This window comes from Luteimonas sp. MC1828 (genome assembly GCF_016461615.1).
Lineage (GTDB): Bacteria > Pseudomonadota > Gammaproteobacteria > Xanthomonadales > Xanthomonadaceae > Luteimonas.
This window is the reverse complement of the sequence record NZ_JAEMNY010000002.1, coordinates 337,017-393,029: the sequence shown is the minus strand read 5'-3', so window position 1 is coordinate 393,029 and position 56,013 is coordinate 337,017. Positions and strand designations below refer to the sequence as shown.

Annotated in this window: 52 protein-coding genes (2 of these 52 running past the window's edge); 16 read left to right on the top strand and 36 right to left on the bottom strand. The window is 71.0% G+C overall.

The window, feature by feature from the left end; all coding sequences use genetic code 11:
* The 4 genes in view from JHB91_RS11655 to JHB91_RS11640 are tightly spaced (at most 45 nt apart) and all read right to left on the bottom strand, a layout consistent with a single transcriptional unit that may run on beyond the window.
* Positions 1-294: the 5' end (the start) of a sensor histidine kinase gene (locus JHB91_RS11655; RefSeq protein WP_199472983.1), read on the bottom strand. Its footprint begins 999 nt before the window's first position; the window shows 294 of its 1,293 coding nt (coding positions 1-294); it begins with the start codon at positions 292-294; its stop codon lies beyond the left edge, outside the window.
* Positions 295-312: 18 nt separating this feature from the next.
* Positions 313-2,163, bottom strand: a complete 1,851-nt coding sequence (locus JHB91_RS11650) for a CIA30 family protein (RefSeq protein ID WP_199472982.1) — start codon at positions 2,161-2,163, stop codon at positions 313-315.
* A 45-nt stretch (positions 2,164-2,208) separates the two neighbouring features.
* Positions 2,209-2,985, bottom strand: coding sequence for an ABC transporter permease (locus JHB91_RS11645; protein WP_199373620.1), 777 nt, complete (start codon positions 2,983-2,985; stop codon positions 2,209-2,211).
* Positions 2,985-3,899: an ABC transporter ATP-binding protein gene (locus JHB91_RS11640; protein ID WP_199472981.1), complete on the bottom strand. Its 915-nt coding sequence runs from the start codon at positions 3,897-3,899 to the stop codon at positions 2,985-2,987. The genes JHB91_RS11645 and JHB91_RS11640 overlap by 1 nt, the downstream gene beginning before the upstream one ends.
* 163 nt (positions 3,900-4,062) lie before the next feature.
* Between JHB91_RS11640 and JHB91_RS11635 the strand changes: the two genes are divergently transcribed.
* Genes JHB91_RS11635 through JHB91_RS11615 form a run of 5 tightly spaced genes read left to right on the top strand, consistent with a single transcriptional unit; the run spans position 4,063 to position 8,861 of the window.
* Positions 4,063-5,301, top strand: coding sequence for an efflux RND transporter periplasmic adaptor subunit (locus tag JHB91_RS11635; RefSeq protein WP_199472980.1), 1,239 nt, complete (start codon positions 4,063-4,065; stop codon positions 5,299-5,301).
* 35 nt (positions 5,302-5,336) lie between these two features.
* Positions 5,337-6,029, top strand: a complete 693-nt coding sequence (locus tag JHB91_RS11630; protein WP_199472979.1) for an ABC transporter ATP-binding protein — start codon at positions 5,337-5,339, stop codon at positions 6,027-6,029.
* Positions 6,030-6,049: 20 nt separating this feature from the next.
* Positions 6,050-7,216, top strand: a complete 1,167-nt coding sequence (locus JHB91_RS11625; protein WP_199373625.1) for an ABC transporter permease — start codon at positions 6,050-6,052, stop codon at positions 7,214-7,216.
* Positions 7,217-7,251: 35 nt separating this feature from the next.
* A complete protein-coding gene (locus tag JHB91_RS11620) occupies positions 7,252-8,565 on the top strand; it encodes an ABC transporter permease (protein ID WP_233348202.1) in 1,314 nt (437 codons plus the stop codon).
* Positions 8,562-8,861: a hypothetical protein gene (locus tag JHB91_RS11615; RefSeq protein ID WP_199373629.1), complete on the top strand. Its 300-nt coding sequence runs from the start codon at positions 8,562-8,564 to the stop codon at positions 8,859-8,861. Before JHB91_RS11620 ends, JHB91_RS11615 begins: the two co-directional genes overlap by 4 nt.
* Here the strand turns inward: JHB91_RS11615 and JHB91_RS11610 are convergent.
* The 7 genes from JHB91_RS11610 to JHB91_RS11580 all read right to left on the bottom strand — a co-directional run bounded on the left by JHB91_RS11610 (position 8,836) and on the right by JHB91_RS11580 (position 16,540).
* A complete protein-coding gene (locus JHB91_RS11610; RefSeq protein ID WP_199472978.1) occupies positions 8,836-10,197 on the bottom strand; it encodes an FAD/NAD(P)-binding protein in 1,362 nt (453 codons plus the stop codon). The genes JHB91_RS11615 and JHB91_RS11610 overlap by 26 nt on opposite strands.
* Complete coding sequence (gene rarD / locus JHB91_RS11605) at positions 10,194-11,057, bottom strand: EamA family transporter RarD (RefSeq protein ID WP_199473245.1); 864 nt, start codon at positions 11,055-11,057, stop codon at positions 10,194-10,196. Before rarD ends, JHB91_RS11610 begins: the two co-directional genes overlap by 4 nt.
* Positions 11,058-11,083: 26 nt before the next feature.
* Complete coding sequence (yedA, locus tag JHB91_RS11600) at positions 11,084-12,031, bottom strand: drug/metabolite exporter YedA (RefSeq protein ID WP_199472977.1); 948 nt, start codon at positions 12,029-12,031, stop codon at positions 11,084-11,086.
* A 190-nt stretch (positions 12,032-12,221) separates the two neighbouring features.
* Positions 12,222-14,408, bottom strand: coding sequence for a carboxy terminal-processing peptidase (locus JHB91_RS11595; RefSeq protein ID WP_199472976.1), 2,187 nt, complete (start codon positions 14,406-14,408; stop codon positions 12,222-12,224).
* A gap of 178 nt (positions 14,409-14,586) precedes the next feature.
* Complete coding sequence (gene lipA, locus JHB91_RS11590) at positions 14,587-15,594, bottom strand: lipoyl synthase (protein WP_199373637.1); 1,008 nt, start codon at positions 15,592-15,594, stop codon at positions 14,587-14,589.
* On the bottom strand, positions 15,591-16,274 hold the full coding sequence (lipB, locus tag JHB91_RS11585) for a lipoyl(octanoyl) transferase LipB (protein WP_199472975.1): 684 nt from the start codon (positions 16,272-16,274) through the stop codon (positions 15,591-15,593). Before lipB ends, lipA begins: the two co-directional genes overlap by 4 nt.
* On the bottom strand, positions 16,262-16,540 hold the full coding sequence (locus tag JHB91_RS11580; RefSeq protein ID WP_199373641.1) for a DUF493 family protein: 279 nt from the start codon (positions 16,538-16,540) through the stop codon (positions 16,262-16,264). Before JHB91_RS11580 ends, lipB begins: the two co-directional genes overlap by 13 nt.
* A gap of 109 nt (positions 16,541-16,649) precedes the next feature.
* Here JHB91_RS11580 and JHB91_RS11575 point away from each other — a divergent pair, with 109 nt between their 5' ends.
* Positions 16,650-17,612: a CsgG/HfaB family protein gene (locus tag JHB91_RS11575; RefSeq protein WP_199472974.1), complete on the top strand. Its 963-nt coding sequence runs from the start codon at positions 16,650-16,652 to the stop codon at positions 17,610-17,612.
* A gap of 18 nt (positions 17,613-17,630) precedes the next feature.
* Here the strand turns inward: JHB91_RS11575 and JHB91_RS11570 are convergent, their stop codons facing one another.
* The 8 genes from JHB91_RS11570 to JHB91_RS11535 all read right to left on the bottom strand — a co-directional run bounded on the left by JHB91_RS11570 (position 17,631) and on the right by JHB91_RS11535 (position 26,988).
* Entirely contained in the window at positions 17,631-18,854 is a 1,224-nt protein-coding gene (locus JHB91_RS11570; protein ID WP_199472973.1) for a D-alanyl-D-alanine carboxypeptidase family protein, read from the bottom strand.
* A gap of 65 nt (positions 18,855-18,919) precedes the next feature.
* Positions 18,920-20,260: a septal ring lytic transglycosylase RlpA family protein gene (locus tag JHB91_RS11565; protein ID WP_199472972.1), complete on the bottom strand. Its 1,341-nt coding sequence runs from the start codon at positions 20,258-20,260 to the stop codon at positions 18,920-18,922.
* On the bottom strand, positions 20,257-21,372 hold the full coding sequence (mltB, locus tag JHB91_RS11560) for a lytic murein transglycosylase B (RefSeq protein ID WP_199472971.1): 1,116 nt from the start codon (positions 21,370-21,372) through the stop codon (positions 20,257-20,259). Before mltB ends, JHB91_RS11565 begins: the two co-directional genes overlap by 4 nt.
* 88 nt (positions 21,373-21,460) lie before the next feature.
* Positions 21,461-22,576, bottom strand: a complete 1,116-nt coding sequence (gene rodA / locus JHB91_RS11555; protein WP_199472970.1) for a rod shape-determining protein RodA — start codon at positions 22,574-22,576, stop codon at positions 21,461-21,463.
* A complete protein-coding gene (mrdA, locus tag JHB91_RS11550; RefSeq protein ID WP_199472969.1) occupies positions 22,573-24,549 on the bottom strand; it encodes a penicillin-binding protein 2 in 1,977 nt (658 codons plus the stop codon). Before mrdA ends, rodA begins: the two co-directional genes overlap by 4 nt.
* On the bottom strand, positions 24,546-25,028 hold the full coding sequence (gene mreD / locus JHB91_RS11545; protein ID WP_199373655.1) for a rod shape-determining protein MreD: 483 nt from the start codon (positions 25,026-25,028) through the stop codon (positions 24,546-24,548). Before mreD ends, mrdA begins: the two co-directional genes overlap by 4 nt.
* Complete coding sequence (gene mreC, locus JHB91_RS11540) at positions 25,025-25,921, bottom strand: rod shape-determining protein MreC (protein ID WP_199472968.1); 897 nt, start codon at positions 25,919-25,921, stop codon at positions 25,025-25,027. The genes mreD and mreC overlap by 4 nt, the downstream gene beginning before the upstream one ends.
* A 23-nt stretch (positions 25,922-25,944) precedes the next feature.
* Positions 25,945-26,988, bottom strand: coding sequence for a rod shape-determining protein (locus tag JHB91_RS11535; protein WP_199373660.1), 1,044 nt, complete (start codon positions 26,986-26,988; stop codon positions 25,945-25,947).
* A gap of 273 nt (positions 26,989-27,261) precedes the next feature.
* Here JHB91_RS11535 and JHB91_RS11530 point away from each other — a divergent pair, with 273 nt between their 5' ends.
* Both JHB91_RS11530 and JHB91_RS11525 read left to right on the top strand, forming a co-directional pair.
* Positions 27,262-28,194, top strand: a complete 933-nt coding sequence (locus tag JHB91_RS11530; protein WP_199373662.1) for a carbohydrate kinase family protein — start codon at positions 27,262-27,264, stop codon at positions 28,192-28,194.
* A gap of 2 nt (positions 28,195-28,196) precedes the next feature.
* Positions 28,197-29,564 (top strand): hypothetical protein, encoded by a 1,368-nt coding sequence (locus JHB91_RS11525; RefSeq protein WP_199472967.1) that lies wholly within the window; start codon positions 28,197-28,199, stop codon positions 29,562-29,564.
* A gap of 36 nt (positions 29,565-29,600) precedes the next feature.
* On the opposite strand, the gene JHB91_RS11520 is transcribed toward JHB91_RS11525, so the two are convergent.
* The 3 genes from JHB91_RS11520 to ubiE form a co-directional block, all read right to left on the bottom strand.
* A complete protein-coding gene (locus JHB91_RS11520; RefSeq protein ID WP_199374346.1) occupies positions 29,601-30,362 on the bottom strand; it encodes a hypothetical protein in 762 nt (253 codons plus the stop codon).
* A 16-nt stretch (positions 30,363-30,378) separates the two neighbouring features.
* Positions 30,379-32,433 (bottom strand): M1 family metallopeptidase, encoded by a 2,055-nt coding sequence (locus tag JHB91_RS11515; RefSeq protein ID WP_199472966.1) that lies wholly within the window; start codon positions 32,431-32,433, stop codon positions 30,379-30,381.
* A gap of 73 nt (positions 32,434-32,506) precedes the next feature.
* Positions 32,507-33,268: a bifunctional demethylmenaquinone methyltransferase/2-methoxy-6-polyprenyl-1,4-benzoquinol methylase UbiE gene (gene ubiE / locus JHB91_RS11510; protein WP_199472965.1), complete on the bottom strand. Its 762-nt coding sequence runs from the start codon at positions 33,266-33,268 to the stop codon at positions 32,507-32,509.
* Positions 33,269-33,353: 85 nt separating this feature from the next.
* Between ubiE and JHB91_RS11505 the strand changes: the two genes are divergently transcribed.
* Entirely contained in the window at positions 33,354-33,809 is a 456-nt protein-coding gene (locus JHB91_RS11505) for a nucleoside deaminase (RefSeq protein ID WP_199472964.1), read from the top strand.
* Positions 33,810-33,831: 22 nt separating this feature from the next.
* On the opposite strand, the gene JHB91_RS11500 is transcribed toward JHB91_RS11505, so the two are convergent.
* The 12 genes from JHB91_RS11500 to JHB91_RS11445 form a co-directional block, all read right to left on the bottom strand.
* A complete protein-coding gene (locus tag JHB91_RS11500) occupies positions 33,832-35,127 on the bottom strand; it encodes a hypothetical protein (protein WP_199472963.1) in 1,296 nt (431 codons plus the stop codon).
* Positions 35,128-35,253: 126 nt separating this feature from the next.
* Positions 35,254-35,697, bottom strand: a complete 444-nt coding sequence (locus JHB91_RS11495) for a hypothetical protein (protein ID WP_199472962.1) — start codon at positions 35,695-35,697, stop codon at positions 35,254-35,256.
* A gap of 14 nt (positions 35,698-35,711) precedes the next feature.
* Positions 35,712-37,103 (bottom strand): ATP-dependent protease ATPase subunit HslU, encoded by a 1,392-nt coding sequence (gene hslU, locus JHB91_RS11490; RefSeq protein ID WP_233398725.1) that lies wholly within the window; start codon positions 37,101-37,103, stop codon positions 35,712-35,714.
* An 8-nt stretch (positions 37,104-37,111) separates the two neighbouring features.
* A complete protein-coding gene (gene hslV, locus JHB91_RS11485) occupies positions 37,112-37,663 on the bottom strand; it encodes an ATP-dependent protease subunit HslV (protein WP_199373676.1) in 552 nt (183 codons plus the stop codon).
* A gap of 84 nt (positions 37,664-37,747) precedes the next feature.
* Positions 37,748-38,677 carry an amidohydrolase family protein gene (locus tag JHB91_RS11480; protein WP_199472961.1) on the bottom strand — a complete coding sequence of 310 codons (930 nt, stop codon included), beginning with the start codon at positions 38,675-38,677 and terminating at the stop codon, positions 37,748-37,750.
* A gap of 75 nt (positions 38,678-38,752) precedes the next feature.
* Positions 38,753-39,643 (bottom strand): tyrosine recombinase XerC, encoded by an 891-nt coding sequence (xerC, locus tag JHB91_RS11475; RefSeq protein ID WP_199472960.1) that lies wholly within the window; start codon positions 39,641-39,643, stop codon positions 38,753-38,755.
* Positions 39,644-39,692: 49 nt separating this feature from the next.
* Positions 39,693-40,367, bottom strand: a complete 675-nt coding sequence (locus JHB91_RS11470; protein WP_199472959.1) for a DUF484 family protein — start codon at positions 40,365-40,367, stop codon at positions 39,693-39,695.
* Positions 40,364-41,176 (bottom strand): diaminopimelate epimerase, encoded by an 813-nt coding sequence (gene dapF / locus JHB91_RS11465; protein WP_233398723.1) that lies wholly within the window; start codon positions 41,174-41,176, stop codon positions 40,364-40,366. Before dapF ends, JHB91_RS11470 begins: the two co-directional genes overlap by 4 nt.
* 52 nt (positions 41,177-41,228) lie before the next feature.
* The gene (locus JHB91_RS11460; protein ID WP_199373684.1) at positions 41,229-41,504 is read right to left on the bottom strand and encodes a lipoprotein; all 276 of its coding nucleotides are present in this window, start codon (positions 41,502-41,504) and stop codon (positions 41,229-41,231) included.
* Positions 41,505-41,563: 59 nt separating this feature from the next.
* Positions 41,564-41,971 (bottom strand): YbaN family protein, encoded by a 408-nt coding sequence (locus JHB91_RS11455; protein WP_199472958.1) that lies wholly within the window; start codon positions 41,969-41,971, stop codon positions 41,564-41,566.
* A gap of 56 nt (positions 41,972-42,027) precedes the next feature.
* Positions 42,028-44,208, bottom strand: coding sequence for a S9 family peptidase (locus JHB91_RS11450; protein WP_199373688.1), 2,181 nt, complete (start codon positions 44,206-44,208; stop codon positions 42,028-42,030).
* 78 nt (positions 44,209-44,286) lie between these two features.
* Positions 44,287-46,398 (bottom strand): prolyl oligopeptidase family serine peptidase, encoded by a 2,112-nt coding sequence (locus tag JHB91_RS11445; protein WP_199373690.1) that lies wholly within the window; start codon positions 46,396-46,398, stop codon positions 44,287-44,289.
* Between the two features lie 421 nt (positions 46,399-46,819).
* On the opposite strand from JHB91_RS11445, the gene JHB91_RS11440 reads away from it, so the two are divergent.
* Positions 46,820-47,434 carry a lipocalin family protein gene (locus tag JHB91_RS11440; protein WP_199373692.1) on the top strand — a complete coding sequence of 205 codons (615 nt, stop codon included), beginning with the start codon at positions 46,820-46,822 and terminating at the stop codon, positions 47,432-47,434.
* 25 nt (positions 47,435-47,459) lie between these two features.
* On the opposite strand, the gene JHB91_RS11435 is transcribed toward JHB91_RS11440, so the two are convergent.
* Positions 47,460-48,428 carry a YafY family protein gene (locus JHB91_RS11435; protein ID WP_199373694.1) on the bottom strand — a complete coding sequence of 323 codons (969 nt, stop codon included), beginning with the start codon at positions 48,426-48,428 and terminating at the stop codon, positions 47,460-47,462.
* A 114-nt stretch (positions 48,429-48,542) separates the two neighbouring features.
* Here JHB91_RS11435 and JHB91_RS11430 point away from each other — a divergent pair, with 114 nt between their 5' ends.
* The 5 genes from JHB91_RS11430 (at position 48,543) to JHB91_RS11410 (ending at position 54,136) form a co-directional block, all read left to right on the top strand.
* Complete coding sequence (locus JHB91_RS11430; protein ID WP_199472957.1) at positions 48,543-51,440, top strand: molybdopterin oxidoreductase family protein; 2,898 nt, start codon at positions 48,543-48,545, stop codon at positions 51,438-51,440.
* Positions 51,437-51,667, top strand: coding sequence for a hypothetical protein (locus JHB91_RS11425; RefSeq protein WP_199472956.1), 231 nt, complete (start codon positions 51,437-51,439; stop codon positions 51,665-51,667). Before JHB91_RS11430 ends, JHB91_RS11425 begins: the two co-directional genes overlap by 4 nt.
* The gene (locus JHB91_RS11420) at positions 51,664-52,395 is read left to right on the top strand and encodes a 4Fe-4S dicluster domain-containing protein (RefSeq protein ID WP_305067900.1); all 732 of its coding nucleotides are present in this window, start codon (positions 51,664-51,666) and stop codon (positions 52,393-52,395) included. The genes JHB91_RS11425 and JHB91_RS11420 overlap by 4 nt, the downstream gene beginning before the upstream one ends.
* Before the next feature lie 9 nt (positions 52,396-52,404).
* A complete protein-coding gene (locus tag JHB91_RS11415; protein WP_199472955.1) occupies positions 52,405-53,361 on the top strand; it encodes a DmsC/YnfH family molybdoenzyme membrane anchor subunit in 957 nt (318 codons plus the stop codon).
* A gap of 91 nt (positions 53,362-53,452) precedes the next feature.
* A complete protein-coding gene (locus JHB91_RS11410) occupies positions 53,453-54,136 on the top strand; it encodes a DUF481 domain-containing protein (protein ID WP_199472954.1) in 684 nt (227 codons plus the stop codon).
* Here the strand turns inward: JHB91_RS11410 and hemC are convergent.
* Positions 54,124-55,047 (bottom strand): hydroxymethylbilane synthase, encoded by a 924-nt coding sequence (hemC, locus tag JHB91_RS11405; RefSeq protein ID WP_199472953.1) that lies wholly within the window; start codon positions 55,045-55,047, stop codon positions 54,124-54,126. The genes JHB91_RS11410 and hemC overlap by 13 nt on opposite strands.
* A gap of 117 nt (positions 55,048-55,164) precedes the next feature.
* On the opposite strand from hemC, the gene JHB91_RS11400 reads away from it, so the two are divergent.
* On the top strand, positions 55,165-56,013 hold the 5' portion of the coding sequence (locus JHB91_RS11400; protein WP_199472952.1) for a D-amino acid dehydrogenase. 438 nt of this gene lie beyond the right edge of the window; only the first 849 of its 1,287 coding nucleotides appear in the window; its start codon is at positions 55,165-55,167; its stop codon lies off the right edge, out of view.

The following is a 56,013-nucleotide window of genomic DNA, read 5'->3' as shown; positions in this document are numbered from 1 at the left end:
GATCATCGCCAGGGCGTAGCGCCAGGCGTGCCGCTCGGGGCGTAGCAGCACGCAGGCGTACAGCAGCACGAACAGCGGATACGTCAGCAGCGTAAGCAGCGCCCAGCGCGTGCTGTAGCCGCCCGGCGTGAACAGCGGCGTGGTGAACACCCACGCCGACCACATCAGGTGCACCCATTCGGTCCACGCCGAGCGGCCCTGGCGCTGCACCGCGGCGAGCGCCGAATCGGGCGCCGGCTGCACCCACGCGCGCCAGCCGGACAACTTCGCGCGGTGCGCGCCTGCATGCTCCATGGCGCGATGATGCGCCACTCAGCGCAACTCGACCTGGTCGATGTACAGCTCGAACGCGCCCTGCGGCTGGCCGGCGGTGATCGCCACCGCGCGCAGCGAGGCCACGTCCGCGCCGGCAAAGGACGCCAGCGGGATCCGCACCTCGCGCCACTCCGGTCCGGCGGTGAATGCCTGCATGCTCGGCAGCGCCTGCATCGACGGCCCCGAGAACAGCATCACCTGGTAGCCGCGGCCGTCGCCGCGCGCCTGGAACACCAGTTCGCTGCGCGCCGAGGCGTCGACCGGCTGCATCGGCTGCGCGCCGGGATGGAACATTGTGCCGGCCCATGGGAAGGCGAAGCCGGGGCGGATCTCGCCCGCCACGCGCAGCGCACCGCGCGAGCCTGTGGCGCCGCCTGCGGCCCAGGCCTGGTCGGCGACTGACGTGCCGCCCGCCATGGCATCGGTGGTGAGCTGCCAGCCGTGGCCGAAGCGCACGCCGGTCGCGCCGTCCTCGAAGTCGGCGAGCAGCGCGCCTGCGGCGATCGCCGGCGCTGCAGCCGGCGCGTCCATGCGCGGGCGGACGACGGCGTGGCCGTTTTTCCAGAGGCCGGCGATGGCGCGCGTGGCGGCGATGTCCGCGGTGGGGTCGCCATCGACCAGCAGCAGGTCGGCACGCAGCCCGGGCGCGATGCGGCCGCGGTCGTCGAGGCCGAAGCGACGCGCCGGCACCGAAGTGGCCGCGGCCAGCGCGGCGCGCGGCGACAGGCCGGCGCGGACCAGCAGTGCCAGTTCACCGTGCACGCTGGCGCCGTGGGTGGTGCCGGGATTGCCCGCGTCGGTGCCGGCAAGCACGTCCACGCCCGCCGCATGCAGCGCGGCGACGCTGCGCAGGGCGTTGTCGAACGCCGCCGGTCGCGCTGCGCCGGGGAAGCCGGCGTCGAGCGTGCCGCGCTGTTCCGCGGCCAGCCACGGCGCCAGCCGCGCGTCCGCCGCAAGCGCGCTGCCGCTGCCGTCCTGCGCGAAGCTTGCGACCACCGACAGCGTCGGCACCACGAATGCGCCGCTGCGCCGGGCGGCGGCGACGAACGCCGGCGATGCGGCGGCGTCATGGAACACGTGCACCAGGCCGTCCGCGCCGGATTCCACCGCATGCAGCGCATCCGCCTGCGACGACGCGTGGACCACCGCGCGGCGCTCGTGCGCATGCGCCGCGGTGATCGCGGCGGCGACCTGCGCCGGCGTGATCGTCGGCAGGCGGCGCTCGGCGGAGTGGGTGCTGAAATCCTCGACGATCAGCTTGATGTAGTCGGAGCCCTCGGCCACGCGCGCGGCGACGAACGCCGCGGCATCGCCGTCGGCGGCGAGCGTCGGCACCGGGAAGCCGTATTGCGTGCCGTGGCCGCCGGCGGTGGTGACGGTGGCGCCGGCGGTCCACAGGTCGGCCTGCCCGGTGGCACCGAGCGATTCGCGCTGCGCGCGCAGCGCCGGGATGCGGTTCCAGTCGCCGAACATGTCGAGTTCGGCGGTGACGCCGAAGCGCAGGGCGTCGCGTTGCGCCTCGCCCCAGCTGTGCGTATGCGCGTCGATGAAGCCGGGCAGCAGGGTCCGGCCAGCGCCGTCCACGACCTCGATGCCGGCCGGGATGGCGACATCGGCGCCGACCGCCGCGATGCGGCCATCGCGGATGACGACATTGGCGGCGGGCAACACCCGCTCGCCGTCGAACACGCGCACGCCGGTGATCGCGAAGGCGGCGCCTTCGCCTCCGGACGGCAGGACGACGTCGGCGGCGACCGCGGGCTCCGCGGACGCGCCCTGGGCCAGCACGGCGCCGGCAATGGCGGCGGCGATGGCGCCCGCGGCGAGGATTTCAGGCCAGCGATTCATGGCAACACTCCTTGGAGATCAGCAGCGGTGGCGAACGGTGAAGCATCAACCGCAGCGCGCGAGGCGCGCACGGGCAAGGACGAAAAACCCGATCGCGACCACCGCCAGCACGCCGAGGTGCAGCGCCACCGGCTGGCCCGCATCCATGCCCACCACCTTCAGCGCAAGCTGGCCATGATGGTAGGAAGGCCACACCGGCGCCAGCCGGGCCAGCGCGTCCGGCAACATCGCCAGCGGCAGCCACAGTCCGGACAGGAACGACATCGGCAGGTACAGGAGGTTGACCACCACCGGTGCGGCGGAACCGCCGGCCACGGTGCCGATGTACAGCCCGATGGCGCAGAACGGCAGCGCGCCGGCCACGTGCACCAGCCACAGCAGTGCCCACTGCCCCGGTGCCAGCGAGACCCCGGCCAGGGTGGCTGCGATCACGGCCAGCAGCAGCGCGACGATCGCCGAGAACAGCAGCGCCATCGCCATCTTCGCCAGCAGCCATGCGCCGGGCGGCATGGGCAGCGCGCGCTTGAGCGCCAGCAGCCCCTGCGCGCGATCCATCGCCACGGTCACGCCGAAGCCGAACAGCGCGGCGCCCATCACGCCGAACACGCCATAGGTGGCCAGCATGTGCTGCGCGGCACTGCCGTCGCCGCGATTCATCGCTACCCCGAACAGCAGGTAGAACATCACCGGGAACAGCAGCGTGGGCAGCGCGAACATCGGCGTGCGCAGCATGCGCAGGAACTCGTACTTCGCTTCCAGCACGTGGCTCTTCAGCAGCGGGTGGCGGCGGGCGGCCGCGGGAACCTCGACCATGGCATGCATCACGCGGCCTCCTTGAGCGACGTGTCGCGGGTGATTTCCAGGAAGGCCTCGGCGAGGCCGGCGCGGCTGACGTCGAGCCCGGACAGCGCCGGATCGGCGGCGAGCAGGCGACGCACAATCTCCTCGGCCACGTCGGCCACCACCTCCAGGCGTCCGCCATCGCGATGCACGGCACGAACCCGCGGCCAGCGCGCCACCTCCTCGGCATCGACCGTGCTGGTGCAGCGGATGCGGCGCTGGTCGACGCGTGCGCGCACTTCATCAAGACTGCCGCTGGCGACCACGCGGCCATCGGCCAGCACCACCACGCGATCGGCCAGCGCCTCGGCCTCTTCGAGGTAATGGGTGGTCAGCAGCACCGAGGTGCCCTCGGCGACGAGATCGCGCAGGCCGCGCCACAGGCCCTGGCGGGCTTCGATGTCGAGGCCGGTGGTGGGCTCGTCGAGGAACAGCATGCGCGGCGCGCCGCAGATCGCGAGTGCGAACTGCACGCGACGCTGCTGGCCGCCGGAGAGCTTGCCGTAGCGGCGCTTGAGCAGGCCGTCGAGCCCGGCGATGGCGACGCAGTCGGCCATGCTGCGCGGCGCGGGGTAATAGCTGCGCGTCAGGTCGAGCAGTTCGCCGACGGCGAGCGTGTCGGCGATCGCGCCGGCCTGCAGCATCACGCCGATGCCTTGGCGCGCCGCGAGGTCCTGCGGCGAGCGCCCGAACAGCCGCGCCTGGCCTGCATCCGGCTGCAGCAGGCCGAGCAGCAGCGAGATCGCCGTGGTCTTGCCGGCGCCGTTGGCGCCGAGCAGGGCGAGCACCTGGCCGCGATGCAGGTCGAGATCGACGCCGTCGAGCGCGACGACCGTGCCATAGCGCTTGCCCGCGCCCTGCAGTTGGGCGAGTGGCGCGTGATCGGACTGGTGCATGCGGTGGACCCCGGCGATTGGACGGCGCCATGTTCGTCGCCATGCGCGCTGGCCGGCAGTCGCGCCGGTCAGGGATCGCGGGTGACAGACGTCACCTGACATCGCATCCTGCGGCGGACACACTCGGTCACACTCCGCAGCGTCCCTCCGTCCAGATGACCATATGAACACCAACGCCGACCTGCTCAGGGAATTGAGGATCGACCGCAACGCACCACCGCCGCCATCGCGGCGCGGGCTGTGGATCGCCTTGGCCGTCGCCGCAGCGGTGCTGCTGGTGGCCGGCGCGGCGTGGGCGTTCCTCGCGCGCGACCGCGGCATCGAAGTGCAGACCGCGCCGGTGGTCGCCGCTGCGGGCGGCGGCAGCACGGCGGCTTCTGTGCTCGATGCCAGCGGCTACGTGGTGGCGCGGCGCATGGCGACGGTGTCGTCGAAGATCACCGGCCGCGTGCGCGAGGTGCTGATCGAGGAAGGCCAGCACGTGGCCGAAGGCGAGGTCATGGCGACCCTCGACCCGATCGATGCCGACGCGCAGCGCGACCTGTCCCGGGCGCAACTGGGTGCGGCACGCAGCCAGGCCGACGGCATCCGCGCGCAGCTCGTGGAAGCCGAAGCCAACGCCCGGCGGCTGTCGTCGCTGGTGCAGCAGCAGCTGGTGTCGCGCGCGCAGCATGAGCAGGCCATCGCGCAGCGCGACTCCCTGCGCGCGCAGCTCGCCACCGCGCAGCGCAACGCGCAGGTCGCCGGCGAACAGCTGCGGATCAGCGGCATCGGCGTCGACAACACCATCGTGCGCGCGCCGTTCGCCGGCGTGGTGATCGCCAAGGCGGCGCAGCCTGGCGAGATCGTGTCGCCGCTGTCGGCCGGTGGTGGCTTCACCCGCACCGGCATCGGCACCATCGTCGACATGGACTCGCTGGAAGTCGAAGTCGACGTCGGCGAGGCCTACATCGGTCGCGTGCAGCCGGCCATGCCGGTCGAAGCCACGCTCAATGCCTATCCGGACTGGAAGATCCCGGCGGAAGTGATCGCCATCATCCCCACCGCCGACCGCGGCAAGGCCACGGTCAAGGTGCGCGTGGCGCTGAAGGAAAAGGATCCGCGGATCGTGCCGGACATGGGCGTGACCGTGAGCTTCCTGGAACGCGCACCCGAAGCCGCGGCGGACCAGCCACGCGGCGTGCGCGTGCCCGCCGCGGCGGTCGCGGCGCGCGACGGCGGCGACGTCGCCTTCGTGGTCGCCGCCGAGGACCGCGCCGAACTGCGCACGATCCGGACCACCGCGGGCCGCAGTGGCGGTGACCGCCAGGTCCTGTCCGGGCTCGCGCCGGGCGAGACCGTCGTGCTCGATCCGCCGGCCGACCTGCGCGACGGCGACCGGCTGCGCATCGCCACCGACTGATCACACCCCCCTTGCAACCACCACGAGGCATGGCCATGACCACCCTGGTATCGATCCGCAACCTCACCAAGTCCTACCAGCGCGGCCCGGAGAAGGTCGAGGTGCTGCACGGCCTGGACCTGGACATCGCCTCGGGCGATTTCGTCGCGTTGATGGGGCCCTCGGGCTCGGGCAAGACCACGCTCCTCAACCTCATCGGCGGGCTCGATGCGCCCACCGGCGGCGAGATCGAGATCGACGGCCAGCGGATCGACAGCATGGGCGCGGGCCAGCTGGCGACCTGGCGCAGCCGCAACGTCGGCTACGTGTTCCAGTTCTACAACCTGATGCCGGCGCTGACCGCGCAGAAGAACGTCGAGCTGCCACTGCTGCTGACGAAACTCGGCGCAGCGCAGCGCAAACGCAACGCGCAGATCGCGCTGGAACTGGTCGGCCTGTCCGACCGCACCTCGCACAAGCCGGCCGAGCTCTCCGGCGGCCAGCAGCAGCGCGTGGCGATCGCACGCGCGATCGTCTCCGACCCGACGATCCTGATCTGCGACGAGCCCACCGGCGACCTCGACCGCCAGTCGGCCGAAGACATCCTCGGCCTGCTGCAGGAGCTCAACCGCACGCACGGCAAGACCATCGTCATGGTCACCCACGACCCGAAGGCGGCCGAATACGCCAGCCACACCCTGCACCTCGACAAGGGCACCCTTGTCGAACAGCAGTCGCACGCGGCCTGACGCGACCGGAGGAGGCCGACATGAAGTACTTCCACCTGGTCTGGGCCGCGCTGTTCCGGCGCAAGACCCGTACCTTCCTGACGCTCGCCTCGATCGTGGCCGCGTTCCTGCTGTTCGGCCTGCTCGACGGCATCCGCTCGAGCTTCGCCCAGCTCGGCCAGAACGCCGACGGCGCGCAGCGCCTGCAGACGGCGTCGAAGCTGTCCTTCATCGAGACCCTGCCGATCTCGCTGCAGGGGCGCATCGCAAACATCGACAACATCGAAGCAGTGACCTATGCCAACTGGTTCGGCGGCACCTACCAGGGACCGAAGAACCAGCTGTTCACGTTCGCGGTGGCGCCCAACTACCTGGACCTTTATCCCGAGATCCTGGTGGATCCGGCCGAGGTCGAGGCCTGGAAGCGCAACCGCACCGGCATGCTGGTCGGCGAGACCATGATGAAGCGCTTCGACTGGAAGGTCGGGCAGCGCGTGCCGCTGCAGTCGAGCATCTTCCCCAACAGTGACGGCAGCCTGGACTGGGCGTTCGACATCGTCGGCGTGCTGCGTGCCAAGGACAAGAAGAGCGCCGGCTTCACCGAATCGCTGATCCTGATGCACTACGACTACTTCGAGGAATCCACGCCGTATGTCGACGGCGACGTCGGCTGGTACATCAGCCGCGTCTCCGACGTGCGCCGCAGCGACGCGGCGGCCAGGGCGATCGACGCGCTGTCCGCCAACTCGCCGCACGAGACCAAGTCGATGAGCGAGCAGGCGGCGATGGCCTCGCAGCTCAAGCAGATGGCCGACATCGGCCTGATCGTGGGCTCGATCATGGGCGCGGTGTTCTTCACCCTGCTGCTGCTCACCGGCAACACCATGGCGCAGGCGGTGCGCGAGCGCACCTCCGAACTCGCGGTGCTGAAGACGATCGGCTTCTCCAGCAGCAGCGTGCTGTGCATGGTGCTGGCCGAATCGATGCTGATCGTGGTGATCGGCGGGGTACTGGGCCTCGCCCTTGCGGCGGTGATCGGACCCGCGGCCTCGGCCGGCAGCGGCGGCATGATCAGCCTGCCGCCGGTGGGCCTGCAGAGCTGGATGCTGGGCCTGGCGCTGATGCTGGCGATCGGCCTGCTGGTGGGCGCGCTGCCGGCGATCCGCGCCATGCGCCTGAACATCGTCGACGCCCTCGCGGGCCGTTGAAGGCCCTTCCCGAGGACATGCAGATGAATCGTTTGATGAAGGTACTCCGCGCCGCCGGCCTGGTCCTGCTGATCGCCCTCGTGCTCGCCGCGTGGATCTTCCTGCCGTGGTGGGCGCTGCTCGGCGTGGCCGCCGCCTTCGCACTGTGGATGCTGCTGGCCCGCAGCGGCCGGCAGGCCGCTTCGGTGACCATGGTCGGGGTCAGCACGCTGTCGCAGCGCCTCGGCTCGTCATCGGTCGTGATCGTGGGCATCGCCGGCGTGGTCGGCGTGCTGGTGGCGCTGCTGGCGATGGCCGAAGGCTACCGGCACACGGTCAGCAGCAGCGGCGACGAGCAGACCGCGATCGTGCTGCGCGGCGGCTCGTCGGCGGAGCTGATGTCGGTGATGACGCGCGACGCCATCACCACCATCGAGCGCGCCCCGGAGATCGCGCGTGACGCCGAAGGGCGGCCGATGGCCTCGCCGGAGCTGGTGGTGGCGGCCAACCTGCCGGTCCGCGGCGGCGCCGCCGACGAGGATGGCAGCGTGCAGCTGCGCGGCGTCGGCGACATGGCGTGGGCGGTGCGGCCGGGCATGAAGATCGTCGAGGGACGGCGCTTCGAACCCGGCAAGCGCGAGCTGGTGGTCGGCAAGGGCGCGCGCCGCCAGTTCACCGGCCTCGACCCCGGCAGCGAGCTGCGCCTGGGCAGCCAGCCGTGGACGGTGGTGGGCGTGTTCGAGTCGGGCGATTCGATGGAGTCGGAGGTCTGGGCCGATGCCGAAGTCGTGGCCGCCACCTACGGTCGCGGCAGCAGCCGGGCCTCGGTGTTCGCGCGCCTGTCCGCGCCGTCCGCCTTCAACGCCTTCAAGGCCACGCTGGCCGCCGACCCGCGCCTGCAGGTCGAGGCGAAGACCACGCTCGACTATTTCCAGGGCCAGTCCGAAGGCGTGTCGAAGGTGCTGCGCATCATCGGCATCGTGGTCGGCTCGATCATGGCGATCGGCGCGGTGTTCGGCGCGCTCAACACCATGTTCGCCAGCGTCGCCTCGCGTGCACGCGAGATCGCCACGCTGCGCGCGATCGGCTTCCGCGGCGTGCCGGTGGTGGTCGCGGTGCTGCTGGAGACGATGCTGCTGGCGGCACTTGGCGGCGCCCTCGGCGGTGCGATCGCCTGGCTGGTGTTCAACGGCTACACGGCATCGACGCTCGCCGGCGGCGTCGCCCAGCTCACGTTCGAGTTCAAGGTGTCGCCCGCCCTGCTCTGGGAGGGCCTGAAGTGGGCGCTGGCGATCGGCTTCGTCGGCGGCCTGTTCCCGGCGCTGCGCGCGGCGACCATGCCGGTGACCGACGCCCTGCGCGCGGCATGACCGGCGGCGACCTCCACGCGCTGTCGAACGCGGAGCTGGAGGCGCGCCTCCTGGACCTGCAGCGGCGCGCGTTCGAGGTCTACGAGGATGCCGCGCTCGCCGCCGAGGCGCGCGAGGACCGCAAGGCCTACGCGCGCGCCGAGGCGGAAGCGGCGCCGCTGATCGCCGAGGCCCGCGCCGTCAACGACGAACGCGTGCGCCGGCTGCGCCGGAGGGCGCGGAACTGGCGCAATGCGGGCGTGGCGATTGCAGTCGCCGGCACCGCGGCGATCAGCTGGATCGCGCTGCGGGCCTGAGCCGGGCGGCGATGCGTGCCGCCTGCAGGCGCAGGTCGGGCACGGCGATGCTTTCCCACTCCGCGCCGATGCGTAGGCTGCCGATCGCGAACAGCGCCGCGGCGGCACTGCCGTCGCGGTCACGCAGAGCACCATCACCATCGACATCCACGCCGAGGCCGAACGGACCCGGTCGCGCGAGCCCCGCGGCGAGCAGCGACGCCTGGAGCGCATCGTCCGCCACCGGGAATCGCGACTGGATGCCGGTGGCATTGACCACGCGGTCCACCTGCCAATGGCGCGCCGGCTTTCCGCCCTGCGCCACCGCGTGCAGTGCGACGCCGTCGCCATCAGTCGTGATCGCCGCCAGCCGTGCGGCCTCGACCCGCAGCTGTCCGTCGGCGCGCATCGCCTCGAGCGCCTCCACGACCTGCGGCGCGATGCGGTGGCGGTGCACGTCCCAGCCGCGCACCACGTGGCGCAGGAAGCGCGCCTGGTCGGCGGGCGACAGCGACTGCCACAGCCGCACGCCGTGCGGGCGCAGCGCCTGCATCACGCCCTGCCACGGCAGGCCGGCGGCTGTCGCCGCGGTGGCCAGCGCGCGCAGCCGGCGCATGCGTGCGCGCAGCGGCAGCGCGGCGAGCGCATCGATGTCGACATCGAGCGCCATGTGCGTGGGCTCGTGCGGCAGCGGCAGCAGCGCGTGCCGCGACAGCGCGATGACCGGGCCGCGATGTCCCTGCCCGCGCAGCGCCAGCACGATGTCGACCATGCTCAGCCCGGTGCCGACGATGGCGACCCGGGCATCCGCCGGGATCGCGGCGATCGCCGCCAGGTCCCAGGCTTCGCAGACCCGCGCCGCGATCTCCGCCGGCACGGACAACGGCAGCGGGCGCGACGCGTTGCCGGTGGCAAGCACGCACGCCGCGGCATGCAGGCGCTCGCCCGACGCCAGCACCACCGTGCGCCCGCCGTCCTCGCAGGCCACCGCCCGCGCGTGCACGTGAACGACAGCACCGCTGGCCGCGGCTTCGGCGAGGCGCGCGGCGAGGTAGTCGCCGAAGCGGCGGCGCGGCATGAAGTCGTGGCCCACGTCCGCGGCGGCCTCGCCATCCACGGCCTGCAGCCATGCCACGAAGTCGCCCTGCATCGCCGCGTGCCAGCCCATGCGATCGGCGGTGACGTTGAGCAGGTGCTCGTCGCGGGTGGTCGAATACGCCACCCCGCGCGCCAGCGTCGCGCGCGGCTCGATGATGGCGATGCGCATGCCCGGGTCGCGCGCCAGGCAGTGCATCGCCACCAGCGCGCCCGCGGCGCCGCCGCCAATGACGGCGAGGTCGTAACCTGCGCCGGTCATGCGCGGGCGCTCCGGCGCGCGCGCCGGATGCCATCGATCATGAACACCGCCAGCGCCGCCCAGATCAGCGCGAAGCCGATCGCACGGTCGCGGTCGAAGTGTTCCTGGAACACCAGCAGCCCGATCAGGAACTGCAGCGTCGGCGCGATGTACTGCAGCACGCCCACCATCGACAGCGGCACGCGCCGCACCGCGTACGCGAACCCCACCAGCGGCAGCGCGGTCAGCGCGCCGCCGAGCACCAGCAGCAGGTCCACGCCCGCCCCCCAGCCGCCGATGAAGCCACCGGTGCCCTGGAATTCGAACCAGGCCAGTGCCGCGAGCGCCGGCAGGAACAGGTAGGCGCTTTCCACGCCCAGGCCGGCGACCGCATCGATCGCGGCGAACTTGCGGATCACGCCGTACAGCGCGAACGAACTTGCCAGCGTCAGCGCGATCCACGGGAAGCTGCCGTAGTTGAAGGTCAGCCAGGCGACGCCCGCGGCGGCGATCGCCACCGAAACCCACTGCACGGAGTTGAGGCGCTCGCGCAGGAACACCACGCCGATCACCACGTTGAGCAGCGGGTTGATGAAGTAGCCGAGGCTGGTCTCGATGACATGGCCGGCATTGACCGCCCAGATGTACAGCCCCCAGTTGAACGCGATCAGCACGCCGCTGGCCGCGAGCATCCCCGCAAGCCGCGGCTGCGCGAGCACCGCGCGCAACCAGCCACCGCCCTGCTTCCAGAACAGCCAGGCGGCCACCAACACCGCGCTCCACACGATCCGGTGCAGGACGATCTGCAACGACGGCACCATCTTGAGCAGGTGCCAGTAGAGCGGCATGACGCCCCACAGCACGAACGCGCCGACGGCCATCCACACGCCCTTGCTGTCGAGCCGGCTCACGGCTGGGTTTCGCCGGCCGCCGCTGCGGCGGCTGGCGCGCGTGCACGCGCGCGCAGCGCCTTGCCCAGGGTGATCACCACCACGCCGCCCAGGATCACCACCATGGCCCCGATGTCATGGCCACTGAAGCGTTCCGCCGCCAGCCACGTGCCGAGCAGCACCGCGATCACCGGATTGACGTAGGCATAGCTGCCGGCCAGCGTGGTGCGCACGTTCTGCAGCAGCCAGGCATAGGCGGTGAAGCCGATGATCGAGCCGAACACCGCGAGATAGGCCAGCGCCGCGCTCGCCTTCGGCGTTGGCATGGCCGTGATGCGCTCGCCGAACACGAGGCCTGCGACCAGCATCAGCACGCCGCCGCAGAGCATCTGACCGGCTGCCGCCATGAAGGGCGTCGGCAACGCGCGGCCGCGGCTCCACACCGAGCCCCAGGCCCATGCCAGCGGCGCGACCAGCAGCGCCAGCATGCCCTGCGGTGAACCGGTGAGCGAGCTGCCGGCGTTGAGCCAGAGCACGCCGACAAAGCCGATGCCCAGCCCGAAGAGTTCCAGCCGCATCGGCCGTTCTCCGCGCAGACTGGCGAACAGCGCGATCCACAGCGGTGCCGAGGCCACGGCCACCGCCGCCAGGCCGGACGACACCGTCTGCTGCGCGATGCACACCATGCCGTTGCCCAGCCCCAGCAGCAGCAGGCCCATCACGCCGAGATCGCGCCATTGCGCGCGCGTCGGCGCGGGCACGCCGCGCAGGCGCAGGAATGCGTAGAACACGCCACCGGCGGCGAGGAAGCGCACGCCCGCCATCAGCAGCGGCGGATAGCCACCTTCCAGCGCGAAGCGGATCGCCAGGTACGTGGAGCCCCACACGAGGTAGACCGCCGCGAGCGCGAGCACGACGGACGGCCCGGTGGCGTTGCGTGGAGCCGGAAACGGGGCAGCACCCATCGCAATGTCCAGGGCGTAGAGGTATCGGGAGGGAACGCGGCCCGGACGGACCTGGCGGCGTGCGGGGATTCTACGCCGCGGGCAGCCGCGGGGCCCGCATCACTGCGGACCAACCACGGAATGGTGGCGCGAATCGTGACCCAGGGCCGGGCGCTGCGGGCTCATGCCGCGCCGGAGCGCGGGGCGCGTTTCAGCGCGCCCAGAGCCCCGGACCGGTCGACTCCGGCAGCACCGTGGCCGAAAGCTTGCGGTCGGCATCGAGCAGGCGCACCGCATCGGCCAGGATCGCCGCCGACTCGCGCAGCAGCGGATCCGGGCGCTTCTCCGCGGCGGCTTCGCGCGCGGTGTCCTTGGCGATGTCGCGCTCGTTCGCGGTCAGGCCATCGTCGCTGTCGATGTCGGCCAGCGGGTCGAGCTGCAGGCCCAGGCGCTGGCGCTCGGCCTGGCGCTCCTTGCGCTTGGCGTCCTGGCGGTCGCGCTCGGCGCGGCGCTCGGCCACGTTGAGCGAGATGTACTTCTTTTCGGATTCGGCGCGGAACTCGGCCACGTCCTGCGAGAACCAGCGGAACTCGTGGTCCTTCGCCACGCGCGCGGCGTGCAGCGCATCCAGCCGCGGCAGCAACGAGGCGAAGTTGCCGTAGCGCGTGTGCGGCACGGCGGCGATGCGCGTCCACGGCAGCGCGTTGTCGTAGGTGCTCTCGCCGAACACGCTGGCATCCACCGTCACCGGGAAGCTGATGTCGGGCACCACGCCCTTGTTCTGCGTGCTGCTGCCGCCCGGAAGGAAGAACTGCGCGATGGTCAGCTTGACCTGGCCGTAGCGCTTGCCTTCGTTGGCCGGCCAGCGGTCGAGGTCGACCAGGTTCTGCACCGTGCCCTTGCCGAAGGTGGTTTCGCCGATCACCAGCCCGCGGCCGTAGTCCTGGATGGCGCCGGCGACGATTTCCGAGGCCGAGGCCGAGCCGCGGTTGACGAGCACCGCGAGCGGGCCGTCCCACGACACACCGGCCTTGCGGTCCGCTTCCACGCTGACGCGGCCACCGGATTCGCGCACCTGCACCACCGGGCCCTGGTCGATGAACAGGCCGGTCAGCTCGACCGCCTCGTTCAGCGAACCGCCGCCGTTGCTGCGCAGGTCGAGCACCACGCCGTCGACCGCCTTGCCGCGGAACTCGCCGAGGATGCGCGCCACGTCGCGCGTGGCCGACGCATAGTCGCCATCGCGGCTGCGGCGGCCTTCGAAGTCCTGGTAGAACGCCGGCAGCTCGATCACGCCGATGCGCTTGGCGGGAGCGCCATCGACGCCCGGGATGTCGAGCATCTTGGACTTGGCCGCCTGCTCCTCGAGGCGCACCTTGGCGCGCGTCAGGGTGATCCGCACCGGCGCGCTGTCGAGCACGGCCTCCACCGGCACCACGTCCAGGCGCACCTGGGTGCCGGCCTTGCCCTTGATCTTCTCGACGACATCATCGATGCGCCAGCCGATCACGTCCTCCATCGGCCCGCTCGTGCCCTGGCCGACAGCGACGATGCGGTCGCCGGGCGTGAACTTGTTGCTGGTCGCTGCCGGCCCGCCGGGGATCAGCTCGCGGATCACCACCACGTCGTCCTGCCGCTGCAGCTGCGCGCCGATGCCTTCCAGCGACAGCGACATGCTCTGCGTGAACAGCTTGGCGGTGCGCGGGTTGAAGTAGTCGGTATGCGGGTCGATCGACGCGGTATAGGCGTTGAGGAAACTCTGGAACGCGTCCTCGCCGTTGAGCTGGGCGATGCTGGAGGCGATGTTGGCGTAGCGCTTGTCGAGCGTGGTGCGGATCTCGGCGGCACTCTTGCCGGCCAGGGTCAGGCGCAGCCAGTCGTTGCGCACCGACTTCTGCCACAGGCCGTCGAGCTCGGCGCCATCGGCCGCCCAGGGCGCGTCCTCGCGGTCGTAGTACCAGCGTTCGTCGCTGCTGAAATCGAAGATGTCCTGCTTCAGCAGGCCGCGCGCGTACGCCACGCGCTCGTCGACGCGCTGCTTGTACAGGGCGAAGATCTCGAAGGCCGGGCCCACGTCGCCCTGGCGGACGGCATCGCCCATGCGCGGCTCGTAGCGCGCGAAGCGCGCGACGTCGCCGGCCGAGAGGAACAGCTTGTTGCCGTCGAGCGATTCCAGGTAACGCTTGAAGATGTCAGCCGACATCGCCGCGTCGAGCGCACGCGGGCGGTAGGCGTAGCGGCTGTCGGAGAGCAGGCCGTAGACCAGCTTCGACGTGGTCGCGTGGTCGGCGGTCGGCGCGGCCGGGATGGCGCCGCCGTCGGCGCGCGCCATCAGCGCCAGCGGGGTGGCGAGTGCGAGGACGATCGCGGAGATGGAAATGGCTTGCCTGGCTTTCATTCGTACTCGCTCGTTGCTCGCGTCGCTGCGGGGTGGCGCCTGGGCCACGATCGCCTGCCCTTGGGGCCGGGGACAGTGCTGGAAGTTGCATCGGGAAGGCGCAAACCCACTCTAACCGCGGGAATGGGCATGGGTGTGAACGATGAACAAGCGCCGTGGCGGCCGCGGCGCGACGGGCTCAGCCCGCGACGCCGGCACCGGCGGCCTGGCGGTCGGCGTGGTACGAGGAGCGCACCAGCGGCCCCGAGGCGACGTGGGTGAAGCCAAGCGCCATGCCGTAGTCCTCGAAGGCCTTGAACTCCTCCGGCGTCCAGTAGCGCAACACCGGGTGGTGATGCGCGCTGGGCTGCAGGTACTGGCCGATCGTGACCATGTCCACGTCGTGCGCACGCAGGTCGCGCAGGGTGCCCTGCACCTGCTCCAGGGTCTCGCCGAGGCCGAGCATGATCCCCGACTTGGTGGTGACGTCCGGATGCTGCGCCTTGAAGCGCTGCAGCAGGGTCAATGACCACTGGTAGTCGGCGCCCGGGCGCACGTTGCGGTACAGCTCCGGCACGGTCTCGACGTTGTGGTTGAACACGTCCGGCGGATTGGCCGCGAGGATCTCCAGCGCGCGGTCCATGCGGCCCTTGCCGCGGAAGTCCGGCGTCAGCACCTCGACCTTGGTGGTCGGGGTGAGCGCGCGGATCGCCGCGATGCAGTCGACGAAATGCTGGGCGCCGCCGTCGCGCAGGTCGTCGCGGTCGACCGAGGTCACCACCACGTACTTCAGGCCCATGTCGGCGACGGTCTCGGCCAGGCGGCGCGGCTCGTCGGCGTCGGGCGGCTTCGGCCGGCCGTGGGCGACGTCGCAGAAGCTGCAGCGGCGCGTGCACACGTCGCCCAGGATCATGAAGGTCGCGGTGCCGTGGCCGAAGCACTCGTGGATGTTCGGGCAGCTGGCGTCCTCGCACACCGTGACCAGGCGGTTCTCGCGCAGCTTGGCCTTGAGCGCGGCAACCGCGCCGTTGGACGGGATGCGCACGCGGATCCAGGACGGCTTGCGCAGCACCGGGGTGTCCACGAATTCCACTGGCGAGCGCCCGATCTTGTCGCCCGCGACCTGCTTGACCCCCGGCACCAGCGACGGCGCGCCGGCATCGGCGATGACGGCGAGCGGGATGGACTTGGCGGAGGTGTTGGTCATGATCTCGTGGCCGTGGCAAAAACCGCTTCTCGAGGCGCTTCTGACGGCGCCAGGCCGAACTGCGTGGCGAGGGTCGCGACCAGCGCGGGGCCAGCGATATCGAGGCTTGCGGGACCGCCGCATTCTACCACCGAGGTCACCGCGAGCCCGGCGTAGCCGCAGGGGTTGATGCGGCGGAACGGCTCGAGGTCCATCGCGATGTTGAACGCGAGGCCGTGGAAAGTGCAGCCGCGGCGCACGCGGATGCCGAGCGCGGCGATCTTGGCGTCGCCCACGTAGACCCCAGGCGCGCCCTCGCGGCGCGCCGCGGCGATGTCCCAGCCGGCCAGGGTGTCGATGAGCGCCTGCTCGATGCGGCAGACGTAATCGCGCACGCCGATCTTCAGGCGCTTGAGGTCGAGCAGCGGATAGACCACCAGCTGGCCGGGACCGTGGTAGGTCACCTGGCCGCCGCGGTCGACGTGCAATACGGGAATGTCGCCAGGCAGCAGCACGTGTTCGGGCTTGCCGGCCTGGCCGAGGGTGAACACCGGATCGTGCTCCACCACCCACAGCTCGTCGGGCGTCGCGTCGTCGCGGCGGTCGGTGAACGCCTGCATCGCGCGCCACACCGGTTCGTAGGGCTGCCGGCCGAGTTCGCGCAGCAGCGCTGGTCGCGGCGCGGCCGCTACAGCGTCCACTTCACCTCGGGATGCTCGCGCAGCGCGGCATGCGCGGTCTCGTACTCCTCGCGCGAGTTGGCGCGGAAGCTGAGCCTGATCGATGCGAACTTGCCGCTGCTCGAGGCCCGCGTGGTCACGGTTTCGTGCAGCACCGTCAGGCCGGCCGCGCGCAGCAGGTTGGGCACCTCGACCTCGAGGCCCGCGGTGACGGGACCTACCGCGGTGATCTCGAAATCACCGGGGAACTGGAAGCCGTGCTCGGGGTTGTCGGATTTGATCTCCATTTCGCGATTATGGGGATCGAGGCGCGAAATCCAAGCGCCGAACCTGGCCTGCGACAGGGCCTGCCCGCGTTTTCCGCGGTAACCGCTACGCCTTCGGGCAGGAGATGCCATGTTGATCGACCACCGTGCCGCCATCCCGGCCGCCACCCTCGCACTGTCGTGCGCCATCGGCCTGTTGCTGGCCGCGCCGGCGCAGGCGCAGACCGCGCAGCAGCAGCGGGCGCAGCAGGCCAACCAGATCCCGACCTGTGCGCAGAGCCTGGGCACCATCTCGGTGGCCGAGCCGCCGGGCCGCAACTGGTGGAGCGGCCAGCAGCTGGCCTCGCCCACCGCGGTGATCAAGGTCTATGTGAGCAAGTCGCGCTGCTTCACGCTGGTCGACCGCGGACAGGGCATGGCCGCGATGCAGGCCGAACGCGGGCTGGCCTCCTCCGGCGACCTGCGCGGCGGCTCCAACCTCGGCAAGGGCCAGATCCGCGCCGCCGACTACGTGCTGGTGCCCGACCTGGTGGCGCAGAACGCCAACTCGGGCGGCAACAGCATCGGCGGCCTGCTCGGCGGGATGATCGGCAACAGCACCGCCGCGGCGGTGGTCGGCGGGCTCAACCTCAAGCGCAAGACCGCCGATGTGGTGCTGACTGTCACCGACATGCGCTCCTCGGAGCAGGTGGCGATGACCGAGGGCCACGCCAGCAAGACCGACCTCGGCTGGGGCGCGGGCGCGGGCCTGTTCTCGGGCGGCTTCGGCGGTGGCGGCGCCACCGGCTACGCCAACACCGAGATCGGCCAGGTGATCGCACTGGCCTACCTGCAGGCCTACACCGACCTGGTCGCGCAGCTCGGCGGCCTGCCCGGCAATGCCTCGGCGGCCAACGCCCAGCAGGCGGTGACCATGCAGAAGCCCGGGCGCCTGCTGAAGCAGGCCGACGGCCGCGGCGGCGCGGTGCGCGAGCTCGACGTCGGGATGATGCTCTACCCCACCGGCAACCGCTCGGAGCTGATGTGGGAGGTGGACGACGAGCTCGGCAACCGTGGCTGGGTCAACTCGACGCTGTTCGGCCTGTCGCGTTGAACCTGGGGGTGGACGGCGTCAGACCGTCTGCCACCACATCAGCAGTTCGTGCCAGAGGCGCTTGAAGAACCCGGCCTCTTCCACGCCTTCCAGCGCCACCAGCGGCGCTTCGGCGACGACCTTGCCATCCAGGCTCACGCGCACGGTGCCGATGGCCTGGCCCTTGGCGATCGGCGCCACCAGGGTCTTGGGCACGTCCATCGTCGGCTTGAGCTGGGTGTACTTGCCGCGGTTCACGCTCACCAGCAGCGGTTGCGCGACGCCGAGGCTGAGTTCGTTGACCTGTCCCTTCCACACCTTCTGCGTGGCCACGGGCTTGGCGGCGTCGTACAGCTTGTGGGTCTCGAAGAAGCGGAAGCCCCAGTTGAGCAGGGCCTGCGAATCCACGGCGCGCTGGTTCTCGCCGGTGGAACCCATCACCACCGAGACCAGGCGCTGGTCGCCGCGCTTGGCCGACGCCAGCAGGCAGTAGCCGGCGCCCGAGTGGTGGCCGGTCTTGATGCCGTCGACGCTCTGGTCACGCCACAGCAGCAGGTTGCGGTTGCGCTGGGTGATCGGCCCGACGGTGAATTCCTTGATCTTGTTGTACGCGTACTCCTGCGGGAAATCGCGCGCCAGCGCGCGGCCGAGCAGCGCCAGGTCGCGCGCGGTCGAGTAGTGCTCCGGCGCCGAAAGGCCGTGCGCATTGACGAAGTTGGAGTTCTTCATGCCGATGCGCTTGGCGTAGGCGTTCATCAGCATGGCGAACGCCTCCTCGCTGCCGGCGACGTGCTCGGCCAGGGCGATCGCGGCGTCATTGCCGGACTGCACCACCATGCCCTTTTCCATGTCCACGAGCTTCGCGGTCTTGTTGACCTCGAAGCCGCTGTAGCTGCCGTCGGTACCGGCGCCGCCGGTGCGCCAGGCGTTGACGCTCATCAGCACGTCGTCGTCGGCGCCGACCTTGCCGGCCTTCATCTCGGCGGCGATCACGTAGCTGGTCATCACCTTGGTGATGCTGGCCGGTTCGACGCGCTCGTCGGCGTTGTGGCCCGCAAGCACCTGGCCTGTCGCGTAATCCATCAGCAGCCATGCGGTACCGGTGACCGGCGGCGCGTCCGGAACCGGCAGCTCGTCGCTGAGCGCGGCCGGCTGCTGCGGCGTGGGCGACGGCGCGGGCGCCGGGTTCTGGGCGTACGCAAAGCCGAGCGCGGCGGTGGAAACAAGGGTGATCAGCGCGACGCGGACGGCGTGGGCATTCATCAGGCGTGGAACTCCGGGATTACGGCCATCCGTGACCGGGACGACAGGGGGCAAAGGACAGAAGTCTACTCGCGCACGACGTGCGGCGCGCCGAAGCCGAGACCGGCAACGCGGGCACTGAGTTCGGCGACGCTGGCATTGGCAACCGGGCCGACGCGCAGCCGCCACACCGGCTTTCCGGCGGCGGTGCCGTCGTGCAGGCGCACGGCGGCGATGCCGGCGCGTTCAAGCATCGCGAGCGCGCGTTGCGCGTTGTCGCGCGAGCCGAAGGCGGCGACCTGCAGCAGCACGCCGCCGGCATCGGCGCGCGCCGCAGCGGCAGGCGTCGGCGAAGGTGCGGCATCTGCCTTGGCCGCTGCGGCCGCCGCCGCCGAACCATAGGGATCCGGCGTACCTGCACGACCTGTCGCCACGCGCGCGCGGCGCGCCTTCATCCAGGCATCGAATTCGTCGGCGCTCATCGCCTTGCCGTCCTGGCGCATGTCGAAGCGCCAGTCGTCACCACCGGCGGCCGGTGGCGCCGACGTGGTCCCGCCTGCCGCAGGCGCCGTGGCCGCGGTGGCGGATGGACGGGCGGTGGCAGCGGCGGACGTGGCCGGCAACGCCTGCACCAGGCCATCGATGGCGCTGGGCTGCGCCGGTTGCGGCTTGCCGGTGGCGACACGCACGCCCGGTGGCAGGCCGGTGGCAGGGTCGACCTGGACTGCGACCCGCGTATCACGCGTATCGCGTGCGTTCTCCGCAGGGCTGAGCGCGCGCACTTCGACGCGACCGGTGCCGCGCGGATGCACACCGATCTTCACCGCCGCCGCGTAGCTCAGGTCGATCACCCGGCCCTCGTGGAACGGGCCGCGGTCGTTGACCCGCACCACCACGGACTTGCCGGTGTCGAGGTTGGTGACGCGGGCGAAGCTCGGCAGCGGCAGCGACTTGTGCGCCGCGGTGAACGCGTACATGTCGTAGACCTCCTGGTTGGAGGTCTTGCGGCCGTGGAACTTCTGCCCGTAGTACGACGCCAGGCCCTGCTCGACGAAGCCGCCGGCATCGTCCAGCACCCGGTACGACTTGCCGAGCACGGTGTACGGCGAGCGGTTGCCACTGCGCGAGCGCGCCTCGGCGACCACCTCGGGCTCGGGAATGGCGTCGACGTCGGGCAGGTAGTCGGGCAGCGTGTCGCGCACGCCGGGCTTGTACAGGCCGCCGGCGACGTAGTCGCCGCGCGTGGACGGATCTTCCTTGGCCGGCGCGTACGGCGACACCTTGCGGCCGCCTTCCGGCTGCGTCGCAGTGCCCGGTGCGGAACCGGGCGCCGGCGCGTCGGCCTTCTTCGGCGCCGCGGCACAACCGGCCAACAGCAGCACGGCGGCGGCGAAGCCCCAGCCGGCAGCGGCACGCCGGCGGATCATTGCGCCGGCCGGCCGGCGATCGCCTGCGCGAGCTGGTGCACGGCCAGCGAGTACATCGGCGAGCGGTTGTAGCGGCTGATCACGTAGAAGTTGCGGTAACCGAGCCAGTACTCGGGGCCGGCCTCGCCGTCGAAGGACAGCAGCGTGGCGCCTTCGGCCAGCGTCTGCCCGGCCTGCGGCCGGTAGCCGCGCGCCGCCAGCGCCGGCAGCGGATGCACCGGCTCCAGGTTGTCGGGCTTGAAGTCGGCCGCCGAGGCATCGCGCGTGGCGCGCGCCACCACGGGCGCGCCGCGCTGCCAGCCGTGGACCACGAAATAGTTGGCGATGGACGCGAACACATCGGGCCTGTGCGTGAGCAGGTCGCGCTGGCCGTCGCCATCGCCATCCTTCGCCCACAGCCGGTAGCTGGACGGCATGAACTGCCCCATGCCCATCGCGCCGGCATAGCTGCCCTTGAGCGCACCCAGGTCGAGCTGCGGCTCCTCGGCGGTGAGCGCGAACAGCTGCGCCAGCTCGCCGGCGAAGAACGGCGCGCGCTTCGGGAACCCGAACGCCAGCGTGTACAGCGCGTCGAGCACGCGGTGGTTGCCGGTGATGCGGCCGTAGCTGGTCTCGACGCCGATGATGGCGACGATGTACTCGGCGGGCACGCCGGTCTCGGCGGCGACGCGATCGAGCGCCGCGCGGTTTTCCGCATAGAACGCACGCCCGCCGTTGATGCGTGCGTCATTCATGAAGATCGGGCGGTAGTCGCGCCACGGGCGCACGGCCTCGGCGGGGCGCGACATCGCGTCGATGATCGACTGCTTGTGCTCCGCCGTGGCCAGCACGTCGCGGATCCGCTGCCGGTCCACGCCATAGGTGGTGGCCGTGTAGTCGACGAACGCGGCGATGCGCTGCTCGAGCGGGAGCGACGGATCGGTGACCGCGGGCGGCGCCACCGGGCGTTCCGGCGGCTGCGGCACCGCCGGCAACAGGCCCGGCGCGGTCGCCATGGCGGCCTGCGGCGTGGTGGCCGCAGGCGGCACCGGCGCGCGCGAGGTGGCGGTGGAAGCGCAGGCCGCGAACAGCAGCGGTGCGGCCAGGACCGGCAACAGACGCGGTCGGGACATCGGGAATCGGGGGCTTCGGATCATCGGGCGCGAGGTTAACACGCAGCCTCGCGGGCCACGGCCGGGCCGTTCAGACCCCGTTGCAGGCTCAGCGGCGTGCGCGCACCTGGCCGCTGGCATGCACCGCCATCACCACGCCCATGCCGGCCAGCAGCGAGACCGCTGCCGTGCCGCCGAAACTCAGCAGCGGCATCGGCACGCCAACCACCGGCAGCAGGCCCGAGATCATCCCGCCATTGACCAGCACGTACACGAAAAGCCCGAGGCCGAGCGCGCCGGCCAGCAGGCGTGCGAAGCCGTCGCGCGCTTCGGCCGCGATCCACAGGCAGCGGCCCACCACCACCAGGTACAGCGACAGCACGGTGACCACGCCCAGCCAGCCGAACTCCTCCGAGAGCACCGCGAAGATGAAGTCGGTGGTGTGCTCGGGCACGTAGTTCAGGTGCGACTGCGAGCCCTCGCCCCAGCCCTGTCCGCGCAGGCCGCCGGAGCCGATCGCGATCTTCGACTGGATGATGTTCCAGCCGGTGCCGAGCGGATCCGATTCGGGATCCAGGAAGGTGAGGATGCGGTCCTTCTGGTAGGGCCGCAGCAGCCAGTACCAGGCCACCGGCGCCGCCGCGGCCACGCCGCCGGCCGCGGCCACCAGCCACCACCAGGACATGCCCGCCAGGAACAGCGCGAATCCGCCGCTGGCCGCCACCAGCATGGCGGTGCCGAAGTCGGGCTGCATCAGGACCAGTCCGGTCGGCACGCCGATGATCGCCATCGCCGTGACCGTGCGCGCGAAGCCGGGCGGCATCGGGCCGCTGTTGAGGTACCAGGCCACCGCCATCGGCAGGCTGAGCTTGAGCAGCTCGGCGGGCTGGAAATAGAACACGCCGAGGTTCAGCCAGTGCGCGCCGCTGCGGCCGGTGCCCACGAACAGCACCGCCACCAGCGGCAGCAGCGACAGCGCGAAGACCACCGGCGCCGCACCGCGCAGGCGCAGCACCGGCACGCGCGACAGCACCCACATGATGCCGAGGCCGACCGCATAGCGCGCGCCCTGCGACTTCACCAGCACCATCTCGCCGCCGCCAGCGCTGTGCAGCACCGCCAGCCCCGCGGCCATCAGCCCCGCAAGGGCGCCGAGCAGGATCCAGTCGATGCTGCGCGCGAAGGCCTGCAGCAGGTCGAGCAGCCAGCGCAGGATGACGTTCATGGCGTGCCCTCGACGGCCGGGGCGCCAACCACCACCGCCTGCGCGCCGGGCAGCACCGCCGACACCACGCTGTCGAACGTGGCCACCGGCGGCGCGTCGATCGCGGCCTCGGTGCCGGGGCTCGGCTCGGGCATGGTGCCCAGCAGCCAGGCGTCGAAGATCTTGCGCGCGATGGGTGCCGCGGTGGTGCCGCCGTAGCCACCGTGCTCGACCACCACGGCCACCGCGATCGTGGGCGCTTCGGCCGGCGCGTAGCCGACGAACAGCGCCTGGTGGCGCAGGTGGTAGGGCAGGCTGCGCGGGTCCATGCGCGCGGTGCCCTTGCGGCTGATCTTCTGCGCGGTGCCGGTCTTGCCGGCCATGCGGTATTCGGCACCGCGGGCCATGGCGGTGGCGGTGCCGCGGCCGTGGATGGTGTTGACCATGCCCTCCTGCACCGCGCGCAGGTGTGCCGGGTTGTCGGTGATCGCCGGCGCCGGCAGGCGCGGCAACGGCGTCCACGGCGCGTCGTAGGCGAGGCGGCGTTCGGCCACCAGGCGCAGCGGATGCAGGGTGCCGCCGTTGGCGATGGCCGCCGTGCCGCGCGCAAGCTGCAGCGCGGTGGCGACCCAGTAGCCCTGGCCGATGCCGGCGATCACGGTCTCGCCGGGATACCAGGGCTCGCTGGTGCGCGACGCCTTCCACTCCGGTGACGGCACGATGCCGCTGGTCTCGCCGGTCAGGTCGATCCCGGTCGGCTGCCCGAAGCCGTAGCGCGCCATGTACGTGGCAAAGCGCGCGATGCCCATGTCGTAGGCGAGCTTGTAGTAGTAGTAGTTGATCGAGCGCGAGATCGAATCGCGCAGGTCGACCCAGCCGCCGCCCGCACCGGCGTCGCGATAGCCGCGGCTCTGCCCGGGAATGAAGAACTCGCCGGTCGAGAACACCTGGCTTTCCGGCGTGCGCACCCCGCTGTCCACGCCTGCCAGGGCCACGAACGGCTTGATGGTCGACCCCGGCGGCCCGCCGCCCAGCACGTTGCGGTTGAACAGCGGGCGCGCCGGATCGTCCATCAGGCGCCGGTAGTCGACGTTGGCGATGCCGTTGACGAACAGGTTGGGGTCATAGCTCGGCAGGCTGACCATGGCCAGCACCTGCCCGGTGGCGGGTTCCACGGCGACCGCCGAGCCGTGCAGCCCGCCGAAGGCGAGCACCATCGCGCGCTGCAGGTCCACGTCCACCGACAGCCTCAGGTCGGCACCCGCCGAGGCCGGCACCATGCCGACGCGGCCCAGCGCGCGGCCTTCCACGTTGGTCTCGACCTGCTCGTAACCGACCACCCCGCGCAGCGCCTCGTCGTAATAGCGCTCCAGGCCGGTGCGCCCGGTATGCGTGAACACCGCATGCGCCTCGCCGAACTTCACGATGTCGCTTTCGTCGGTGCGGCCGACGTAGCCGACGATATGCGCAAGCAGGTCGCCCTGCGGGTAGCGGCGATTGAGGTACGGCACCAGGTCGACGCCCGGGAACCGCCAGCGCTCGACCGCGAAGCGCGCCGCCTCCTCGTCGCTGATGCGCAGCTTCAGCGTGATCGCGCGGAACGATCGCGTGGTGCGGCGCTCGGCCTCGAAGCGGGCGATGTCCTCCGGCGACAGCGCGACGACCTTGGACAGCGCGGCAAGCAGCACCTGGGGATCGCCGGCGTCCTCCGGGGTCACGTCGAGGCGATAGGCCGGCACGTTGTCGGCGATGATCCGCCCGGTACGGTCGTAGATCAGGCCGCGCCCGGGCACCACCGGCCGCGGCTTGATGCGGTTGGCCTGCGAGCGCTTGGCGTAGACGTCGTGGTCGAGCACCTGCAGCTTGAAATACCAGCCGGCCAGGCCGCCCAGCGCCAGCACCACCACGCTGAAACCGACCAGCGCACGGCGCCGGAACAGCCGCGCCTCGGCTTCGGGGTTGCGCAGGCGCGCCCGCGCCCGGCCGCCGATCATCGCCGCACGCCGCGGCCGATGCGCAGCGCGTCCAGCAGCAGGAACAGCGGCGCCCACAGCAGCATGCCCAGCAGCGGCGCCCACCAGTAGGCCAGCGGCAGCAGCGGCTCGCCGAGCGCGAGATGCAGCACGGTGCTGATCACGCGGTCGTTGAGCAGCAGCCCGCCGATGGCCAGTGCCTGCTGCGGCATCGGGAAGAAGCGCAGCTGGGTGCGGAAGCGCTGCAGGATGAACGCCATCACCACCAGCCGCAGCGACTGCTCGCCGAGCAGGCCGCCGAACGCGAGGTCGGCCAGGATCCCCACGCAGAACGCGAAGCCGAGGCCGACCCTGTCGTGGTCCTCGATCACGCCGTACGCGACCACCAGCGCCAGCCAGTACGGGCGGAACGGCTGCAGCAGCGCCGGCATCGGCAGCAGGCCGAGCAGCAGCGCGAGCAGCACGGCCACCGGCAGCACCCAGCTGCGGCCGCGGGTCATGGCGTGTCCCCCGCCGCGCCCGGCGACGCCGGCGGCGGCGTGCCGTGGGCGGGCGATGCCTGGTCGCGCAGCAGCAGCACGTCGCGGCCGCGGTCGAGCTGCGCCGCCGCCTGGACATCGCCGACCAGGAAGGCGCGGCTGTCGTCGGGGCGCAGGGCGGAGATCGTGCCCACCGGGAATCCCGGCGGGAAGCGGCCGCCCAGGCCGGACGTGATCAGCACGTCGCCGGCGCGGACATCGCTCGACAGCGGCACGTTGCGCAGCTCCAGCCGGTCGCTGCGGCCGGTGCCGTACACGATCAGGCGCACGCCGGTGCGCGCCACGGCCACCGGTACGGCGTGGTCGGGATCGGTCAGCAGCAGGATCACGGCGGTGGTCGGGGTGGCATCGATCACCTGCCCCACCAGGCCGCCGGCGTCGATGACGCTCTGGCCGCGGTGCACGCCGAGGCCGGTCCCGGCATTGAGCATCAGCCGCTGGCGGGTGGGATCGAGGTCGACGTCGAGGATCGGCGCCAGCTGCACGTCCAGCCCGCCGCGTTCGGCGGCGCCGAGCAGGCCGCGCAGGCGGGCGTTTTCCTCGGCCTCGACCTGCAGCCGCGCCTGGCGCGCGGCGCCCACCAGCAGTTCGTTGCGCAGGCGGTGGTTTTCCTCGGCCAGGCGCGTGCGCGTGGCGGCATCGTCGCGCACGCTTTCGCCCAGCCGCGACGGCAGGCCGGCCAGCCACCACACCGGCTGCATCGCCACGCTGGCATGCGACCGCGCCTGCGCCAGCCAGTCGCCGCGATGGTCGAGCACCAGCAGTGTGACGGACAGCGCAAGGAACGCCAGCAGCTTCAGCGTGCCGGCGACGTCACTGGAGCGCGGGGTGGCGGGGCCGGCGTAGGAGGACACTGTCTGGGCCGTGGACGGTCAGGTCACTCCGAGGCGAAGAATTCGTTCCCGTGCATGTCCAGCAGCTCGAGCGCGCGGCCACCGCCGCGGGCGACGCAGGTCAGCGGATCCTCGGCGACCTGCACGTGCAGGCCGGTCTCCTCGCTGATCAGGCGGTCGATGTCGCGCAGCAGCGCGCCACCGCCGGTGAGCACGATGCCGCGCTCGGCGACGTCGGCGCAGAGCTCCGGCGGGGTGAGTTCCAGCGCCTGGCGCACGGCGCTGACGATCCCGGCGAGCGGCTCGCGCAGCGCGTCCAGCACTTCCGTCGAGCTGATCTTGATCATCTTCGGCACGCCTTCGGCGAGATGGCGGCCGGAGACCTCGATCTCGATCACCCGCTCCTGCGGATAGGCGCAGCCGGCTTCGAGCTTGATGCGCTCGGCGGTGGACTCGCCGATCAGCATGCCGTGGTTGCGGCGCACGTAGTTGATGATCGACTCGTCGAAGCGGTCGCCGCCGATGCGTACCGACTGCGAGTAGACGATGCCGTTGAGCGCGATCACCGCAACCTCGGTGGTGCCGCCGCCGATGTCGACGACCATGGAGCCGCGCGCCTCGGTGACCGGCATGCCGGCGCCGATCGCGGCCGCCATGGGCTCTTCGATCAGCGACACGTCGCGGGCGCCGGCTTCGAGCGCGGAATCCTTGATGGCGCGCTTTTCCACCTGCGTGGAGCCGGCCGGGACGCAGATCAGCACGCGCGGGCTCGGGCGCAGGAAGCGCGACTTGTGCACCTTGCGGATGAAGTGCTTGAGCATTTCTTCCGTGTAGGTGAAGTCGGCGATCACGCCGTCTTTCATGGGCCGGTGCGTGGTGATGTTGCCGGGCGTGCGGCCAAGCATCTGCTTGGCCTCGCTGCCGACTGCCGCGACCGCCTTCTGGCCGCCGGAGCGGTCCTGGCGCACGGCCACCACCGAAGGTTCGTTGAGCACGATCCCTTGGCCGCGGACGAAGATGAGGGTATTGGCCGTGCCCAGGTCGATGGACAGGTCGTTGGAAAACATGCCGCGGAACTTCTTGAACATCGGGGGCGGACGTCCGTCAGGAGGCAGGGGAGCTGGGGGATTTCCCGTGAAAACGGGATCAGCAAGCCTAGCAACGCCCCCCCTCCCCGGCAAGGAGAACAGGTGGCCCGGTGCGCGCCGTGCTTGGCCCGGCACGACCGCAACGGCTAACCTGTGCGCCCGCCGCGCGCGCCATGGTGCGGCGTCTGCTTGTCCCACGGCGGCTCCGGTCGCGAACCCCATCACAAAAAAACCGGCCCTGGCGCCGGCACAGCCCCTTGGAGCACCTTCCCGATGCCTGCCCTGATCTGCGGTTCCCTGGCCTACGACACCATCATGGTGTTCCCCGACCAGTTCAAGAACCACATCCTGCCGGACAAGGTGCACATCCTGAACGTGTCGTTCCTGGTGCCGCGGATGCGCCGCGAGTTCGGCGGCTGCGCCGGCAACATCGCCTACAACCTGAAGCTGCTCGGCGGCGACCCGATCCCGATGGCCACCGTCGGGCAGGATTTCGGCCCGTACCGCGAGTATTTCGAGGACCTCGGGATCCCGCTGCAGCAGGTCAAGGAAATCCCGGAGCTGTTCACGCCGCAGGCGTTCATCACCACCGACCTCGACAACAACCAGATCACCGCCTTCCATCCCGGCGCGATGATGCGTTCCTACGAGAACCACGTGCGCGACGTGCCCGGCGTGACCATCGGCATCGTCAGCCCTGACGGCTACGAGGGCATGATCCAGAACTCGAAGGAATTCGCCGAGGCCGGCATTCCCTTCATCTTCGATCCGGGCCAGGCGATGCCGCTGTTCAACGGCGAAGAGCTGCGCGCCTTCATCGAGCAGGCCGACTACGTCACCGTCAACGATTACGAGTCGAACCTGCTGCAGGAGCGCACCGGCTGGGACGAGGCGACCATCGCCGGCAAGGTCAAGGCCTACATCACCACCCGCGGCCCCAAGGGCGTGGTGATCTACGCCGACGGCAAGACCTACGACGTGCCGCCGGCGCACGAGACCCGCGTCACCGACCCCACCGGCTGCGGCGATGCGTTCCGCGCAGGCCTGCTGTTCGGCATCGAGAAGGGCTACGGCTGGGAAACCATCGGCCGCATCGGCAACCTGATGGGCGCGCTGAAGGTCGAGCACCCCGGCACCCAGAACCAGCGCTTCGACTACGACGAGTTCGCAGCGCAGTTCACCCAGCAGTTCGGGTACGCGCTGTAGTCATGGCGCCGCGGCTGGCGATGCTGCTGATCGCCTGTACCGCCCTGGTGGCGGACGCCACGTGGTTGCCGGCGCACGGCGCCGGGCCCGAATCGCGCTACCTGGAACTGGCGGCGGACCGCATCGTCGCTGGCCGTTCCGGCGCGCTGCTCGAGGCGACCGTGGACATGCCCCGCGCCGGCTGGATCTACCTGCAGTCGGACGGCGTGTATGCGCCGCTCGACGCCGCGCAGGCCAACGTCTACATCACCGTGGACGGAAAGCCGGCGTCCAACGACAGCATCATCGACTGGCGCGGCTCCAGCGCCCCGAACCGCCACGGGTTCAATGCGGTCGGTGCGGTGCGCGTCCCGGCCGGCAAGGTGCGCGTCGCGCTGCACGCGCGCACCGTGGACGGCCGGGCCATGGTCATGGCGGGCGCGAACCTGTCGATCGTCACCACCTCCGCCACCCACGTGGCCGAAGCCCGCCTGCCTGCGGCCTCGCCGTGGCTGGCGTTCGACACCCGCGATACGCCGGAAGGCACGCCCATTCCGGAACGCGGCCGGCACACGCTGCTGACCGCCGCCGCGCGCAACTCCACCGGGCCGGTGGTGGCGATGGCGTCCGGGCACAGCTACGTGTCCACCTCCCCGGGCGATGCGATGTGGGGGATCTACCTCAACGGCCGTGAATCCCCGCTCGACTCGGCCACCTGGTCGATCAACGACCTGTTCGCGCTCGGCGCCGAAGTGCAGGCACCGATGTTCGCGCAGGCGCTGTACCTGTCGCCGCCGCGGGACAGCGAGGTGCAGCTTGTCGCCAGCGAGTCGCCCTACTACCAGCCGCTGATGGCGAGCACCAACGCCGCACGCTACCGGGTGGGTGCGGACACGCGGCTGGTCGCACTGAGCGGCGGCATGCGCGTGGTCGGGCGCGGGCTGGCGCCGGGGCACGACTACGCGGAGAAAGGCCGACATCGCCGCTACGCCTATGTCTGCATCGGGACCAATGGTTTCCGGCCGGAGAAATGCCCGCCGGCCGGCGGCGACGTGGTGCTCGGCCAGGGACGCGCCTGCATCCCGCCAGGCCACAACGGGGTGGTGATGTTCTCGGCCAAGAGCCGGATCCAGGGCGATGACGCCGATCCGGGCGGCAAGGTCACGCTGCGCATCCGCATCAATGGCAAGGACGTCGGTCGCGCCAGCGAACAGACGCTGGGGCCGATTCCGCACTCGGTCAGCACCCGCACCATCGGTGCCAGCTACCTCGCCACCGGCAAGCGCGCACTGGCGCCGGGCTGCCACGACGTCGAGGCGGTCGCACGCGCGACGGGCGACTTCCGCAACCTGTCGTTGAACGCCGACCTGCCGCTGCTCTGGTTCGACTGAGTCCGCCTCCCGCGGCTCAGGCGCCGGACGGCGTGCTCACTTCCAGCCGGGCAGCTTGCCGCGGTCCAGCCCGCCGACCTCGAACACCGCCGTGCGCGTGCCGCCGGCCTTGACCGGGTACTCCACCGACAACGTCCTGGCGCCATCGAGCATCCGCCACAGCGCGCGCTCGTCATCGATGAACATGGCGATCGCCTCGTCGGTGTCGGGGCGGTTGGCGGCCATGCGCTCGGGCGCGGCGCTGTCCACGGTGACCGCCACGCGGCAGGCGCCGTAGCAGTCGAAGTCGCCGGCTTCCATGACCAGGTAGCTGCTGCGTCCCCACGACGGGTGGTCGCGGAAGATCAGGCGCACCGGCTTTGCGCCGCTGCCGTCGCTGTCGACGCGGTCACGGGTGTAGATCGACGCCGACAGCTGGGTGCCGCCGGTGACCGGCTCCACGTTGTAGATCCACAGGCCGGCCAGGCGCTTGTCCTCGCGCACCGCCTCGGCGCGCGCAGCGGCCTGCTCGTGCAGCGGCGCGATGCGCGCGGCCGCGGCGGAATCGGGATGGCGCGCGAGGATCAGGTCGCCGTGGGCCCTTGCCAGCGGCCAGTTCTCCGCCGCGAACGCGGCATCGAACTCGGCCGCGGCCTTGTCGGCCGCCGCCTCGCTGGCCTGCGCCTGCGCCGCCGCCTGGGCCTCGGCCTGCGCGGCCGGGTCCTGGCAGGCGGACAGCGCCAGCAGCGCGCCACCCACTGCCGCAGCCAGCGCGCCGCGGCGCGCCGCATGGCGGAGCGCGGTGGCGCGGGCAGACATGCGGTTCACGGCCATCTCAGCGCTTGGCCGGCGCCGGACGCGTCGGATCGCCATCGGCGACCGGCATCGCGGGACGCTCGGGCTCGGGCGCCACGACCGCGGCATCGGCGGCCGGCGCGGCCGGCGCCAGCCCGCTGCCCGGCACAGGCTTGGCCTCGGCAATCACCTTCTCCACCGACGCGGTGGTGATCGGGTGGTAGCCCGGGCGTGCCTTGGTAAACACTTCCCTGGCGAAGGCCAGCCCGCCCTCGGTGGCGACCAGCGCCTCGTAGGTCGGCATGATCAGCTTGCGCCGGCCGATCTTCTCCAGGAACGCCGCGATTGCCGGATTCGCCTGCACATAGCCACTGCGCACCGCCAGCGGATACCAGCGCATCGCGATTTCGCCGTTCGGCGTACCGGTGAAGGCATAAGCGGTATCGAGCTGCGACAGCTGTTCGACGGTCAGCGTCGCCGGCATGCCGCCCAAGAAGTGCAGCCATTCCTGGGTGACCCATGCGTCGGTGATCACCGGCGGCGGCAGCTGCCCGCTGCCCAGCCAGCCCAGGCGCGCGGTGTCCACCACGCCGAAGCGGCGCGACAGCACCTTGGGCGCATCGGCCGGGATGCCCGGCTCGTACAGCCAGGCGTCGAACTCGGCCATCGACACCTTGCCCGGATGCTTCTCGAGCAGGTTCTTGCGCGCGTAGTCGACGAACGTCGCGGTGGGGATGCTCTGGAACGCGAAATGATCGAAGTAGCCGCGCAGGAACACGTCGAATTCGGCGCGGCCGAAGCGCTCCTCGAGGAACTGCAGGAACCACGCGCCCTTGTCGTAGGACACGCCGCTGAGGCCGTCGTCGGGGTCCTTCATCACGCCGGGGCGCACCGCCAGCGCCTGCAGCTCGGGTGCCATGTCCTTGATCTCCGTGGCCAGCGCGTTGCGCGCGATCACGTACTCCATGTCGGACAGCTCCTTGCCGTACAGCGCCTCCACGATGCGGTTCTCGACGTAGCTGGTGAAGCCTTCGTTGAGCCAGCCATCCTTGGCGCTGGAGTTGGTGACCAGGTTGCCGGACCAGCTGTGCGCCAGCTCGTGCGCGATCAGCGACACCAGCGACTTGTCGCCGACGATCACGGTCGGCGTGATGAACGACAGGCGCGGGTTCTCCATGCCGCCGTACGGGAACGACGGCGGCAGCAGCAGCAGGTCGTAGCGCTCCCAGCGGTACGGGCCGTACAGCGCCTCGGTGGTGGCGATCATCTTTTCGGTGTCGGCGAACTCGGCCACGGCGCCGTCCACGGCGGCGGGCTCGGCCCACACGCCCGAACGCGCCGAGATCGGCTTGAACACCAGGTCGCCGGCGGCGATCGCCATCAGGTACGAAGGGATCTTCTGCGGCATGCGGAAGCTGTACGACCCGTCGCGCGCGGCGGCCGGATCGTTGTCGGCGCTCATCAGCACCATCACGTCGGCCGGCGCGGTGATCTCGGCGCTGTAGGTGTAGCGCACGCGCGGCGTGTCCTGCAGCGGCACCCAGGATCGGGCATGGATCGCCTGCGACTGGCTGAACATGAAGGGCGTGGCCTTGCCCTGCGTCATCGCCGCATCCAGCCACTGCAGGCCGGAGGCCTCGGGCGAGGTGCGGTAGGTGACGCGGATGCGCGCGTTGCGCTCGGGTACGGCGATCACCAGCTTGCTGCCAAGCAGCGCGTCACGCGCGGCCAGGGTGTGCTGCAGCGGCTGCCAGGCGCCGCCCTCGGCCTCGCCTTCCACGCGCTCGATGGCCAGGTCGCGGGTGTCGAGCACCAGCTCCCTGGCCTCGGGGTCACGCCAGTCGAGCGTGTAGGTGGCGGTGCCGGCCAGGGTGCGGGTACCGAAATCGATCGCCAGCGCCAGCGCGAGGTCGTCGATGGCGACCTTGTCCGGCTCGGCATAGGAGTGTTCGTCGTAGTCGCCGCTCTTGGCGGCCGCGGCGGGCGGCGGCGTGGCGGCGGACGGCGGCGGCGTGGGTTCGCGCTTGCAGGCGACAACGGCGGCAAGCGCCAGCGCCGCGAGCGCGGCCAGGCGGAGGGTACGGCTGAGGGTCATGGGACGGGGGTCCGCGATTGGAACAGGCGCCGATTCTAGCCCGGTTGCCGCCGCGGCCCCCGTGGCGGGTCGCTCAGGCCTTGTAGCCGTCGTGGATGGCGACGATGCCGGCCGACAGGTTGCGGTAGCCGCAGCGCGCGAAACCGGCCGCCTCCATCATCGATTTCAGCGCCTCCTGGGGCGGGTGCTTGCGGATCGACTCGGCGAGGTAGCGGTAGCTGTCGGCGTCCTGCGCGAACAGCCGGCCCAGCCGCGGCAGCACCTTGAACGAGTGGAAGTCGTAGATCGGCTTGAACCAGTCCATGGTGACCTCCGAGAACTCCAGCACCCGCGCCTGGCCGCCGACCTTGAGCACGCGCAGCATCTCGGAGAGCGCCGCGTCCTTGTCGGTCACGTTGCGCAGGCCGAACGCGATGGTCACCAGGTCGAAGCTGGCATCCGGGAACGGCAACGCCTGCGCGTTGCACTGCACGTACTCGAAGCCGCGCACGTTGCCGCGGTCGACCATGCGGTCGCGGCCGACGCGCAGCATGCTGCCGTTGATGTCGCCCAGCACCAGCTCGCCCGATTCGCCGACGCGGTCGCGCAGCAGCGCCGCGATGTCGCCGGTGCCGCCGGCCAGGTCGAGCACGCGCGCGCCGCGGCCGACCTGCGCGGTGGCCACGAAATAGCGCTTCCAGACCCGGTGGATGCCCATCGACATCAGGTCGTTCATCAGGTCGTAGCTGCCGGCCACCGACGAGAACACCTCGCCCACCAGCTTCTGCTTGTCGGCCACCGGCACGTCGCGGAAGCCGAAGTGGGTGGTGCCGGGGCGCTCGTCGTGTTCGTTCATGCGGCGATTATCGCACCGTGGCCACGGGGCAGGCGCGACGCGATCCGTGGCAGGATCGCAGGCCGCCGCTTCCCGGACCCCCGCAATGATCACCACCCCCGACTACCGCGCCCTCCTCGACACCGCCATCGCCGAAGCCCGCCAGGGCCTGGCCGAAGGCGGCATCCCGATCGGCGCGGCGCTGTACCACCAGGACGGCCGGATGCTGGGCTGCGGGCACAACCGCCGCGTGCAGGAAGGCGATCCGTCGATCCACGGCGAGACCGACGCCTTCCGCAAGGCCGGCCGCCAGCGCTCCTACCGCGACACGATCATGGTCACCACGCTGGCGCCCTGCTGGTACTGCAGCGGCCTGGTGCGGCAGTTCAACATCGGCACGGTGGTGGTGGGCGAGGCGGTGAACTTCGCCGGCGGCGTCGACTGGCTGCGCGAGGCCGGCACCGAGGTGGTGGTGCTCGATGACGAGCGCTGCATCACCATGATGGGCGAGTGGATCGAGGCCAATCCGGGGCTCTGGAACGAGGATATCGGCGAGGATTGAGGCCCGCCGGCAGCGCAGCGCATCAAACCGTGCAGGGATCCTCCCACGGCGGATCCCGGTTCGCGGCGCGCAGGCTCGCGCGCGTCGGCAGCACCCCGTCGAGCGCGACGCTCATGTTCTGCTGGGCCGTGGACTGCGCGACGGGCGCGCCACGGGTGTAGATGGTGAGCGCGAACGGGGGGCGCCCGGGTGCGGTGACCACGTAGACCGCGTTCACTTCGCCCGCGCCGAAGTGGTAGCAGCCCAGCGGCTCGAGCTTCGCGCCGCGCGCCGCCAATGCGCCGGGCAGGTCATAGGGCGGGTCGGCGCCGACTTCGCTCCAGCCCAGCGCGAGTGACGTGGGCGCGCGGGCGGTACCGCCAACCCAGGCGTCCAGCGTGCCGAGGCGGCCGGTGGCGGCGGCAGCGGTCGCTCCGGAGACCGACGCGGCCGCGTCCCAGCGCGCAGTCGGCACGCGCGCGCGGAGATCGGCCAGCGTGAGCCGCTCGCCGGCACGCGCCGGCACCGCGGCCAGCATCACGTCGGCCACGGGCCCGGCTGCCTCGATCTTGTCCCAGAGGTATCCGCAGGCGCTGTCGATGTCCGCGGCGGCCTTCTTCGGGTTGTCGCGGCGCTCGCCGGCGCGGCAACGTTCGAGGTAGGCGGCGCGCGCATTCGCCGCCATCCGCAGTGGCGCGGCCGCAGGGCCGGCGGACTTGCCTGGCGCGGACGCAGCGGGCGCGGCTGTCACCGCCGCGCCGCGCGCGGGAACGGCGGCGCGGGCGGCCACCGCCGGGCGCACCACGGGCTGGGCCGCTGCGGCGCGGCTGCCGGTGGGTACTTCGTCGAAACGTGCCTGCGCGGCGTTCCAGCGCAGTTCGGCGCCGCACTGGGTGCTTGCGCCGCTGCCGCCCCCGCAGGCCTCGCCGCGGCGCGCGATCTGCAGCTTCGCCGGGCTGCCGGCCAACACGCGGTACGCGAGCAGGTGATCGGCAAACACCAGCTGCGCCCTGGTCGTGCCGGTGCCGGTATAGAGCTCGACCCGTGCCAGCCCGCCCTCGCGGAACAGCTCCGGCGCGCCGACGCAGGGCACGTTGCCCTCGGAGACCACGAAGTCGGTGTGGCCGTCGCCGTTGAAATCAGCGGGAATCACGAAGCGCCCCTGCCCGGTCATGTCGCCGAGGCGGCCACCGGCGCGCGCGCAGGCCGAGACCAGCTCGTTCACCCGCGCCTTGATCGCGTCGGGCACCACGCCCGGCGCCGCGGCCGCGGGTGCCGCGAACCCGGCGACGGCGAGACATGTTGCAAGCAGGAGGAAGACGGGCAGCTCGCGATGCATGTCTGTGGCCTCGGCGCCGCGGGGGCGGCCCTGCCAATGGCGCAACGCCGGCCACGACCGTCTGCGGCCACTGCGGCGGCGATCCCGGGGTGCGCGGCGCGCGGGCCGCGGCCGGGATCCGCCGCGTCAGCGCGGCTCGATGGTGAACCCGCCGAAGGCCACGCCCAGGTCCCAGCCCTCGCCCGTGCCGGCGAGCGCCAGCGACACCTCGCCCTTGGTCATCGCCTGCGCCTTGCTGGACTTGACCGCGCCGGCATGCGCCTCGGCGGCGACGTACGTGCCGAGCACCTCGCGGATGTTGTTCACCGGCGAGAACTCGCCGCGGCCGCCGCGGATCTCGGACTTGCCGATGGTCAGGCCGCCGCCCTTGGCGCTGATGCGCACGGCCATGGCCTGCCCGTTGTCGCAGCTCACCCGGCCCGTGCCCGACGCCGTCTTGTAGAACACCGACCAGCCGGACATGTCGAAATCGAGGCGGCAGGAGACGCCGCGTGCGGATGCCGGCGCGGCGGCGAGCAGCAGGGCCACCGCCACGGCGGCGACGGGGGCGAATGTCGGGAACCTGGACATGGGGACTCTCCTGCTCAAAGGATGTAGCGGCTCAGGTCCTGGTCCTGGACCAGCTCGCCAAGCTGCGCGTCGACGTAGGCGCGATTGATCACCACCCGGTCGCTGCGGTCGGGCGCCTCGAAGCTGAGCGTGTCGAGCAGGCGCTCGAGCACGGTGTGCAGGCGGCGCGCGCCGATGTTCTCCTGGCGCTCGTTGACCTGCGCGGCGATCTCGGCGAGGCGCTCGACCGCGTCGGGTGCGAACTCCAGGTTGACGCCCTCGGTCCTGAGCAGTTCCACGTACTGCCGCGTCAGCGACGCCTTGGGCTCGGTGAGGATGCGCACGAAATCATCCTTGGTCAGCGCCGACAGCTCGACGCGGATCGGGAAGCGGCCCTGCATCTCCGGGATCAGGTCGCTGGGCTTGGCGAGGTGGAACGCGCCGGAGGCGATGAACAGGATGTGGTCGGTCTTCACCGAGCCGTACTTGGTGCTGACGGTCGAGCCTTCGACCAGCGGCAGCAGGTCGCGCTGCACGCCCTCGCGGCTGACGTCGGCGCCCATGCCCTCGCTGCGCTTGGCGACCTTGTCGATCTCGTCGATGAACACGATGCCGTGCTGCTCGCAGGCCTCGATCGCCGCTTCGCGCACCTCGTCCTCGTTGACCAGGCGGCCGGCCTCTTCCTCGACCAGCTGCGGGCGCGCGGCGCGGATGCTGACGCTGCGCTTCTGGGTCTTGCCGCCGCCGAGGCTGGAGAACATCTGCCGCAGCTGCTGGCCCATCTCCTCCATGCCGGGCGGGGTCATGATGTCGACGCCGACATTGGCACTCAGCTCGATCTCGATCTCGCGGTCGTCCAGCTCGCCGGCGCGCAGCTGGCGGCGCAGCTTCTGGCGCGTCTCGGATTCGCGCGCCGACGGCTCGGCGCCGATGTCGACGGTGGTCGAGGGCTGCGCCACCGGGTTGAAGCCGAAGCCCGGCGTCGACGCCTCGCGTCGCGGCAGCAGCGCATCGAGGATGCGGTCCTCGGCGCGTTCTTCGGCCTGGGTGCGCACCTTCTGCTTGGCCTGCTCGCGGTACAGCTTGACCGCGGTGTCGGCGAGGTCGCGGATGATCTGCTCGACGTCCTTGCCGACGTAGCCGACCTCGGTGAAGCGGGTGGCTTCGACCTTCACGAACGGCGCGTTGGCGAGCGTGGCCAGGCGGCGCGCGATCTCGGTCTTGCCGACGCCGGTCGGGCCGATCATCAGGATGTTCTTGGGCATCACCTCGTTGCGCAGCTCGTCGTCGAGCTGGGCGCGGCGCCAGCGGTTGCGCAGCGCGATGGCGACCGCGCGCTTGGCGTCCTGCTGGCCGACGATGTGGCGGTCGAGCTCCTGCACGATCTCGCGCGGGGTCATCGAGGCGTGCGAGTTGTCCACTTTCATGCGCATGTTCACAGTTCCTCGACCACCACGTTGCGGTTGGTGTAGATGCAGATGTCGCCGGCGATGTTGAGGGCCTCGATGGCGACCGATTTCGCATCGAGCGCGGTGTGCGCGAGCAGCGCGCGCGCGGCCGACAGCGCATAGGGGCCACCGGATCCGATCGCCACCAGGCCGTCCTCGGGCTCGATCACATCGCCCGTGCCGCTGATGATCAGCGAGGTGTCCTTGTCGGCCACCGCGAGCAGCGCCTCGAGCTTTCCGAAGCGGCGCTCGGTGCGCCAGTCCTTGGCGAGCTCGACGGCGGCGCGGGTCAGCTGGCCGTGCTTCTCGAGCTTGGATTCGAACAGTTCGAACAGGGTGAAGGCATCGGCGGCGGCGCCGGCGAAGCCCGCGAGGATCTGGCCGTCCTTGCCAAGGCGGCGCACCTTGCGCGCGTTGGACTTCATCACCGTGTGGCCAAGCGTGACCTGGCCGTCGCCGGCGATCGCGACGCGGCCGTCGCGGCGCACCGACACGATGGTAGTGGCGTGGAAGACATTGGGGTTCTGGCTGGGGTCCATGCGGCCTCCGGGTCTGAACCCTCGAGATGGGGCCGCGATGCCCCGCATCAACCTCCCGCGCCGCTGCTGGCGGCGTCGCGGCCGCTAGTCCGCGCCGGCGGCCGACTCCGCTGCCCTGCCCGGCGCCTCGAGCTTCAGGAACCGCGCGGCGTTGTCGTGGAAGATCGCGCGCTTCTGCGCGGGCGTGAGAAAGACCGCGCTGTCCACGCCTTCGACCGCCAGCGTGATCGCTTCCGGCCACACCATCTGGTCGGAGCCGAACATCAGCCGGTCGCCGAGCCCGGCGGTCATCAGCGCCTGCAGGTAATCGTGGAACTCCTGGCGCGGGATGATCCAGTTGATCACCGACACATCCGCGTGCAGCTGCGGATAGACGTACATCAGCGCCTTGGTTTCCTGCAGGTAGGGCCAGCCGGCGTGCATCAGCCACACGCGCAGCTTCGGATGGCGCTTGAGCATCGGCTCGAGCAGCTTCGGGTTGCCGAGTTCGACGCTGAACTCCGGACAGCAGCCGTAGGGCGTGCCCGGCGGACCGAGGCCGGTATGGATGCCGACCGGGACATCGAACTCCTCGGCCAGCGCCAGGTAGGGTTCAAACCAGGCGTCGCCGGCGTCGAGGCCGTGGTACTGCGCGCCGATCTCGCCCAGCACCTGCAGCTCGCCGCTGGCGAAGGCCTTGCGCAGCACCTCCGGCGGCGGCAGCCGCGTGCGCCCGTCATCCATGAACGCACCTGCGCGGATCGCATCGCCACCGGACTTGCGCATGCTCGCCATGTACGCGTCCGGACCGCTGACCAGGCCGAGCACGATGCCATGGCGGCGCATGCGCTCCAGCGTCAGGCGCTCGCGGTCGGCATCGGTGCCTGCACTCGTCGGCTCGCCGGTCGCCGGGTTCGGCGCGCCCGGCGCGGCCGGGCCGACGTGGAGGTGCACGTCGATGATCGGGCCGTCGTAGGGCTGCGCGGCCAAGGGCGCGGCGAGGAGCAGCAGGAACGCGAGCAGGGTCAGGCGCATGGCGGGATTCCCGGTGGACATCCTTGCGTACTACGCGGGGTCGCGGGCGCAACGGCCAGCGGCCGGGTGTGCCGCCTATTCCTTCGCGCGCCGCTTCGCGCGCGGGTGCGCGGCGTCGTAGACCTTGGCCAGGTGCTGGAAGTCGAGGTGGGTGTAGATCTGCGTGGTGGCGATGTCGGCGTGTCCGAGCAGCTCCTGCACGCCGCGCAGGTCGCCGGACGACTCCAGCATGTGGCTGGCGAACGAATGCCGCAGCAGGTGCGGGTGCACGCGCTTGAACAGGCCCTGGCGCTGCGCCAGCAGGCGCAGGCGCAGCTGCACGGCGCGCGCGCTGATCGGGCCGCCGCCGCGGCCGGGAAACACCGGCGCATCGACCGCGGCGCCCGTCTCCGCGCGCCACGCCGCGAGTGCACGGCAGGCATGCGAGCCGACCGGCACGCTGCGTTGCTTGTTGCCCTTGCCGGTCACGGTCACCAGGCCGTCGGCGAGGTCGAGCTCACGCCAGCGCAGGTTGCGCAGTTCCGCCAGGCGCAGGCCCGAGGAATAGAACAGTTCCAGCAGCGCGCGATCGCGCAGCCCGAGCGGCGCATCGGTGGGCACTTCCACCAGCGCCACGGCTTCATCGGCATCCAGCACCTGCGGCAGCTTGCGCGGGGCCTTGGGCGCGCGCACGCCGGCGGCCGGATTGGCCGCGATGCGGCCGTGCTTCAGCTGCCACTGGTAGAAGCTCCGGCAGCCGGACAGGCGGCGCTGCAGGCTCTTCGGCGACAGGCCGCGGCGGTGCTCGTCGGCAACGAACGCACGCAGCTGCAGCGACTGCAGCTTGAGCAGGTCGGATTCGCCCTGCCCCTCCGCCCAGTGCGCCAGCGCCTGCAGGTCGCGGCGGTAGGCATCGAGCGTGTGCGCCGACGCACGCCGCTCCACTTCGAGGTGGGCCAGGAAGTCGTCGATCGCGGGATCGGTCACGGCCGCCGGGTCCGGTCGCGCGCGGTGCAGTCTGCGCCGCGCGCAAAGCTCATGGCTGGTGGCGCTGCAGGGCGGCCGCGAAGGCCTCGCCCATCATCCGCAGGAACAGCGTGCCCATGCCGGGGTAGAAGCGGTTGGGATCGCTGCTGCCCACCGCCACCAGGCCCACGCCCTCGACCGGCAGCAGCGCGGTGGACGCGACGTCATCGGAGCGCGTGGCGTACAGCACCGCCTGCTTGTCGGGGTGCAGGCGGCCGCAGAGCGGTTCGCCGTCGCGCAGGCAGTCGGCGAACGGCTGCAGCACGCGATCGTCGCGCGCAATGACCTGCAGCCACTCTTCCTCGGCCAGCCCCGCCACCGGCGCGAACAGCACCACGCGCACCAGGTCGCCGTTGAAGTCCTCGGCCAGCGTGGCCACCATCGCCCGCACCACGCCTGCCGGATCCTGCGGACGCATCAGCGCCAGGGTCAGCTGGTGGGTGCGCACCGCGAGGCGCTCGTTCTCCTGCGACACCGCGTACAGGTCCTGCAGGCGGCGCGAGAGCTCGCGGTTCTTGTCGCGCAGCACCTCGAGCTGGTAGCTGGCCAGCGATGCCGCCGGGCCGTCCTCGCGCGGCACCACCAGGCTGATCGCCAGGTCCGGGAACTGCTGCAGGAACTTCGGGTGGCGCCGCAGCCAGGCTGCGACTTCGTGTGCGCCGATCTTCTCGCCGGTCTCGCTCATGCGTTGAATCTTCCTTCGTAGACGAACGTGGCCGGACCCGCCATGCGGATGCCGCCATCCGGACCATGGTAAATGCGCAGCTCGCCGCCGGGCAGCGCAACGGTCACGCCGCGCGCGCCATCGACGCGCCCGCGCCGCGACAGCACCGCGACCGCGGCGCAGGCGCCGCTGCCGCAGGCCAGCGTTTCGCCGACGCCGCGTTCGAACACGCGCAGGCGGATGCGATCGGGCGCCACCACCTGGGCGAAGCCGACGTTGGCCGAATCCGGAAACGCCGCGTGGCGCTGGAGTGCCGCGCCGAGCGTCGCGACCGGTGCGGCGTCGACGTCGTCGACCTCGAGCACGGCGTGCGGGTTGCCCATCGACACGGCGCCGAAATGGACCGCTGCACCGTCGAGCGTGAGTTCGTAGCCGTCCACACCGTCGTCGAAACCGGCCAGCGGCACGGCCGCCGGCGTGAAGTCCGGCGCGCCCATTTCAACTTCGACCAGTCCTTCGCCCAGCATGCGCACGTGGTGCCGCGCCACGGGGCTGTCGAGCATGAAGTCGTCGCCGGCGGCGCCGTCGCGGACCAGCCAGGCGGCGATGCAGCGCGCGCCGTTGCCACACTGCTGCGAGGGCGAGCCGTCGGCGTTCCAGATCGCATACGACGCGATGGCGCCGGGCCCGCGCGGCGCGGCGATGGTCAGGATCTGGTCGCAGCCGACGCCGCGGTGGCGGTCGGCGAGCAGGCGGCACAGCGCGGCATCCGGCGGTGCCGCGCCACCGCGCAGGTCAAGCACCACGAAATCGTTGCCCGCGCCATGCATCTTGCTGAAGCGCAGCGCCTGCGCGGCGGGGATGGCCGCCACCGACCCGCCCTCAGCCGTTGTCGTCGTCGCCGTCGTCATCGACGGCGGGCGGCTCTTCGCCATCCACCGGCACGTCGACCGGCACGGTCACCGGCTCGGTCGGCAGCGGCGGGTCAAGCTCGTCGACGGGGCGAGGATCGGCTTCGGCGCCTGCATCGATGGCCGCCGCGGACGGCGCGGGCTCGGCATCGGGCGCGGGCGGCGGCAGCAACGGACCCTTGTTGCCGCAGGCGGACAACAACAGCGCGGACAGCAGGGTGGCGGGCAGCAAGGGGCGAATGTTCATGCGCCCAGTCTAGCGCCGGCCCGTGGCCGTGACGACCGGCCGGGGCGAGAGAGCGTGCGCTACGAGGCGGGCGGCTCGGGTCGCCGCCACAGCCACGTGGCCACCACCGCCATGCACGCGATCGGCAGCGCCACCGCCCACCAGCGCGCGTAGCCGGTCAGCCAAGCCACCGCCACCAGCACCAGCGCGCTGGCGGCCATGGCGCCGCTCGCCATCCACTTCGAGCGCCGCGCGACCGCACCGTGCTCATGCCAGTCGCGGATCATCGGGCCGAAGCGCGGATGCGCGAGCAGCCAGCGGTGCAGGCGCGCGGATCCCTGCGCGGCGGCCCAGGCGGACAGCAGGATGAACGGCACCGTGGGCAGGCCCGGCACCACGATGCCCACCAGGCCAAGTCCCAGCGCCACATAGGCGAGCAGCCACCAGGCCCAGCGGAACCGCACGCGTCTGTGGGGCATGTCATCCATGGCGGCATCATGCCGCGCGCGGCGGGCGACGACCGCCCTGCCGCGCCTGGATACGGTCAGCGCGCGCCTGCGGCGCCGGCATCCACCCCGAGCTGGTCGAGCATGAACGCATACATCTCGGCCAGTTCGCGGTAGCGACGGAAGCGGCCGGACTTGCCGCCGTGGCCTGCGTCCATGTTGGTGCGGAACAGCACCGTCGCACCCGAGGTGTCGAGGTCACGCAGGCGCGCGACGTACTTCGCCGGCTCCCAGTACTGCACCTGCGAATCCCACAGGCCGGTGCCGATGAACATCGCCGGGTAGGCCTTGGCCTCGAGGTTGTCGTAGGGCGAGTAGCGGAGCATGTAGTCGTAGTCGGCCTTGCGCTCCGGGTTGCCCCACTCGTCGTACTCGTTGGTGGTCAGCGGGATGCTGCGGTCGAGCATGGTGGTGACCACGTCCACGAACGGCACCTGCGACAGGATCAGCCGGTACCTGTCCGGCGCCATGTTGGCGATCGCGCCCACCAACAGGCCGCCGGCGCTGCCGCCGTAGGCGGCGACGCGGTCCTTCGCCGCCCAGCCTTCGGCCACCAGGTGGTCGGTGACGTCGATGAAGTCGGTGAAGGTGTTGATCTTGTTGCCGAGCTTGCCGTCGTCGTACCACTTGCGGCCCATCTCCTGGCCGCCGCGGATGTGGGCAATGGCGTAGACCATGCCGCGGTCGAGCAGGCTGGTGGTGGTCAGGCTGTAGCCCGGGTCCATCGACATGCCGTAGCTGCCGTAGGCGTACTGCAGCAGAGGCGCGGTGCCGTCCTTCCTGAAGCCCTTGCGGTAGACCAGCGACACCGGGATGCGGCTGCCGTCGCGCGCGGTGGCCCAGCTGCGCTCGGTGGCGTACTTCGACGGGTCGTAGCCGATCACCGGCTGCTGCTTGAGCAGGCGACGCTCGCCGCTGAGCACGTTGAGCTCGTAGGTGGTCGCCGGCGTGGTCAGCGAGGTGTAGCCGTAGCGCAGCCACGGCGTGCCGGGTTCGGCGTTGATGGACAGTCCCATCGAATACGCCGGCTCGTCGGCGGCGACGTACTCGTCGCCATCGGCTTTCAGCACGCGCACGCGCTCGAGCGCGTTGGAGCGCTCGGCGATCGCGGTGAAGCCGTCGAACAGCTCGAAATCCTCGAGCAGCACGTCGTCGCGGTGCGCGATCCATTCCTTCCACTCCGCGCGCGAGGTGGCGCCGGTGGGCGCGGTGGCGAGGCGGTAGTTCGGCGCCTTGTTGCCGTCGGCGTCGGGCGCGTTGGTGAGGATCACCCAGCGGCCATCGAAGTGGTCGGCGTCGTACTCGACGTCGCGCTCGCGCGGCGCCAGCACGGTGAAAACGGAGGGAGCGGCGGCCGGCGCGCAGCGCAGCTCGCTGGACACGGTGCTTTCCACGCCGATGCAGATGAAGCGGTCGTCGCGGCTGCGCGAGAGCCCCATGTAGAAGCTGTCGTCCTCCTCTTCGTAGACAAGCACGTCGTCGGCCACCGGGGTGCCGAGCACGTGCTTCTTCACGCGCACGGTGAGCAGGGTCTCGGGGTCGTTCTCGACGTAGAACAGGGTCCTGTTGTCATCGGCCCAGACCATGTCCGCGGAGAGCCCGGGGATGGACTCCGGATAGTCCTTGCCGGTCTCGAGGTCGCGGAAGCGGATCGTGTACTGGCGGCGGCCGACGGCGTCGTCGGCCCAGGCGAGGATGCGGTTGTCGGGGCTCACCTCATAGACGCCGACGCTGAAATAGTCCTTGCCCGCGGCCATCGTGTTGACGTCGAGCAGCACCTGCTCGGCGGCGAAGTCGCCGGCCTCGTTGCGCTGCATGATGTCCGCGGCGCCGATGCCGTCGGCATCCTTGCGGCGCGCGTGCACGGGGTAGTCCTTGCCGGTCTCGTAGCGCTGGTAGTACCACCAGCCACGCTCGCGGAACGGCACGCTGGCGTCGTCCTGCTTGATGCGGCCCACGAACTCGTCGTACAGCACGTCCTCGACCTGCTTCAGCGGCGCCATCACCTGGTCGACGTAGGCGTTCTCGGCTTCGAGGTAGGCCAGCATCGCCTTGTCCTCGCGGGTGTCGTCGCGCAGCCAGTAGTACTCGTCGCCGCGCACCGCACCGTGCGGCGCGCGCACCTCGTGCTGGCGCTTCTCGGCGTCGGGCGGCGTGGGCGCCGCGGCGTGGCTGGTGGCGGTCATGAGCAACAGGCCTGCAAGTGCGATGGGTTTCATGGGATGGGGTCCACGGAGGCGGGATGCAACGGGGGCGCCCTCAAGGCGCCCCCGTGGTGGTGTCGGCCTGCGTCGGGATCAGTTGCTGTCGCGACCGATCTGCTGCCAGAGGAACGTCAGGTACAGCGCCTCCATGTGCGCCGCCTGGCGGTTGTTGGCCGCGCCGCCGTGGCCGCCCTCGATGTTCTCGTAGTAGCGCACGTCCTTGCCGGCTTCGGACATGAGCGCGTGCATCTTGCGCGCATGGCCGGGGTGCACGCGGTCGTCGCGCGTCGAGGTGAGGATCAGCGTGGCCGGATAGTCACGGGCGGCATCGAACAGGTGGTAGGGCGAGAACGTCTGGATGAACGCCCACTCCGCCGCGACGTCCGGGTTGCCGTACTCGGCCATCCACGAGGCGCCGGCGAGCAGCTTGTGGTAGCGCTGCATGTCCAGCAGCGGCACCTGGATCACCACCGCGCCGAACAGCTCCGGGTACTGCGTGAGCATGTTGCCGGTAAGCAGGCCGCCGTTGCTGCCGCCACGGATGCCAAGGTGCTTCGGAGACGTGATCCCGCGCGCGATCATGTCCTGCGCGACCGCGGCGAAGTCCTCGTAGGCCTTGTGGCGGTTGGCCTTCAGCGCCGCCTGGTGCCAGCGCGGGCCGTACTCGCCGCCGCCGCGGATGTTGGCGACCGCGTAGGTCCCGCCCTTCTCCAGCCAGCCCTTGCCGACGCTGCCGGAGTAGCCCGGGGTCAGCGAGATCTCGAATCCGCCGTAGCCGTACAGCAGCGTCGGGTTGCTGCCGTCGAGCGCCATGCCCTTCGGGTGCACCAGGAAGTACGGCACCTTGGTGCCGTCCTTCGACGTGGCGAAGTGCTGCTCGATCTCATGCTTCGCGGCATCGAAGAACACCGGCATGCTCTTGAGGACTTCAGGCTGCCCGCCCACCTCGACCAGCGACAGCGTGCTCGGCGTCAGGTAGTCGGTGACCGTCATCCACAGCGCGTCGGATTCCTCGTCGTCCACCGCCGAGACCGCGACCGTGCCGAACTCCGGCGCGCCGGCGAACTCAGCGCGCGCCCAGCCCTCGACACCCGGGGTCAGCACGCTGAGCCGGCTCTTGACGTCGTCCAGCACGTTGAGGACGAGGTGGTTGCGGGTGAAGGTGGCGCCGGCCAGCGACGTGGTGTCGGTGGGCTCGAACAGCACCTGGAACTCGCGCTTGCCGGCCATGTAGTCGTCGAACTTCGCCGCCAGCAGCGAGCCCGCCTTGTACGACTTGCCGCCGACCTGCCAGGGCTCGCGCAGCTCCAGCGTCAGCCACTCGCGGTGCGCGCCCTTGATGGCCGAGTTGGGTGCGTCGATCTTCGCCAGCGCACCGTCGGCGTTCCGCAGGTACAGCTCGTCGTTGTAGAAGGCCAGGGTGCGGGTGACGAAATCACGCGTGAAGCCCGGCGTGTGGTCGCGCATCGCCGCGATGTACATGTCATCGGGCTTGCCTTCGTACACCACCGTGGCCGAAGTGATCGGCGTGCCGCGCGTCCACTGCTTGACGATGCGCGGATAGCCGGAGCTCGTGAGCGAGCCGTCGCCGAAGTCGGTGTACACGTAGACGGTGTCGCGATCGATCCACTGCAGGCCGCCCTTGGCCTCGTCGCGGAAGAAGCCGCCATCCACCCACTGCAGCGTGGACAGGTCGAACTCGCGGGTGACGTCGGCATCGGCGCCGCCGCGCGACAGCGCGACCAGGCAGCGCTCGTACCCGGGCTTGAGGCAATTCGCGCCGTGCCAGACCCAGTTCTCGCCTTCGGCCTTGTTCAGGGCGTCGAGGTCGAGCACCGTCTCCCACTTGGGCTGCGGCTTGCGGTATTCGTCGAGCGTGGTGCGGCGCCAGAGGCCGCGCTCGTGGTGCTTGTCCTTCCAGAAGTTGTAGTACCACGCACCCTGCTTGTAGACGCCGGGAATCTTGTCATCGGAGTCGTGGATGGCGAGCAGTTCGGATTCGAGCGCCTTGAAGCCCGGCGTGGCGGCCAGCTCGGCTTCGGCCGCGGCGTTCTGTTCGCGTACCCAGGCGAGCTGCTTCTCACCCTCCACGTCCTCCAGCCACTGGTGCGGATCGACCACTTCGGGCTCCTTTTCCTGGGCGATGGCGCCGAACGCGGTGACCGCCAGTGCGGCAAACAGGCAGGCGTGGGACAGCTTGGGCATACGGCAACTCCAGCGGTTCGGACGTGGCCGGCCACGCTAGCACAGCGTCCACGCCAGGGCGGCCGCCGAAAGTCCCGGTGCGGCGCACGGCCAGCAGCGCCAGCCAGGCGCAGGCCGGAAGGCCCGGCAGCCACAGCGCGAGCCAGCCGAACGTGGCGCTCGCCGCGCGCGCCTGCGGCAGCGACAGCAGCGCCACCACGGCCACGAACACCAGGCCGAGGAGGCCGCGGGCCAGCCAGTCGCCGTCGGCGACCGGAGCCGCGCGGCGCGCGCGGTGCAAAGAGCTGTGACAATCAACGGTCATGGCAATCCTCCACAATGGATGCGCAGGTTCGGCCGCGGCCATCTCAAGGGCTGCGACCGGCGTTGACACTACGTTCGCCACGCGTGGTCGATCCTGCGCCCACCCCCGGACCACGCGATGACCGCCAAGCTGAAACTCCGCACCGCACCGCCGATATTCCACCTGCTCTGCGCATCGGCGCTGGCGTTGCTGCTGGCGGCGTGCGGCACGACCCGCGGCGCGGCCGAGGCCGACGCTGACGCGAAGGCTCCGGCGCTGGACGCGCTGATGGGCGACTGGTACGTGGCGGCCCGCGTGCCGTGGTTCGGCGAACGCGGCCGCGTGGCGCACCGGGTCCGCTTCACGGCCGACCGCGACGACCGCGTGGCGGTGCATCGCAGCTGGCGCAAGGGTTTCACCGAGGTCGAGGAGAGCGACGACACCACCGCACGTCGCAGCGGCCACGGCGATCGCGTGTGGACGGTGCGCCTGTACGGCGTGATGCCCAACAAGCTGCGGATCCTCGAAATCGCCGAAGACGGCACTTGGCTGCTGATGGATTCGCAGGGCCGCGATATCGCCTGGATCCTGACCCGCGCGCAGGTGGTGGAAGACGCCGCCTACCTCGAACTCGAGAAGCGCATCGGGCGCCACGGCGTCAACACCGACAAGCTGCGGCGCGTGCCGCAGGTGCCGGAGCAGGAAGGCAAGCTGGGCTTCGAACCCGCCGCGGTGCCGTCCACCGGGCGCTGACGCGCCCCTGCCAGCCCCGCAGCGGTCAGCCTTCGTAGTTCGTCAGCGCCAGCGCCAGCAGCGTGCGCGCCTGTTCGCGCAGTGACGGCGGCTCGATGATCTCCGCGTCGCTGCCGTAGTGCAGCACGTCCATCAGCAGTTCGCGCGGCGCGCTGTACGGCACCTTGAGTTCGTAGCGGCCGTCGGCAAGGTGCCGTCCCTGCTGCTGCGAATGCCAGTGCTCGTCGGCCACCCAGCGCGCGGCCTTCGCGCTGAACATGATGGTGGCCACGCCCTTGGGCGCGCCCGAGAAGATGCCGTAGCTGCCGCCGAGGTGACGATCGAGCTCCGCCTCGTCGACATCGATCGCCACCACCTCCAGCGCCTTCGCCTGCACGACCCGATCCACCGAGAAGCTGCGCAGGCCTTCGCGTTCGTGGTCCCAGGCGTCGAGGTACCAGTTGTCGCGGTAATGCGTGATGCGCTGCGGTGACACCGTGCGCCGCGTCTTCTCGCCGGTGGAGCGTGCGCGGTATTCGAACGCGAGCTGCCTGCGCTCCAGCACCGCCGAACAGACCACGCGGAAGGCGTGCTCGTCCAGGCGCCGGGTGCGGTGCGGGATGACGCGCACGCGCTCCATCGGCAGGCGCTTGCCGCTGGCGTGCTGGCTCAGCAGCTTGTCGATGCGCGACTGCAGCGGCGCCAGCGCCGACGACAGCACGCCGCCGCCGCTGCGCGACAGCAGCTGCTGCGCGGCCAGCAGCGCGTGCAGCTCGTCCGAGCTCAGCCACAGGCCGGGCAGCTCGAAGCGGTCGCTGTCTTCCGCCGCGTAGCGGAACCCGGCGTCGCCGTCGCCGGTCACCGGCGCCATCAGCGCGTCGCGCAGGAATGCGAGGTCGCGGTACGCGGTGGCGCGCGAGCAGCCGAGCTCGTCCTGCAGGCGCGCCACCGTGACCGGATAGCGCGCCGACTTCAGGATGCGGTGCAGCGAGAGGATGCGTTCGTAGCGGTCCATGCAGGGGCCCTTGTGGACGATGGCCGGCGCCGCCGGCAGCCCCGCTATTCTGCCTCCTGGAACGCCGCCGGACGACGCCAGCGCGGCGGCGGTGACATAGGCACAATGGGGCACATGCGCGCATCCGCCCCGAACGAGCCCGCCATCGACACCTCGCCCTCGCCCGGCGACGAGGTCAAGACCACGACCTGCTACATGTGCGCCTGCCGCTGCGGCATCAAGGTCTGGCTCACCGACGGCAAGGTCCGCTACATCCAGGGCAATCCCGCGCACCCGGTGAACCAGGGCGTGCTGTGCGCCAAGGGCGCGAGCGGGATCATGCAGCACTACTCGCCGGCGCGGCTGTCCAAGCCGCTCTTGCGCGTGGGCGAACGCGGCAGCGGTGAATTCCGCGAGATCGAATGGGAGGACGCGCTGCAGCTGGCGACCTCCTGGCTGGCGCCGCTGCGCGAGCGCGATCCGGATGCACTGGCGTTTTTCACCGGCCGCGACCAGTCGCAGGCGCTGACCGGCTGGTGGGCGCAGCAGTTCGGCACCATCAACTACGCGGCGCACGGCGGATTCTGCTCGGTGAACATGGCCACCGGCGGCCTGTACACGCTGGGCGGCTCGTTCTGGGAATTCGGCGAGCCGGACTGGGAGCACACGCAGTACCTGATGCTGTGGGGCGTGGCCGAAGACCACGACTCCAATCCGATCAAGCTCGGCCTGGGCAAGCTGAAGGCGCGCGGCGCCAAGGTGGTCGCGGTGAACCCTGTGCGCTCGGGCTACGGCGCGATCGCCGACGAGTGGATCGGCATCCGCCCCGGCACCGACGGCCTGTTCGCGTTCGCGTTGATCCACGAGCTGCTGCGCATGGACCGCATCGACCTGGATTACCTGGTGCGCTATGCCAACGCGCACTGGCTGGTGGTGCGCGATCCGGGCGGGGCGCAAGACGGCCTGTTCGCGCGCGATGCCGAGGGGCGCCCGCTGTGCTGGGTGAGCGGCGCGGAGGCGGGCACACCGGTGGCTGCCGACGCCATCGACATCTCGCCCGCGGTCGCCGGCGACTACACGCTGGAAGACGGCCGCCACGTGGCCCCCGTCTTCCAGCTCGTCGCCGAGCGCTACCTCGACCCGCAATACGCACCGGACGCGGTCGGCGAGCGCTGCGGCATCCCCGCCGACACCATCCGCCGCATCGCGCGCGAGCTGGCCGCGGCCGCGTTCGACAGCAAGCTGTCGCTGCCGATCGCCTGGACCGACGCCTGGGGCCGCGAACACGCGGAGATGCCCGGCCGGCCGGTGTCGCTGCACGCCATGCGCGGCATCAGCGCGCACTCGAACGGCTTCCACACCTGCCGCGCGCTGCACCTGCTGCAGCTGCTGCTGGGCGCGGTGGATGCGCCGGGCTCGTTCCGCTACCAGCCGCCGTATCCCAAGCCCATTCCGCCGCCGAACCGTCCCGGCAAGACCCGCCGCGCCGATGGCACGCTCGACGCCGGCCCGCTCGGCTTCGTGCACGGCCCCGAAGACCTGCTGGTCGACGCCGAAGGACGGCCGCGGCGCATCGACCATGCGTTCTCGTGGGCTTACCCGCTGTCGGCGCACGGCATGATGCACACCGTGATCCGCAACGCGCACGCCGGCGACCCGTACCGCATCGACACGCTGATGATGTTCATGGCCAACATGAGCTGGAACTCGGCGATGAACACCGGCGAGACCATGCGCTGGCTGACCGACAAGGACGCCGACGGCAGCTACCGCATCCCGCACATCATCTATTCCGATGCCTACGCGTCGGAGATGGTCGCCTATGCGGACCTGGTGTTGCCGGACACGACGTACCTGGAGCGCTTCGACGCGATCAGCATGCTCGACCGCCCGATTTCCGACGCCGACGGCGCGGCGGATGCCATGCGCCACCCGGTGTTCGACCCGGATACCCAGGCCGGCAGCGACGGGCGCGCGCGCGACGTACGCGGCTTCCAGTCGGTGCTGCTCGACCTCGGCGCGCGCCTCGGCCTGCCGGGCATGGTGCATGCCGACGGTTCGCCTTCGTACCGCGACTACGCCGACTACATCGTTCGCCACGAACGCACGCCGGGTGTCGGCCTGCTCGCCGGCTGGCGCGGCGAAGACGGCGACCTGCACGGCAAGGGCGCGCCCAACCCGGAGCAGCTGCAGCGCTACATCGACAACGGCGGCTTCTGGCGCGAGGAGGTCCCCGAGCACGCGCGCTATTTCAAGATGGCCAACCGCGGCTATCTCGAATGGGCGCACAGGCTGGGCTTCATCGGCTCGACCGCGCCGATCGTGCTGCAGCTGTACGCCGAACCGCTGCAAAAATTCCGGCTTGCGGCGCAGGGCCACGGCGCGCACCAGCCGCCCGCGGAACATCGTGAACGCGTGGCCACCTATTTCGATCCGCTGCCGATGTGGTACGAGCCGTTCGAGCACGACCAGACCAGCCGCGAGACCTATCCGCTCAACGCCGTGACCCAGCGGCCGATGTTCATGTACCACGCGTGGGGTTCGCAGAACGCCTGGCTGCGGCAGATCGCCGCGCGCAACTGGCTGTACCTGCATCCCGACACCGGCGCACGCCTCGGCCTGGCCGACGAAGACTGGATCACCGTCGCGTCGCACAACGGCGAGATCACCGTGCAGGCGAAGTTCGCGGGCAACGTGCAGCCGGACACGGTGTGGACCTGGAACGCGATCGGCAAGCGCCGCGGCGCGTGGCGGCTCGCGAAGGACGCGCCGGAAGGCGACACCGGCTTCCTGCTCAACCACCTGATTTCCGACCGCACCCCGCGCGGCGACTACGCCAATGCCGACCCGGTCACCGGGCAGGCGGCGTGGTTCGACCTGCGCGTGTCGATCCGCAAGGCCGAGGCCTCCGGACACGACGGACGCCGCGACCGGCAGGCCGAGCCGCAGTTCGACAGCCTCCCGCTCGGCGATGCGCCCGAAGGTCCGCTGCGCTACGGCGCCGGCCTGCGCGCGAAGGCGTATCGCCGATGAGGGCGTTCGCCATCGCGCTGCGCTGGATCTGCCTGGTGGGCGGCGTGGCCGGCCTGGTGGTAAGCACCTGGGCCTTCATCGATCCGTCCGCGTTTCCGGCGATGCAGGGCAGCGGAGGTGCGTTCGATCCGCCGTCGCCGCGCTGGCGCGCCGCGCTCGGCGTCGTGTTCTCGCTGCTGGTCATCGGCTACGGCAGCAACCGCGTACACCACCGGAAGCTGCCATGACCAGCCTGCCCGCGCCGTCGCCGAAGAAGATGGGCCTGGTGATCGACCTCGACACCTGCGTCGGCTGCCATGCCTGCGCGACCAGCTGCAAGGAGTGGAATGCCGGCGGCATGGCCGGGCCGCTGACCGACGAACGCCCCTACGGCAAGGATCCGTCCGGCGTGTGGTTCAACCGCGTGCACAGCTACGAGCTGGCGGAGGCGGACGCGCAGCCGGCGATGACCCTGCACTTCCCGCGCAGCTGCCTGCACTGCGAAACGCCGGCGTGCGTGACGGTGTGCCCGACGGGTGCAAGCTACAAGCGCGCCGAGGACGGCATCGTGCTGGTCGACGAGGACAAGTGCATCGGCTGCCAGCTGTGCAGCTGGGCCTGCCCCTACGGTGCGCGCGAGTACAGCGAGGTCGAGGGGGTGATGAAGAAATGCACCCTGTGCGTGGACCGCATCTACAACGTGAACCTCGAGGAGACCGAGCGCCAGCCGGCCTGCGTACAGGCCTGCCCGACGCGCGCGCGACACTTCGGCGACCTTGGCGACCCGGAGTCGGCGGTGTCGAAGCTGGTCGCCGATCGCGGCGGCGTGGCGCTGCTGCCGGAACTCGGCTACCAGCCGGTGAACCGTTACCTGCCGCCGCGCCCGCGGCGTACCGATGGCGAAAGCGCGGAAGCCGACACAGCCACGCGCGCGACCTCGCCGCTACATTGGCTGGCCCGCAGCTTCCGGCGCTGAGCGATCCCGATGCGACCCGCCCTGTCGATCATCCTGTTCACCACGCTCTCCGGCGCCGGCTACGGCCTGCTGGCGTGGACCGGCATCGCGATCGCGCTGCTGGCGCTGCGCGGCGGGCTGTCCACCGCGCTCGACGGCGTGCAGTTCGCCGGCGTGGTGCTCGGCCTGGTGCTTTCGACGGTGGGCCTGTTGTCCTCGCTTGGCCACCTCGGCCAGCCGCGGCGCGCCTGGCGCGCGCTCAGCCAGTGGCGCACCTCGTGGCTGTCGCGCGAAGGCGTGTTGGCGATCGCCACCACCGTGCCGGCGCTCGCGGTGATCGCCTTGCTCGTGTGGATGCCGGCCAGCGCAGCGCGCGCATCCTGGCTGGCGCTGCTTGGCGTGGTGCTCGCGGTGCTGGCGCTGGCCACCGTGGCCTGCACGGCGATGATCTACGCCTCGCTCAAGCCGATCCCCGCGTGGCGCCATCCGCTGGTGGTGCCGGTATACCTGCTGTTCGCGCTGCTGACCGGGCTCGCCCTGCAGTACCTGGTGATGGCGGCCATGCTGCGCGGACAGGGGCCGGCGATGATGCTGGCCAGCCTGGCGATCCTCGGCGCGCTGCTGGCAGGCCTGAAATGGCTGTACTGGCTGGCGATCGACGGCGCCGGAGCGCCGGCCGCGCGCGGCGCGGCACTCGGGCTGCCCGGTCGCGACGCAAAGGTGTTGGAGCGCCCGCACACCGAGGCCAACTACATCACCCGCGAAATGGTGTTCGCCCTCGCGCGCCGCCATGCGCTGCGGCTGCGGATCGCCATGAGCATTGGGCTGGTGGCGGCCCCGCTGCTGGCGACCCTGCTGGTGGTGACCGGCCTGCTGTCCCCGGTGGCTGGCGTGCTTCTGGCCGCCCTCGGCCTGCTGGCCGCGGCGTTCGTGGAGCGCTGGCTGTTCTTCGCGCAGGCGCGCCATGTGGTCTCGGCCTATTACTGAACCGCGCCGCGACATCTCGGCTGATCGCCTTTGAACAGCGTCTAAAAGACGGGATAATCGCCAGTTAATCGTTTTCATCGGAGCCCACGGCATGCTGTCCGCCGCCCTGTGGGTGGCCTTCGCCGCCCCGCCCGTGCTGATCGCGCCCTTGCCGGAATCCCCCGGCGAGCCGGCGCTGTTCGCCGTGGCGGCCGGGCGCGCCGACCTGCGCCGCCCCTGCTACCGGCTGGCCTGCAACGACGCCGGGTGGCGCGCGCCCACGCGGTTCACGCGCATCGCCCAGCCCAAGGCGCCGGGCACGCTGGATCCGCTGCTGCCCATGCGCCTGCCGGCGATCGCCGCGCGCCGCTATCCGCTGTATTCGCCGGCCTCGCGCCGCGACTGGCGCACCACGCACGGCAGCCACTCGCGCTTCGACGCCGGCTTCGGCTACGAGGCCGTGCGCACGCCGGACACCAACATCCGCGTCGAACTCGGCACCGGCTATCGCCTGCAGCCCTATGCCGACTACGGCACCGCGAGCGAAGGCCCGATCGCCCGTGGCCGGCTCGAGCTGCGCCAGAACATCAGCGACAACGCCTTGCTGACCCAGCGGGTGCTGGTCGAGACCGGCCGCCTGAACACCACCACCCGGCAGGTGATCGGCCTGGACCTGCGCCTGCAGCCGCAATGGACGCTGCATTCGAATTTCGAACTGCGCCACGACAGCGCCGGCGACGGCGGCCGCGGTGCGACCGACACCGAAGGCTCGCTGCAGCTGCGCTACAGGTTCTGAGCGGGCGGCAGGAACTCGCCGGCGCCGGCGGCCAGCAGGCGCGCCGCGACGTCGCGGCCAAGCGCCTCGGGCGTGGATGCAGGCGCTTCGGCATTGGCACGCACGCTGCGCCCGTCGTGCTCGCTGCCCACCAGCCCATCCAGCCGCAGCCTGTCGCCATCGAGGCGCGCGAACGCGGCAACCGGCACGTGGCAGCTGCCATGCAGGGCCAGGTTGAGCGCGCGCTCCGCCGACGCGCAGGTGCGCGTGGGCGCGTGGTCGAGGGCGCGGCACAGCGCCATCACCTCGGCATCGTCGCCGCGGCATTCGATCGCGATCACGCCCTGCGCCGGCGCCGGCAGCCACTCCGGCGCATCCAGGCGCATGCGGATGCGCGCACTGAAGCCGAGGCGGTCCAGGCCCGCGCAGGCCAGCACGATCGCGTCGTACTCGCCGGCATCGAGCTTGGCCAGGCGCGTATTGACGTTGCCACGCAGGTCGCGGATCTCGAGGTCCGGGCGCACCGCGCGCAGCTGCGACTGGCGGCGCAACGAGGACGTGCCGACGCGCGCGCCGTACGGCAGCGCGGCCAGGCTTGCATGGTGGTTGCTGACGAAGGCATCGGCGTGGTCGGCGCGCGCAAGGAAGGCCGGCAGCGCGAACGGCGCGTCGACCTCCATCGGCACGTCCTTCAGCGAGTGCACCGCGCAGTCGGCCTCGCCGCGCAGCATCGCCAGCTCGAGTTCCTTCAGGAACAGGCCCTTGCCGCCGATCGCGGACAGCGAGCGGTCCAGCACCTCGTCGCCGCGGGTCGACATCGGCACCAGCTCCACCGTGATGCCAGGGTGGGCGGCGCGCAGCAGGTCGGCGACGTGTTCGCTCTGCCAGAGGGCGAGCGGGCTCTTGCGGGTGGCGATACGGAGGGTGTTCACCCTGCCATTATCGCCGACCGCACCTGCCGACGTGGATTTCGATCCATATACTGGCGGATTCCATGAACCCGCCGGCCACGCCGCCCCACTGGCCGCCCGCCCGATCGAGTCAATCCAATGCGTATCCTGATCCTGGGCTCCGGTGTGATCGGAGTGACCAGCGCGTGGTATCTGCGTCAACAGGGGCACGACGTCGTCGTCATCGACCGCGCGCCCGGCCCCGCGATGGAAACCAGCTTTGCCAATGCCGGCCAGGTTTCGCCCGGCTACGCCTCGCCCTGGCCCGCGCCGGGCATCCCGCTGAAAGCGGTGGGCTGGCTGCTGTCGCGCCACGCGCCGCTGGCGATCCGGCCGACCGCGGACCCCGCCCAGTACCGCTGGATGTGGCAGATGCTGCGCAACTGCACCCATCACCGCTATGCCATCAGCAAGGCGCGCATGGTGCGGCTCGCCGAGTACAGCCGTGCCTGCCTGGAGGAGCTGCGCCGCGACACCGGCATCGCGTACGAGCAGCGCACGCTCGGCACCACGCAGCTTTTCCGCACCCAGGCGCAGCTCGACGGTGCCGCCAAGGACATCGCGATCCTGCGCGAGTACGGCGTGCCCTACGAACTCCTCGACCGCGCGGGTATCGTCGGCGTCGAACCGGCGCTGGCGCGGGTCGCCGATACGCTGGCCGGCGCGCTGCGCCTGCCCGGTGACGAAACCGGCGACTGCCACCTGTTCACCACCCGGCTGGCGGCGATGGCCGAGGCGGCCGGCGTCGAGTTCCGCTACGGGCAGGACATCGAAGCCCTGCTGGGCGACGGGGACCGCATCGCCGGCGTGCGCATCGAGGGCCGCACCGAAACCGCCGACCGCTACGTGCTCGCGCTCGGCGCGTGGTCGCCGCGCCTGCTGGCGCCGCTCGGCATCCGCCTGCCGGTGTACCCGCTCAAGGGCTATTCGCTGACGATCCCGATCACG

Bases quoted from the DNA above. Each gene is read 5' to 3' on its own strand.
- mrdA (WP_199472969.1), bottom strand. From the start codon at position 24,549: ATGATCGGCGGCCGGGCGCGGGCGCGCCTGCGCAACCCCGAAGCCGAG.
- hslU (WP_233398725.1), bottom strand. From the start codon at position 37,103: ATGAAAGTGGACAACTCGCACGCCTCGATGACCCCGCGCGAGATCGTG.
- JHB91_RS11440 (WP_199373692.1), top strand. From the start codon at position 46,820: ATGACCGCCAAGCTGAAACTCCGCACCGCACCGCCGATATTCCACCTG.
- JHB91_RS11595 (WP_199472976.1), bottom strand. From the start codon at position 14,408: ATGAAAGCCAGGCAAGCCATTTCCATCTCCGCGATCGTCCTCGCACTC.
- JHB91_RS11625 (WP_199373625.1), top strand. From the start codon at position 6,050: ATGAAGTACTTCCACCTGGTCTGGGCCGCGCTGTTCCGGCGCAAGACC.
- JHB91_RS11630 (WP_199472979.1), top strand. From the start codon at position 5,337: ATGACCACCCTGGTATCGATCCGCAACCTCACCAAGTCCTACCAGCGC.
- JHB91_RS11565 (WP_199472972.1), bottom strand. From the start codon at position 20,260: ATGATCCGCCGGCGTGCCGCTGCCGGCTGGGGCTTCGCCGCCGCCGTG.
- JHB91_RS11575 (WP_199472974.1), top strand. From the start codon at position 16,650: ATGTTGATCGACCACCGTGCCGCCATCCCGGCCGCCACCCTCGCACTG.
- JHB91_RS11515 (WP_199472966.1), bottom strand. From the start codon at position 32,433: ATGACCCTCAGCCGTACCCTCCGCCTGGCCGCGCTCGCGGCGCTGGCG.
- JHB91_RS11580 (WP_199373641.1), bottom strand. From the start codon at position 16,540: ATGGAGATCAAATCCGACAACCCCGAGCACGGCTTCCAGTTCCCCGGT.
- JHB91_RS11430 (WP_199472957.1), top strand. From the start codon at position 48,543: ATGCGCGCATCCGCCCCGAACGAGCCCGCCATCGACACCTCGCCCTCG.
- rodA (WP_199472970.1), bottom strand. From the start codon at position 22,576: ATGAACGTCATCCTGCGCTGGCTGCTCGACCTGCTGCAGGCCTTCGCG.
- JHB91_RS11425 (WP_199472956.1), top strand. From the start codon at position 51,437: ATGAGGGCGTTCGCCATCGCGCTGCGCTGGATCTGCCTGGTGGGCGGC.
- JHB91_RS11520 (WP_199374346.1), bottom strand. From the start codon at position 30,362: ATGTCTGCCCGCGCCACCGCGCTCCGCCATGCGGCGCGCCGCGGCGCG.
- JHB91_RS11435 (WP_199373694.1), bottom strand. From the start codon at position 48,428: ATGGACCGCTACGAACGCATCCTCTCGCTGCACCGCATCCTGAAGTCG.
- JHB91_RS11505 (WP_199472964.1), top strand. From the start codon at position 33,354: ATGATCACCACCCCCGACTACCGCGCCCTCCTCGACACCGCCATCGCC.
- lipA (WP_199373637.1), bottom strand. From the start codon at position 15,594: ATGACCAACACCTCCGCCAAGTCCATCCCGCTCGCCGTCATCGCCGAT.
- JHB91_RS11450 (WP_199373688.1), bottom strand. From the start codon at position 44,208: ATGAAACCCATCGCACTTGCAGGCCTGTTGCTCATGACCGCCACCAGC.
- JHB91_RS11470 (WP_199472959.1), bottom strand. From the start codon at position 40,367: ATGAGCGAGACCGGCGAGAAGATCGGCGCACACGAAGTCGCAGCCTGG.
- JHB91_RS11500 (WP_199472963.1), bottom strand. From the start codon at position 35,127: ATGCATCGCGAGCTGCCCGTCTTCCTCCTGCTTGCAACATGTCTCGCC.
- JHB91_RS11620 (WP_233348202.1), top strand. From the start codon at position 7,252: ATGAAGGTACTCCGCGCCGCCGGCCTGGTCCTGCTGATCGCCCTCGTG.
- hslV (WP_199373676.1), bottom strand. From the start codon at position 37,663: ATGGACCCCAGCCAGAACCCCAATGTCTTCCACGCCACTACCATCGTG.
- JHB91_RS11530 (WP_199373662.1), top strand. From the start codon at position 27,262: ATGCCTGCCCTGATCTGCGGTTCCCTGGCCTACGACACCATCATGGTG.
- JHB91_RS11445 (WP_199373690.1), bottom strand. From the start codon at position 46,398: ATGCCCAAGCTGTCCCACGCCTGCCTGTTTGCCGCACTGGCGGTCACC.
- dapF (WP_233398723.1), bottom strand. From the start codon at position 41,176: ATGCATGGCGCGGGCAACGATTTCGTGGTGCTTGACCTGCGCGGTGGC.
- mreD (WP_199373655.1), bottom strand. From the start codon at position 25,028: ATGACCCGCGGCCGCAGCTGGGTGCTGCCGGTGGCCGTGCTGCTCGCG.
- JHB91_RS11460 (WP_199373684.1), bottom strand. From the start codon at position 41,504: ATGAACATTCGCCCCTTGCTGCCCGCCACCCTGCTGTCCGCGCTGTTG.
- JHB91_RS11650 (WP_199472982.1), bottom strand. From the start codon at position 2,163: ATGAATCGCTGGCCTGAAATCCTCGCCGCGGGCGCCATCGCCGCCGCC.
- rarD (WP_199473245.1), bottom strand. From the start codon at position 11,057: ATGGCCGTCGGCGCGTTCGTGCTGTGGGGCGTCATGCCGCTCTACTGG.
- JHB91_RS11420 (WP_305067900.1), top strand. From the start codon at position 51,664: ATGACCAGCCTGCCCGCGCCGTCGCCGAAGAAGATGGGCCTGGTGATC.
- JHB91_RS11415 (WP_199472955.1), top strand. From the start codon at position 52,405: ATGCGACCCGCCCTGTCGATCATCCTGTTCACCACGCTCTCCGGCGCC.
- JHB91_RS11645 (WP_199373620.1), bottom strand. From the start codon at position 2,985: ATGCATGCCATGGTCGAGGTTCCCGCGGCCGCCCGCCGCCACCCGCTG.
- ubiE (WP_199472965.1), bottom strand. From the start codon at position 33,268: ATGAACGAACACGACGAGCGCCCCGGCACCACCCACTTCGGCTTCCGC.
- JHB91_RS11615 (WP_199373629.1), top strand. From the start codon at position 8,562: ATGACCGGCGGCGACCTCCACGCGCTGTCGAACGCGGAGCTGGAGGCG.
- JHB91_RS11610 (WP_199472978.1), bottom strand. From the start codon at position 10,197: ATGACCGGCGCAGGTTACGACCTCGCCGTCATTGGCGGCGGCGCCGCG.
- JHB91_RS11495 (WP_199472962.1), bottom strand. From the start codon at position 35,697: ATGTCCAGGTTCCCGACATTCGCCCCCGTCGCCGCCGTGGCGGTGGCC.
- JHB91_RS11455 (WP_199472958.1), bottom strand. From the start codon at position 41,971: ATGGATGACATGCCCCACAGACGCGTGCGGTTCCGCTGGGCCTGGTGG.
- JHB91_RS11640 (WP_199472981.1), bottom strand. From the start codon at position 3,899: ATGCACCAGTCCGATCACGCGCCACTCGCCCAACTGCAGGGCGCGGGC.
- JHB91_RS11535 (WP_199373660.1), bottom strand. From the start codon at position 26,988: ATGTTCAAGAAGTTCCGCGGCATGTTTTCCAACGACCTGTCCATCGAC.
- JHB91_RS11635 (WP_199472980.1), top strand. From the start codon at position 4,063: ATGAACACCAACGCCGACCTGCTCAGGGAATTGAGGATCGACCGCAAC.
- JHB91_RS11480 (WP_199472961.1), bottom strand. From the start codon at position 38,677: ATGCGCCTGACCCTGCTCGCGTTCCTGCTGCTCCTCGCCGCGCCCTTG.
- JHB91_RS11570 (WP_199472973.1), bottom strand. From the start codon at position 18,854: ATGAATGCCCACGCCGTCCGCGTCGCGCTGATCACCCTTGTTTCCACC.
- JHB91_RS11410 (WP_199472954.1), top strand. From the start codon at position 53,453: ATGCTGTCCGCCGCCCTGTGGGTGGCCTTCGCCGCCCCGCCCGTGCTG.
- mltB (WP_199472971.1), bottom strand. From the start codon at position 21,372: ATGTCCCGACCGCGTCTGTTGCCGGTCCTGGCCGCACCGCTGCTGTTC.
- JHB91_RS11525 (WP_199472967.1), top strand. From the start codon at position 28,197: ATGGCGCCGCGGCTGGCGATGCTGCTGATCGCCTGTACCGCCCTGGTG.
- yedA (WP_199472977.1), bottom strand. From the start codon at position 12,031: ATGGGTGCTGCCCCGTTTCCGGCTCCACGCAACGCCACCGGGCCGTCC.